This window comes from Sphingomonas sp. GW821-FHT03E12 (genome assembly GCF_059420685.1).
Window position 1 is genome coordinate 617,595 of sequence record NZ_JBWKUF010000004.1, and the last position, 54,790, is coordinate 672,384.

Consider the following 54,790-nt stretch of genomic DNA (forward strand, 5'->3'; position numbering starts at 1 on the left):
ACCGCCGGATGATAGCGGATGGTTTCCAGATGCAGGCAAGCCGCCAAGTCGAAGCTGTCGATTCCCGTGCTCTCCTCGACCCTGCACCGGACTCGGGATCCGTCGGCCGCGAAGGTGAGGCGCGCCTTCCCTGGCACCAGCCCGGGCGGGAACGTCAGATTCGGCCGCGGTACACTGCCATCGATGGACAGATCGGTCCCCGCCGCACGCGAAGGCCGGATCACCTCGGCCTTGCCTTGCGTCCAGCGGACCATCAGCGTCGCCGTTCCGGAGTAGCCGCTGCTCTCCCGCTCGTAGCTCGCTTGCTCCAAGCCCCGGCAGCTGGCGTCATCCAGGGCTTTGTCTCCGCTGGATATGATGACGCTACAGGGATATTTCTTGCCCGCGAACGGCTTCTCGAACGCATAGACGACGGCAACCATCTCGGTGTCCCGCTTCGACGCATCGCGCGGGAACTCCGGCCAGACCGGCTCGCTGACAAGCCGTAAGCGCTTCCCAGGATTCAGGAGTTTTTCGTCCAGCGCGTACCGCGGGGCGTTCGGAAAGGGGGGCGGGGCATAGAGTACCGGAAACGGGTCGGGCCTATAGGTAAGGTCTGTCCGGACCGTCGCGGCGACGGCCCGTCCATTGCGATCCAGCGCTGGCTGAAACTTTCCGCGGTCACGCAATTGTTTGCAGGCCGCCAGAACCAGTGGTGTTTCGGCTTCCGGCGTGCATGTCGCGATCCGGCCGTCTACCGCCACCGCAATGTTCAGGCGGTGGGTGATCTGCTCGGGAACGCCCGGGAGGTCGTCCGGGCGCACCCAGTCGCGCATCGGGGTCGCCGGGATCGGAGCGCGGACAAGCCCGTCATTCCCGTCAGGCGCGACCGTGTCGAACACGACGGCGGGACCCTTGGGCTCCGTCGTCTCGCCACCCGCCAGCATCGCGGCCCATAGTAAAGCATACCCCCCGGTCATCGCCTAAACCTCGTCGATGAAGCCCGCCAGCGTATCCAGGCACGCATGTGCCAGCGCCTTGCAGCGCTCGGGCGACCAGCCGAACTCGGCGTCGGGGCTGGGGTCATGGTCCTTGAACGGCATCTCCAGCGTCATCGACACCGCGCCGAAGCGCTCGGCGAGCTGGTTGGTCGACATCGACAGGTTCGCCTGCCCCGGTGCGGACTTCTCATAGCCCTTTTCGAGCTGGAACAGCGGGGTCGCCGCGGCCAGCCGCTTGCCAAACTCGTCATACTTCGCGCCGAGCGCGTCGGTCCAACTCGGGATGCCGTCGAACCCGGCGATGAAATTGGCCGGGATCGCCTCGTCGCCATGCACGTCCATCGCGAAGTCCACCCCCGTCGCGTCCATCGCGTTGCGGACGTGCAGGACCTCGGGGCTCTTCTCCGGCGTCGGCGAATGCCATTCGCGGTTGAGGTTCACCCCCGCCGCATTGGTGCGCAGATGCCCGCGGAAGCTGCCGTCCGGGTTCATGTTGGGGACGATGTGGAAGGTCGCCTTGGCCCGCAGCGCCTGGGCCGACGCGTCGTTCGCGTCGGTCAGCTTCTCCAGCGCGCCTTCCATCCACCATTCGGCCATCGATTCGCCGGGATGCTGGCGGGCATAGAGCCACACCTGCTTCGGGCCTTCGCCCAAGGTCAGCAGGTCGAGCGCACGGCCGTCGAGCGTCTGGCCGATCTCGCGATGGGTCACGCCCGGCTGCGCGGCCATGCGCGCGATCAGGTCGGCGTGGCGCTCCATCGAATAGGGCGCGAAATAGGCGAACCACGCCACGTCGCTTTCGAACTGGTAGGAGAAGCTGAACACCCCGTCGGCATAGGCGCCGTCGGTCATCCGCCATGCCTCGCGATCGGTGCTCACCCGCGCCTTGTAGCCCGGCCAGCCGAACGCATAGGCCGATCCGCCCGCATTGACGATGCGGAAGGTCAGCCGCCGCCCGCGCGCGCCCGCGACGCGGAAGTGGAACCACTGGTAGAATTCCGAAAGATGGTCCGGAACGATCTCGAGGTTGACGGTATCCCCGTCGATGTCGAGCAGGCGGATGTTGCCGCTGTCGAACGCGGCGTTGATCTGGATGGTCATGTCACCGTTACAGGCTGGAGGAGGGGGTCACTTCACCGTGATAGTGATGCCCGACTGGCCGGGGAACCCCTTGAACAAGGCTGCGGCCAGACGCGCGGCGCCGTCGCCCGGCTGCGCGTCGGGCGCGCCGCTCAGCGTCTCGGTGACCGCCTTGCCTTCCCACACCACGGTATTGTCGCCATGGCGGCGCAGCTGGACCGAGAGCTCGACGCCATAGACGGTACGCGTCTTGCCGCCGATGCCGGTGCTCACGCCGCCGCCCACGCCGACATTGCCGCCGAAGCTGCCGCCGCCAATCCCGATCGTCACCGGCGGGCGCGTACGCACCTGACCGCGATCGGTGCGGGTGAAGTCCACCGTGGCGACATAGTCCGCGCGTGCACCGCTCGCGGCAGGCTCGAAGCCCATCCGTCCCATCTCCGCGGCGACCGCGCCGGCATAGAGCTGGAATTCGGGGCCCGCGACGCTGTCCTTGGGCTGAACGGCGAACGTGCCTGCGGGAATCGGCTGCGACAGATGATAGCGCGTCACATCGACCGGTCCGGGGCGTCCGCCGCCGGTGGTGGAGCAACCCGCCGCCAGTGCGGCCATGGCGGTGACGGCGATCAGGACGCGGGTCTTCATCGGATATACTCCTCCTGCCGTCCGCAACGAACGGCCTAACGCGGTCAACATCGTTACGCCCGCGCGGGTTCCTCTGCCAAGCCCTTTGACCCGCTGATTATCGCGGGATTCTGCCCTGCTTGCCTTGACTTCCCGGGCATCGGCCTCTAGGCGAGCCCCTCTTTCCGGCACCAGCCACACAATTCGAGATAGTAGAGACCGGTCATGAAGATCGTGAACAGCCTGAAGTCGCTCAAGGGACGCCACCGTGACAACCGCGTGATCCGCCGTCGCGGCCGCGTCTATGTCATCAACAAGACGCAGCGTCGCTTCAAGGCCCGCCAGGGCTGAAGCCGGCCATGGGAGAGGCCCGCGCCGTTATCTTCGATATCGGCAACGTCCTTTTCACCTGGCATCCGCGTTTTCTCTACGAGCGCTTGATCGGCGACGATCAGGCGCTCGCGGCGTTTCTGGACGATGTTCTCACGCTGGAATGGCATTTCCAGCACGATGAGGGCCGCGACTTTGCCGACACCTCGGCGGAGCTGACCGCGCTGCATCCGCAGCACGCGGAGCTGATCGGCGCCTGGGGGCCGCGCTTCAACGAAAGCATCGGCGGGCCTGTGCCGGGCATGCACGACCTGGTCGCAGATCTCGATTCGGCGGGTGTGCCGCTGTTCGCGATCACCAATTTCAGCCACGAATTCTTCCCGCCCTTCCGCGCCGAATGGACCGGGCTGTTCGACCGTTTCCGCGACATCGTCGTCTCGGGCGACGAGAAGCTGGTGAAGCCCGATCCCGCGATCTACCACCTCTCGCTCGCCCGCTTCGGGCTCGAGCCGCACGAGGCGGTGTTCATCGACGACAATGAGGCGAACGTGCTGGCCGCGCGTGCGCTCGGCATCCGCTCGGTGCATTTCAAGGACGTGGAGTCCACCCGCCGCGAACTGGCGGACGCCGGCCTGCCGGCCGCCTGAATCCATCCATTACGCTTTAGTCCACCCGTCATCCCGGCCTTGTGCCGGGATCCACGGGGAGGCGAGTCATGGACAATAGGTCGTAAGATCGAACGATGAGGCACCGTGGCCCCCGGCGCAAGGCCGGGGTGACGGATTTCCGCAGAGCCTGAACCGGCCTCAGCGCCCCTTCAGCTCGTCGCCAAGGATGCGCACGACGTGCAGCACGTTCGTCGAACCCGGCGTGCCGAACGGAACGCCCGCGCATACGATCACGCGGTCGCCGGCCTTGGCGATGCCCTGGCGCAGCGCCATGCGCTTGGCCTTGGCGACCATGTCCTCAAACGAATCGACGTCCTTGGTGTGGACGGCATGCGTGCCCCAGAGCAGGCCCATGCGCCGCGCGGTCTCAAGCTTGGGGGTCAGCACCAGGATCGGCACCGACGGCCGCTCGCGCGCGATGCGGCGCGCGGTCGAACCGGACATGGTGAAGCAGATGATCGCGCTCGCCGACACCGTCGCCGCGATCGACTTGGCCGCTTCGGCCAGCGCATCGGCGGTGGTCGGGTCGGGGCGGGTAACGGTGAAGTGGACGCGGTCGCCATGCGCCGGGTCGCGCTCCACCGAATCGGCGATCGCGTCCATCATCGTCACCGATTCGACCGGCCACTGGCCCGCGGCGCTCTCGGCGGAGAGCATGATCGCGTCGGCGCCGTCATACACCGCGGTCGCGACGTCGGAGACTTCGGCGCGGGTCGGGGAGGGCGAGGTGATCATCGATTCGAGCATCTGGGTCGCGACGATCACCGGGCGGCCCAGGCGCCGCGCGGTCTCGACGATGCGCTTCTGCATCGGCGGCACATTCTGCGGCGGCAGTTCGACGCCCAGGTCGCCGCGGGCGACCATCACGCCGTCGCACGCCTCGACAATCTCTTCCAGCCGGGTCACCGCGCTCGGCTTCTCGATCTTGGCGAGCAGCGCCGCGCCGCCGCCGATCAGGCGCCGCGCCTCGGCCAGATCCTCGGGCCGCTGGACGAAGGAAAGGGCGATCCAGTCGACCTTCTGCTCGACCGCGAACGCCAGGTCGCTGCGATCCTTCTCGGTCAGCGCCGCCAGCGGCAGGATCATGTCGGGGACATTGAGGCCCTTGGAGTTGGACAGGACGCCGCCGACCTCGACCCGCGTGTCGATCCAGCCGGCGCCATAGCCGGTGACGCGCAGCACCATCTTGCCGTCGTCGAGCAACAAACGCGCGCCTTCGGTCACCGCTTCGAAGATCTCGCGGTGGGGCAGCTCGACCCGGGTCGCATCGCCCAGCGCGGCGTCGCGGTCGAGGCGGAAGGTGGCACCGGTTTCCAGCAGCACCTTGCCCTCGGCGAACTTGCCGACGCGCAGCTTCGGCCCTTGAAGGTCGGCCAGGATCGTCGACGGGCGCCCGGTGGTCTTCTCCAGTTCGCGGATCGCCGCGATCACCGGTACCTTCGATGCCTGGTCGCCATGGCTCATGTTGATGCGGAAGGCGTCGGCGCCCGCGGCGTGAAGCGCGGCGATCATCTCGGGCGAATTGCTCGCAGGGCCGAGCGTCGCCAGGATGCGCACCTTGCGCGAACGCGGATGGATCGCCTTCGACATCGTTCTTGTCTCCTCACTCGATTTCGGGGGCGGAGGGGGTTCCGCCGGCTGCTGGATCGAAATCGTTCGCCTTCCCGGGCTCGCGATCCCGTGATCGGATCGTCGCAACACGGGCTTGTGCGGGCCGTTCCCTAACGGCAAATGCGGACGATACAACCGTGGAGGCGAAACAATGACAACGTTGGACCGTATCGACGATCGAATCGCCGCTGAAGCCTTTCGCCGCCTCGTCCGCCACCTCCGTCACCGCACCGACGCCGAGAATATCGAACTGATGGGCCTTGCGGGCTTTTGCCGCAACTGCCTTGCCGACTGGCTGGAGGAAGAAAGCCGCGGCCAGCTCAACAAGGACAGTGCGCGTCAGGCGATCTACGGCATGCCCTATGCCGACTGGAAAGCGCTGCATCAGAAGGACGCCACGCCCGAGCAGATCGCGCGGATGGAGGCGAGCATCGCCCGAAACCGGCGCGAGGCGGAGCTGGACGATGCGCTGGACGACAGCTTCCCGGCCAGCGATCCGCCCTCGATGACCGATCCGGGGCGCTGACCCGGCGCTGACATGGGACGCTAAGTCCCTGCTTCCCCGGCCGCAAATGGCTTGATAGACATGCGCCGCCGCGGCCGTTGCCGCGCGACGGGGAGGGGGAACATGTTCCAGTATTTCATCGCTACGGTACCGCATTTCCTGGCCTATTTCGCCGCCGCGGTGGTGCTCGCCGTCGCGTTTCTGCTGATCTATGTGACGGTCACGCCGCACCGCGAATTCAAGCTGATCCGTGAAGGGAACAGCGCCGCGGCGACCCAGCTCACCGGCACCTTCCTCGGTTTCGCGATCCCCGTGGCGGTGGTGATCGGCAATTCGGTCAGCATCCCGGACATGCTGCTCTGGGGTGCGGTCGCCGCGATCGTCCAGCTCGCGGTCTTCTTCGTCATCTCGCGCCTCCTGTTCAAATCGATCTCCGACAAGATTGCCGAGGACTGCGTCTCCTCGGGCATCTTCGTCGGCGGCATGGGGCTCGGCATCGGTATCCTCCAGGCAGCGTGCATGGTCCCCTGAACGGCCGGCGAGGAGAGAGGATATGAAGAAGCAACTCACCGTGACGACCGCGATGGCCGCGACGCTGCTGGCGCTGCCGGGCTGTTCGGGCGGGGACGACTGGAACGAGGATGTCTATGCCTCGGGCGACACCGCGATCTGCGTCGATCAGGAGGGCAAGCGCGTCGATGACGATCGCTGCGGCCAGCGTAATTACTATTCGGGCGGTGGCGGCGGCGGTTCGAACGCCTTCCTCTGGTATTATCTCGGGCGCAGCTCGGCGGTTCCCTATTATGGCGATTCGATCCGCGATCCGCGTTACGCGGGTTACGGCTCCTATCAGCCGCGTCCCGGCGCCAACTATGCGCCGGCACCCGCCAGCACGCGCATGACCCGGTCGGCGGCGGTATCGCGCGGCGGGCTCGGGTCGAGCGGGCGGAGCTTCGGCGGCGGGCGGTCCTGACCGGATGCAGCGACATACGATTGCCCCGCGCGACAACTGGCAGGGCGCCGTCGAGGAACAGGGGCTGATCTGGCACAGCGATGCCGACGGCCCCTATTGGGACGAAAGTGCCTATTATTCCTTCACGCTGGACGAGATCGAGCGGTTCGAGGAAGCGAGCGAGGCGGTCTATCAGCTCTTTCTCGAGGCCGGCGACTGGATCGTCGGCCATTCGGACGTGCTCGAGCAGTTCGGTATCCCCGACTATTGCCACAAGGCGATCCGCGCCGCGTGGAAGGACGAGCCGCCCGCGCTCAACTATGGCCGGTTCGACTTCGGCTATCATGGCGACGGTGATCCCAAGCTGTTCGAGTTCAACTGCGACACGCCGACCTCGATGCTCGAAGCGGCGGTGGTGCAATGGGACTGGAAGGAAGCCTGCTTCCCCGATCTCGACCAGTATAACAGCCTGCACGAGAAGCTGATCGGCCGCTGGGCCGCGATCCGCTCGCGCCTGCCCGACCAGCGCATCTGGTTCACCCATGTCGCTGACGCGGCGCATGAGGATACGATCACCACCACCTATATGCGCGACCTTGCCTCGCAGGCGGGGCTCGAGACGCATGCGGTGCTGATCGACGATATCGGCGTCGATGCGAAGGGCCGGATCGTCGACCGCGACGATCAGCTGATCACCGCGATCTTCAAGCTCTATCCCTGGGAATGGATCGTCCGCGAGAGCTATGCGCAGGACGTCATTCGCCACCTGCCGACCACCGTCTGGATCGAGCCGGTGTGGAAGATGCTGTGGAGCAACAAGGCGATCCTGCAGGTGCTATGGGCGATGTTCCCCGGCCACCCGAACCTGCTCGCCGCCTCGGTGGTGCGCGAGCGGATCGGGGACAGCTATGTCGCCAAGCCGTTCCTGGCGCGCGAAGGCGCGAATATCGAGGTGGTCCGCCACGGCGAGACCCTCGCGCGCTCGCAGGGCGAGTATCGCGACGGGCTCACCATGTATCAGGAGCTCTATCCGATGCGCGATTTCGGTGCGGGCTATCCGGTGCTGGGCTGCTGGGTGGTGGACGGCGCCGCGGCCGGGATGGGGATCCGCGAGGACGGGCTGATCACCGGCAACCGCGCCCGCTTCGTTCCGCATGTCATCAGGGGGTAGGGGAATGCGCAACCTCAAGGCCGCGACCGACACGCTGCGCGAGCTGGCGGCCGCGTATCTGGTGCTGATCCTCGCCGCGGCGACGCTGTTCATGTACCTCGAAAGCGCGCCGTTCCTCGACAGCCTCTATTGGGCGGGCACCACCGCGACCTCGACCGGCTATGGCGACATCTCGCCCAAGACCGGGGGCGGCCGCATCCTCGCGCTCGCGCTGATGCACCTCTCGATCTTCGGCGTCGCGCCGATGATCGTCGTCCGGCTGATCGACCGCCTCAACGAGAATCGCGACGCCTTCACCCATGAGGAGCAGGAACTTATCCTCGCCCGGCTCGACCGGATCGAGGCGCTGCTGGCGGCGCAGGCCGCCGCGCAGCCTCGTCCCGACGCGCCGCGCGAATGATGCGTCACCTATAACTCTGGTCTATTGGCCTCCAACGCTTGAGCCATGGACACCCCTCCGGCGCAGCGCCAGTTTTCGCCCTCATGCCGACACTTGGGGGAACTTGCCGATGCTCAGCCGACGTTGCTTTCTGTTGGGCTCGACCGCCGTGCTGGCAGCGCTTCCCGCCGCCGGTGCACCGCTTCGGCTCGCCCCGGTGCTGACCGGCGGCACCCGGAGCCTCGCGGGGCCGTCCGCGCCCATCGACATCGTCGACGACAGGTTCGGCATCCCGCACGTCCGCGCCGCCACCATCCCCGACGCCTATTTCGGCCAGGGCTATGTCGTCGCGCGCGATCGGCTGTTCCAGATCGACCTGTCCTATCGCCGCGATCTCGGCCGGCTCGCCGAGGCGTTCGGCCCTAAATTCGCAAAGCATGACGGCGTCGCGCGCCTGTTTCGCTATCGCGGCGACCTCGATGCCGAACTGGCGCATGTCCCCGCCGACGTCCTCGCCTGCGCCCGCGCCTATGTTGCCGGGATCAACGCGCGCATCGACGAGGTGACCACGGACCCGAGCCAGCTCCCGCTCGAATATGGCATCCTTGGCATCGCCCCGCTCAAATGGGATTTCGAGGATCTGGTGCGCCAGCGCGAGGCGTCGGAAGGCAATACCGACGACAGCGTCCGCCGCGCCCAGCTCGCCGCGCTCGGCTTGCTCGATCTCGACGCCGTCGTCGCGCCGCTGCGCCCGGCCTGGACCATGTCTGTCCCCAAGGGGCTCGATGCCGCCGCCGTCACCGATGCCGATCTCGGCGTGCTGCGCATCGGCCGGCTGCCCTTTGGCGGACCGCCGCCTGCCGCCGATCCCGCGGCACCCGCCGCGCGCGTCTCCTCGCTCGACCATGCCGTCTCGGCCGAGCGCAACAATGCCGGCAGCAACGCCTGGACCGTCGCGCCCTCGCGCACCACCACCGGCCGCCCGATCCTCGCCAACGATCCGCATCTCGGCATCGGCGGGTTCAGCCCGCGCCATGTCGCGCATCTGACGGCGCCCGGCCTCGACGTGATCGGCGGCGGCTCGCCCGGCCAGCCCGGCATCATGCAGGGCCATACCGACCGTTTCGCCTTCGGCCGCACCAATTTCCATATCGACCAGAGCGACCTGTTCATTCTCGAACTCAACCCCGAGGATCCCGAGCAATATCGCCATAACGGCGGCTGGAAGCGCTTCGAGATCGTCACCGAGACCATCCCGGTCAAGGACGGCCCGGCCGAGACGGTCACCCACCGCTATGCCGTGCAGGGCCCGGTGATCGCCCACGATCCCGCCCGCCGCCGCGCCAGCGTCCTCACCACCGTCGCGATGCAGCCCGGCTCGGCCGATTGCTTCGCGATGATCGCGATCAACCTTGCGAAGGACTGGACCAGCCTGCGCAAGGCGTTCGCGCTGCACCCGTCGCCGACCAACTTCCACTATGCCGATGTGCAGGGAAATACCGGCTGGCAGGTGATCGGCTTCGTGCCGCAGCGCAAGGCAGGCGACGGCCTGCTGCCGGTACCGGGCGACGGCAGCCATGACTGGACGGGCTTGCGGAACTTCAGCGCGCTGCCCAGCGAGTATAACCCCAAAAAGGGCTGGTTCGCCTCGGCGAACCAGAACAACCTGCCCGCCGACTGGCCGCGCGACCGCATCCCGGCCTTCTCGTTCCGCGAGCCCTATCGCTACGATCGCTGCGCCGAGGTGCTTGCCTCGCAGCCCAAGCACAGCATCGCCGACAGCGTCGCGCTCCAGCACGACACGCTGTCCAAGCCAGCGCAGCAATTCCTCGCCCAGCTGCCCGCCAACCCTTCGGCCGCGGTGAAGCCCGCCGTCGACCTGCTCCGCGGCTGGAACGCCCGTCTCGACGCAAACAGTGCCCCCGCCGCGCTGTTCGAGATCGTCTGGCGCGACCTCTCCAAGCGCATGCTCGCCGCGATCGTGCCCGAGCGCGCGAAGAATCTCGTCACCGAGATCTCGCCCTCGATCCTGCTCGGCCTGCTGGCGAAGCCCGACGCGCGCCTCGGCGCCGACCCTCAGGGGACGCGTGACGCGATCCTCGATGCCGCGCTCGCCACCGGCTGGGCCTCGGCACAGCAACTGCTCGGCGCCGATCCTGCCGCGTGGCGCTGGGGCACGCTGCATCAGGTCAAGCTGCGCCACCCGCTCTCCGCCATCCCGGCCATCGCCAGGGCGTTCCCGGCGATCGAAGGGCAGGGGTCGGGCGGCGACGGCTTCACCGTCATGGCGCGCTGGCTCGGCTCGGGGCCCGGCTGGAACGTCGGCGGCGGATCGAGCTATCAGCAGGTGATCGACGTCGGCGCTTGGGACAATTCGCAGATCCTGATCATCCCCGGTCAGTCGATCGACCCGCGCTCGCCGCATTATCGCGACCAGTACGGCTCGTGGATCGCGGGCGACACGCTTCCCTTGCTCTACAGCCGCGCCGCGGTGGATAAGGCGGCGGCCTCGCGCACCACGCTCAAACCGTCCTGAGGGGGACCATGCTCCGCCACATCGCCGCCTGCCTCGTCCTCGCCGCGCCCGCCGCGGCGCAGGACGCTCCGCTGGACAAGGCCTTGTCGGACTTCCGCAAGCTCTACCGGGCGGAGGTCCAGCGCGCGAATATCGCGGGCAGCAGCTTCTATCTGATCCTCAATGGCCGCACGCTCGCCGCCGATCATCTCGGCGAGCAGGATGCCGACGCCCATGTCCCGGTCGATGCGAACACCATCTACCACTGGGCCTCGGTCACCAAGACGATGACCGGTATCGCGATTCTGCAGCTGCGCGACCGCGGCCTGCTCGGGCTCGACGACCCGATCGTGAAGTACGTCCCCGAGCTGGCCAAGGTCCACAACCCGTTCGGCGACACCGGTGCGATCACCATCCGCCAGCTGCTCAGCCACAGCGCCGGCTTCCGCAACGGCACCTGGCCGTGGCGCGACAAGGAGTGGCAGCCGTTCGAACCGCCCGGCTGGAAACAGCTCGAAGCGATGCTCCCCTATACCGAGGTCCAGTTCAAACCCGGCAGCCGCTACAGCTATTCCAACCCCGGCATCGTCTATCTGGGGCAGGTGATCGAGCGCCTCTCGGGCGAGGATTACGAAGTCTATATCGACAAGAACATCCTCAAGCCGCTCGGCATGCACGCCAGCTATTTCGACCGCACCCCGCCGTATCTGCTGCGCCACCGCTCGCACAGCTACTATATCCGCGACGGCAAGCGCAGCGCTGCGCCGTTCGATGCCGATACCGGCGTCACCGTCTCCAATGGCGGCCTCAACGCCCCGATGCCCGACATGGCGAAATACGCGGCCTTCCTGCTCGGCGATCCGGCACGAACGGCAGACTACGACCTGATCCTCAAGCGCGCCTCGCTTGAAGAGATGTGGCAGCCCCAGCTCTCCGCCGGTGAAGACTTCTCGCAGGGCCGCATGGCCGCGACCACCCAGGTCGGCCTCAGCTTCTTCATCGACCGGGTCGAGGGTGTCCGCGTCATCGGCCATAATGGCGACCAGAACGGCTTCCGCGCCTATCTCAGCCTATGCCCCGACAAGGGGATCGCGACCCTGATCGCCTTCAACACCGAAACGCGCGGGGTGCGGAACGACCCCGGCAATCGCGAAACCGCGGAATCGCGCGTGGCGCTGGGGACGGACGCATTGTGCCGGGCGGCGGGGTAGGGGCGTCTACAGCAACGTTCCTTGCTTGCTGCTGTCTTCGGCCCTTGCCCGCCTGTAACCTGCCTGCCGATCGAGCAGTGGTACGCTCGGCTGCCGTCCCTGGAACAGGTCCGTCAGCGTGAACAGTTGCACACGCGGATAGTCGGCTCCAGTCACCGGGTCGGTCCACACGCCCGCCGCTGCTGCCTCCCGCGCCATCTCCCGGCTGGGCTGGGCGACGCAGACGAAGATGCCGAGGTCCGATTTCTCGCGCGCCAGCACACCTTTCAGGTCGCGCACCATCGATACGCCGATATGGCGGCCGGCCTTGACCGAGACGATCGAGGCCGCGGTCGCTGACCGTCCGGACGCCGGTTCGTTGCGTGTGTAGTAGATATAGCCGTCCACGCCGCGGTCCGGCCCCTTGCGCCCGCCGCGATAGGGCTGTCCGCCGATCTTCTGGGTCACCCAATATTGGAACTGATAGGGCGACGTGGCGGCCAGATGCTCGGCATCGTTCAGGTCCTGCGGTTCCCCGAATACCTGCAGTTTGACGCCTGGAAAGGCCTCCTTCAGCCGCCGCTCGATCAGTCCGATGGCCAGATAGGTCACATCGATGCCGATCCAGCGACGCTCCAGCTTCTCCGCGGCATGGACCGCCGTGCCGCAACCGCAGAACGGATCGAGCACCACATCGCCCGGATTGGACGATGCCGCAATGATCCGCTCCAGCAACGCGATTGGCTTCTGCGTCGGATAGCCCAGCCGCTCGGCGGCGGTGTTGCCGATGCGCGGGATGTCGGTCCACACTGACTGAAGCTTCTGTCCCTCAAGCCCTTCCAGATAAACCTTCAGGCCGTCCATGCGCGGCGTTCCGTCGCGCCGGGTCAGGATACGCCCCTCGGCCCACCATTGTTCGAGCTGTTCGATCGAATAGGCCCAGCCGCGGGTGGCGGGCGGCATCGTGCCGCGCCACTCGAACTTGCCCGACGCCGAATTGCGACGGTCCGCCGTCAGATTCTCGGCACGGAACAGGCGTCCGTCGCGATCCTCCTGATAGCGGCCCAGCTGGGCCTCGCTGTATCCGATACGGATGTCGTTCCAGACATACTGGTCTGATTTCGTGTAGAACAGGATCGTGTCGGCGATCTTGCCATAGCGGCGCGCCGAATTGTGACTGGTGGTGCGCCGCCAGATGATTTCGTTGCGGTACTGGCCCGTCCCGAACACTCCGTCCAGCAGCAGCTTGAGGTAGTGGCTCGCCGTCGGGTCGCAATGCAGATAGAGGCTGCCCGTCGGCTTGAGGGCCCGATGCAGCTCGATCAGCCGAACCGCCATCATCGCGAGATACGCCATCATGTCGTTCTCGCCCAGGAGCGCCTGCATCGCGCGCAGCAGGTTGGCGACATCCGTCCGCCCGGATTCCATGACCTCATGAAGCGCCTGGGCAGCCTCCGGACCATAGCGCCACGTGTCTTCGAATGCCTCGATCTGGCTGGTCGCCGCGTGCCCATCCGGCGCCTGGAACAGCAGATTGTAGTTGGCGTTCGAATTGAACGGCGGATCAAGGTAGATCAGATCGACGCTTTCGTCCGCGACGTAGCGCCGCAGCACGTCCAGATTATCGCCGAAATAGAGATGACTCACGTCACGCTGCCTCCCGCCGTTGTTGGCGGTGTCGACATTTAGCCGATCAAATCGGGAACGGTACGGGAACATGGACCGGAATGGAGCCATTTGGCGCCTCCACTATGACGGTCTCATGCTCGGGCGCTCTCACGCCGCGGCGCAACTCGATATGCATCCGAAACGGGTAAGACGAAGAATCTTGCCGTGCTTATTCGCAGCCCTCGCATCGCGGGCGTACCCACCCTATCTCCCCTCTAGCTTCCCCTCCAGAACAAAGCTAGAACTCCCGGCATGTCACTGACTCACATTTCCGTCCGCGGCGCGCGCGAGCACAATCTCAAAGGCGTGGATATCGACATCCCGCGCGATACGCTCACGGTCATCACCGGCCTGTCGGGCAGCGGCAAATCCTCGCTCGCCTTCGACACCATCTATGCCGAGGGTCAGCGCCGCTACGTGGAATCGCTCAGCGCCTATGCGCGCCAGTTCCTTGAGATGATGCAGAAGCCCAATGTCGAGCACATTGAAGGCCTCAGCCCCGCCATCTCGATCGAGCAGAAGACCACCAGCCGCAACCCGCGCTCCACGGTCGCGACCGTCACCGAGATCTACGATTATATGCGCCTGCTGTGGGCGCGCGTCGGCATCCCGTATTCGCCCGCGACGGGCCTGCCGATCGCCGCGCAGACGGTCAGCCAGATGGTCGACCGCGTCCTCGCGCTGCCCGAGGGCACCCGCATGCTGCTGCTCGCCCCGGTCGTGCGCGGCCGCAAGGGCGAGTACCGCAAGGAACTGCTCGAGTGGCAGAAGGCGGGCTTCCAGCGCGTCCGCATCGACGGCGAGACCTATCTGATCGAGGACGCCCCGGCGCTCGACAAGAAGTACAAGCACGACATCGAGGTGGTGGTCGACCGCCTCGTCGTCCGCGACGACATCGCCACCCGCCTCGCCGAGAGCTTCGAGACTGCGCTCAAGCTCGCCGACGGCCTCGCCTATATCGACCTGGTCGACACCACCGTCGACGAACTCGCCGGCAACCGCGTCCAGGAAGCTCCGCAGAAGTTCGTCGCGGAAACGAACGTCACCGGCGGCGCGATGAAGGGCACCGGCATCCCCGACAACCGCATCGTCTTCTCCGAAAAGTTCGCCTGCCCGGTCAGCGGCTTCACCATCGCCGAGATCGAGCCGCGCCTCTTCTCGTTCAACGCGCCGCAGGGCGCCTGCCCGGCGTGCGACGGTCTCGGCGAGCGGCTGGTGTTCGACGAGGACCTCGTCGTCCCCAACCACGATCTCACGATCAAGAAGGGCGCGGTCGTCCCCTGGGCCAAGTCCAACCCGCCGTCGCCCTATTACATGCAGGTCCTCGGCAGCCTCGCGCGCGAGTTCGGCTTCAGCCTCGACACGCCGTGGAAGGACCTTCCGGGCGAGGTCCAGCTGATCATCCTCCACGGCACCGGCGGCAAGCCCGTCACGCTCACCTTCGTCGACGGCAAGAAGTCCTACGACGTGAAGAAGCCGTTCGAGGGCGTCATCGGCAACCTCAACCGCCGCATGCTCCAGACCGAGAGCGCGTGGATGCGCGAGGAGCTCGCCAAATACCAGGCCAGCCACGCCTGCGAGACCTGTGAAGGCGCCCGCCTCAAGCCCGAGGCGCTGGCGGTCAAGATCGCCGGCCGCGACATCTCCAGCGTCACCCGCCTGTCGGTCACCGACGCGCTGCCCTTCTTCGCTAATCTGCCACGGGACCTCACCCCCCAGCAGCAGGAAATCGCCAAGGCCATCCTCAAGGAGATCGACGAGCGGCTCGGCTTCCTCAACAATGTCGGCCTCGACTATCTCAACCTCAACCGCACCAGCGGCACGCTCTCGGGCGGCGAGAGCCAGCGCATCCGCCTCGCGTCGCAGATCGGCTCGGGCCTCTCGGGCGTGCTCTACGTCCTCGACGAGCCCTCGATCGGCCTCCACCAGCGCGACAACGACATGCTGCTCGCCACGCTCCGCCGCCTGCGCGATCTCGGCAACACCGTGCTCGTCGTCGAGCATGACGAGGACGCGATCCGCACTGCCGACTATGTCATCGACATGGGCCCCGGCGCGGGCGTCCATGGCGGCCAGATCGTCGCGCATGGCAGCTTCGAACAGGTGCTCGCGACCGAGGGCAGCATCACCGCCGATTATCTCAACGGCACCCGCGCGATCCCCGTGCCGACGAAGCGCCGCAAGGGCACCGGCAAGAAGCTCACCGTCCACAACGCCACGGCCAACAACCTGACCGGCGTCACCGCGAGCATCCCGCTCGGCACCTTCACCTGCATCACCGGCGTGTCCGGCTCGGGCAAGTCGAGCTTCACCATCGACACGCTCTACGCCGCCGCCGCGCGCCAGCTCAACGGCGCGCGCCTGCTCGCGGGCAAGCATGACAAGGTCACCGGGCTCGAGCATCTCGACAAGGTGATCGACATCGATCAGTCGCCGATCGGCCGCACCCCGCGCTCCAACCCGGCGACCTATACCGGCGCCTTCACCAACATCCGCGACTGGTTCGCGGGGCTGCCGGAGGCGCAGGCGCGCGGCTACAAGCCCGGCCGCTTCAGCTTCAACGTCAAGGGCGGCCGGTGCGAGGCGTGCACCGGCGACGGCCTGCTCAAGATCGAGATGCACTTCCTCCCCGACGTCTACGTCACCTGCGACGTCTGCCACGGCCAGCGCTACAACCGCGAAACGCTGGAGGTGAAGTTCAAGGGGATGAGCATCGCCGACGTGCTCGACATGACGGTCGAGGACGCGGTCGAATTCTTCAAGGCCGTCCCCCCGATCCGCGACAAGATGGCGATGCTGGCGGAGGTCGGCCTGGGCTATGTCAAGGTCGGCCAGCAGGCGACGACCCTGTCGGGCGGTGAGGCCCAGCGCGTCAAGCTCGCCAAGGAACTCGCCCGCCGCGCCACCGGCCAGACCCTCTACATCCTCGACGAGCCCACCACCGGCCTCCATTTCGAGGACGTGCGCAAGCTCCTCGAAGTCCTCCACGCGCTGGTCGAGCAGGGCAATACGGTCGTGGTGATCGAGCACAATCTGGATGTCATCAAGACCGCCGACTGGATCCTCGACCTCGGTCCCGAAGGCGGCGTCAAGGGCGGCGAGATTGTGGCGGAGGGTACGCCGGAGACGGTCGTGAAGGCGCCGCGCAGCTATACCGGCAAGTATCTTGCGCCATTGCTGGAGCGGGGCAGGGTTGGGGAGAGCGTGGCGGCGGAGTGAGGGTTAGAAATCGAACGACCTTTGCCGGCGGCTATCTACGCCCGCCACATAATCGTTACTACGGGCTAATACTTTTCGCCTAAACTCAAGTCCTGTATGGAATTGATGAAGATAGCATATATGAAAGGAATTTTTCTCCGCCAAGACAACGGCATTCCAATCTGCTTTGTCTAAATAGTGAGAGAGAAATATATTTAGCTTACGCCCGGGCTTGGCGTCCCACATTACTAGGCGCCGTAGAGCTCTTACAAGATTTCCATGAATGCTTGGGGTGTCTTCTAGGTTTATATCTAGAACCCTTCTATTCAATCTATCGATGTATCCCGGGATGGCGTATATTTCCCGGGTGCTTACACCGTACACAATTGCGTCCCAATCAAAAAAGGTCGTTTTCACTAGATCTTTGGGGCTGTTGACTCGTGCATGGTGGTGCACTTTCGCCCACGTGTTGTGAAGCGACCAGAAATCGACATTATAGCCTCCCCGTTTAAGGCCGTAGCCACCAAACCGGTTTTTATTGGCTCCCAATCGCGATGCGAGCAGGTCAAGTTGCCTAACTCTTCCTGTCACAACGAAGTCAATATCGGATATTGGCCGTTCATTGGCTCCGTAAAATGCCAGATCCCGTACAACGCCTCCTACGACGTAAACGTCTCCAACTTCGAATAGGGCTTTTAAAATGTCCTCTCGGAGCTCGTGCATGCGGAGGGCGTCTGGTGAAAAGAAGCGATTCGTCCGATCCAAAACAGCGGATAGGGAGGGAGCAATATTAACCATGGCTTATGAAGTCGTTTTCCAAAAGGTATTCGTATTCTGACTTGGCAAAGCCGTCGGTCATCCCGGCGACCATATCCGTAAGCAGTCTTAGTTCTCGATAGCGCATAGGCAGAGTTGAACCATCGTGAGATTCCCACTTACCCTTGGCAGCGCATTGTAGGTAATTGTCGCTCATTTTGGATATGCCGTATGCAGCCTTTGCATCGGTGCGGCGTGAAAGTAAGTCTTCTGCACTTTTTCGCTGAATTATGGCGTGCCAGTAAAAATCCATCAATTTGCCGATAATTTTAAAGCCATCGGCTTCGATCTTCCTGACGTCCTGGACTACAAAGACGTATTCTTGCGCAATCCGCTTTAGGCTAAATAGCAAGGCGGAGTTATGCATTAGTGGATGGGATCTATTTTTCTGTTCGATGGATTTGTTGTCTGATTTGAAATCTTCAATAGTCTCATCGATTAGTTTTTGAATGAATGCAGTGCGAAGATACGAGCTCATTATCTCTCGTGTGGCAGAGATAGAAAATCCTCCTTCTCGAGTTTCTCTAAATTTATCTCGGAGGAAGTCTTTAGTTGCGGAATAGTCTCCGTTTAGGTCGTGATTTATAAGGGCGCATACGTCGTCTGGTGAGATGATGCCCTTTCGGATCGCGTCTTCGATGTCCAAAACAGAATATGCGATGTCATCTGCGGCTTCCATGATCCATGTGAGAGGGTGCCGCTCCCCTTCTTCGAGACCGGTTTCTGCCCGTACCCAGCGTACGGTATCAATCTCAGATTCGAAGAATCCGTACTTCTTTGTACTCGCTCTAGATTTGTCCCTCTTGTCACAGGGAGTTGGATACTTGAGTAGCGCGGCTAAGGTTCCAGCTGTCAGATCTAGCCCGAAGCCGCCGATAGCAACTTGCAATCGCGTCAGGATGCGGAAAGTTTGCGCGTTGCCCTCGAACTCAAGAAATTCTGGACGAAGTCGATCAGGAACGCTCAGACCATCTGGAGCTGAGGACGGGTCAAATATTCCCTCCTGATTCTTGAACCAGTGGCCGATAGCCGCCTCGCCTTGGTGACCGAATGGTGGGTTTCCGAGGTCGTGAGCTAGGCCGATAGTGGCTAGGATTGACTGCACAGAGCGCGCCTCTGGCATGCCAGCAAATTCGATGCCTTCTGAGAGAAGGCGGGTTCCCATCGATTTTGCGAGGTTTGCCACCTCGTGAGAATGAGTGAGCCTCGTCCTCACGGCGTCGTTTCGATCTAGAGGGAAGACTTGCGTTTTGTCTGCTAGCCGACGAACCGGAGGCGAGAATAGGAGTCGATCATAATCGTGCTCGAAAGGAACCCGATGATCGTTCGACGCTCGCGAACTCTTGGCTGAGCGCCGTGTTGTCGACCAAATGCTCACCATTTTGCGCTGCCCCCCTTGCGCTTTCGGTCTCACTGTCACGTAAGTCGGCTCCAAACGTCAATGGGCGGCAGGTAGCATAGCATATCGGGTATGGAACAAAAATAGAACTTTCCTACAGCCCCCATTCCGGCATACCTAGACGGTCCTCTGCACGACACGATGAGGACCTTGGCCATGAACGCGATCACCCAGACCGATCCCGAAGCCGATTTCACCTTCGATCACGCCGCTTTCCACGAGCTTGAACCCGGCGTCCCCGATTCCGAGCGCTACAATGGCTGGACCGCGGAGAAGCAGAAGCGCTTCCTCACCGCGCTGTCGCTCGGCCACCCGATCAACCGCGCCTGCGCCATCGTCGATATGTCGCGCCAGTCGGCCTATGTGCTGCGCAACGCCGCGCGCGGCGCCGCCTTTCGGCACGCCACCCGCGCCGCGCCTAGGGTATCCCCCGCAGCACATGCCCGCCGCCCGGCGGGTTCCCTCCCATCGGCGGCGCCGCGGCGCACACCAGCTTCTGCAGCCGCCCGCTGACGTCCCACGGCGACGGGATCTTGGGCTGATATTCCCATGTCGCGGTCGTCTCGACCGTGCCGGTCATCGCCGGGCCGCTATAGAAGCGCGCGCCGGTCAGGCGCCGGGTGTTCTGCACGCAGTCGAACTCGGCCAGCGTCACCACCGACCGGAACGGGATCACCGGCAGCCGGTCCTTGAGCTCGAAGCGGACCCACGCCTCGACCAGCCCGGTCGGCCTGCGCGTGACCTCGCGATAGAACAGGGTCGCCTGCTCGGTGCTGGCCTCGGTCGGCGCCGGGGAGGGGGCGGGCGTCGCCCCCCGCCGGGCCCGCGGCATCGGCAGCCGCTCGGTGCGCGTCTCAGTGCCGGCATAGATCCAGCCCTGCCGCGGCAGGCTGCTCACCCAGCCCGGCATCGCGCCGCCATCGTCCGATGCCGGCGGAAAGGATTGCCCGCCGATCGCCAGCGCGCCCGCCGCCAGCCCGATTGCCGCGATCTTCATCCGCCATACTTCGTGTGGCACAGCCCTACGCACTGCACGTACCAGGCGTCGCACGTGCCCTCGGCCCATTTCCGGGGGTCGCAGCGGTCATATTGCTTCTCGCACACCCGCACGCACGCGCCGAGCGGGGTCTGCTGCACCACCGCCGCGCTCACCAGCGACTTGTTGAATCCGCCGCGCGTCTCCAGCGCCGCCTTCGCCGCGGCGATCTCGGCCGGGCTGTAGGTCGGAAACGGCTTGGCTGCGCAGCCGCCCATCGCGATCGCTACCGCGATCATGCCCCATCGCAAATGCTTCATGCCATCCCCCATCTTGCCCCGTGTGAGGCTGCCGCACCCGGGGGGATGGCGTCAATGACCCACGCCGCGGATTGGGTGACGTGTCGGATCGGAACATAGATGGAACAAATGACTTTCCTACAGCCCCCATTCCGGCATACCTAGAGGGTCCTCCAGAACGCACGAGAGGACCAGGGCTATGAACGCGATCACCCACACCAATCCCGATCCCGATTTCACCTTCAACCACGCCGCCTTCCACGACCTCGAACCCGGCGTCCCCGACGCACAGCGCTATGACGGCTGGACCGCGGAGAAGCAGAAACGCTTCCTCACCGCGCTGTCGCTCGGCCACCCCATCACCCGCGCCTGCGCCATCGTCGATATGTCGCGCCAGTCGGCCTATGCGCTGCGCAACGCCGCGCGCGGCGCCGCCTTCCGCCTCGCCTGGGACGCCGCCTTGCTCCGCTCGCGCGACGTCCTTGCCGACGAGTTGATGGAGCGCGCGCTCAACGGCGTGCGCACCACGGTCACCGCCGATGACGGCCGCACCGTCACCCGTCACCGCCACGATAATATGCTGGCCTGGCGCATGCTGACCCGGCTCGACCGGCGCGCAGATGCCGCCTGCACCGATGCCAATACCGCCGCGGTTCGCCTCGCCGCCGCCGATTTCGAGCAACTGCTCGATCTCGTCGCGCGCGATGCCGCCCCGGCGCGCGCCGGCCTGTTCCTCGCCGCGCGGATCGGCGCGTGCGGCACCCGGGCGAGCGAGGACGATCTCGCCCCGATCCGCACGCTCGCCCGCGCCGATCGCTGGCTGCGCACGCACACCGATCTCGCCGAGCCGCTCGACACTGCGGACCTCGACCCCGCCGACCGCGCGCACTGGACCGCCGAACAATGGGTCCGCGCCGAGGCCGCCGGGCTGGTCCAGCTCGCCCCACCCGAACCCGAAACCGATCCCGAAGCCGGGGCGGAAGATGACGGGGACGAAATTTCCCGCGAGCTCCGTCAGCTTCGTCAACTGGACGCGGAGAAGCGCGCCCAGCGCGTCTGGTGGTGCGACTATGTGGAGGCATGGCGCACCAACTTCCCGCCGCCCGAGGATTATGACGGCGAGGCGGAGGGCGACCCCGATGACGAGGACTATGCGCGCGAGCTGACCGGCGAGGAGGAAGAGGCGCGCGAGGCGCTGCGCGACCGTGAGATCGCGCCCTTCATCGCCGCCGGCCTCGCCGAACGCGACGCCTGGCTCGCTCTGTGCCGCGGGGAGGAAGGGCTTGCCGGACAGGATGGGGAGGAGAGGGCGTCGGTCATGGCCTAGGGCCGCTCCCTTCACGCCGCCGCACGCCGCGCGAACCCGCCGTCTTCCGGGCATCGTCATACGCTTTGCGGTTGCGCCGCCCGCGCACATTCGCTTGGATGGCGCGTCAGGGGGTACGCATATGGCCGATTTCCTGCACGCGATCGTCATCCTCGCCTGCGTGTTGCTGCCGTTCGTCGCGATGCCCTTGCTGTGGCGGCGGATGAAGCGCGTCCGCGACCGGGCGTATCAGGACAGTCGCGCGCGCGCCGGAACCCGCGCCGCCGCGTGGGAGGAGACGGCGGAGGCCGGGGAGGGCTTCGGCGTTACCCGCAGGAACGATCCCAATGACGATCTGATCGACCTGGGCGACCGCGGCCGCCACAGCCGCTGGCCGCTCGACAACAACTGATTTCGGGGACTGACCGATGCCCTCAAGCTACGCCCCGCTCGCCGCCACGCTCGACCGTGAGGCCGATTGGTTCACCCGCGTCCTCGAGGAGCGCCTGCGCCGCATCGCGGAGCGTGACGCTGCCGGGCCGATGGTCAGCTTGCCGCCGCCCGCGTTCCGCGACCCATGCGCCTATGGTGCCGTGGTGACGGCGCACGAACTCGGCTGGCGCGAGCGATTGAGCCTGGTCCTCGCGCTGCTGCCCTGGGTGCGGCCCGAGGCGCTCGATCCGCTGCTGTTGCAGAATCAGGCGACCGGCCGGCCCTTTACCGAATTCGGCGGCGGCTTCGTTCCGGGCCGCGGCTTCGCACCGGCGCGGCAGACGGCTTTGTTCCTGTTCGCGGGCGACAATCTGGTCCGCCGTGCACGCTCGATGGCGATGTTCGCGGTCGATGGCAGGCTGGTCGCGGCGCGGCTGATCGCCCAGCAGGCCGACGATTACGCGCCGTGGATGCCGCTCGAGCCGCATCCGCAGCTGATCGAGCGGCTGTTCCGCGCACCCGAATGAATCGTGGCAGAAGGAGTCCGGAGCCGGTCCGAAATCTGTGAATCCCGCGCATCGGGGCATGGCGGTTTGCCGATCGGATCGCTAGGTTGCGTTCCGCATGTCTGACTCCCTTGGCCTCGACGAACCGCCCCAGCCGCGTGATGCCGCCTATCGCGTCCTCGCGCGCAAATACCGGCCGCAGACCTTCGCCCAGCTCATCGGGCAGGATGCGATGGTCCAGACGCTGGGCAACGCGATCAAGCGCGACCGGCTGGCGCACGCCTTTCTGCTGACCGGCGTGCGCGGGGTGGGTAAGACCTCGACCGCGCGGCTGATCGCCAAGGCGCTCAACTGCATTGGCCCGGACGGGCAGGGCGGGCCGACGATCGATCCGTGCGGGGTGTGCGAGCCGTGCCGCGCGATCGCCGAGGGGCGGCACATCGACGTGATCGAGATGGACGCGGCGAGCCATACCGGCGTCGACGACGTCCGCGAGATCATCGATGCCTCGCGCTACGCGGCGGTGTCGGCGCGGTACAAGATCTATATCATCGACGAAGTCCACATGCTGTCGAAGAACGCGTTCAACGCGTTGCTCAAGACGCTCGAAGAGCCGCCGGGCCACGTGAAGTTCCTGTTCGCGACGACCGAGGTGCAGAAGGTGCCGGTGACGGTCCTGTCGCGCTGCCAGCGCTTCGATCTGCGTCGCATTCCCGCCGAGAAGCTTGCGGCGCATTTCGCCGAGGTGGTCGCGGCCGAAGGCGCCGAGGCGGAGCCCGAGGCGCTGGCGATGATCGCCCGTGCGGCCGAGGGTTCGGCCCGCGACGGCCTGTCGATCCTCGATCAGGCGATCGCCCATGCGGGGATCGAGGGCGGGGCGGTGAGTGCGGATGCGGTCCGCACCATGCTCGGCCTGTCGGACCGCAATGCCATCCGCGCGCTGTTCGGCCGGGTGATCGAGGGTGATGCGCCGGGCGCATTGGGCGCGCTCCGCGACCAGTATGACCTCGGCGTCGATCCGCAGGCGGTGCTCAAGTCGCTGCTCGAAACGGTCCACCGCGTCACCCTGTCGAAGCTCGGCAACGAGGCGGTACCGGGGCAGGCGGCGGAGGAAACCGCGGCGCTGGCGGAGTGGGCAGGCAAGCTCGGCTTCCCGGCGCTCCACCGGCTGTGGCAGTTGCTGCTGCGCGGCCATGACGAGGTGATCCGCGCCGCGCTGCCGATCGAGGCTTGCGAAATGGCGTTGCTCCGCGTGATCCATGCCTCGACCCTGCCCGATCCGGGCGATCTGGCGCGGAAGATCGCGGAGGGCCTGCCCGTCGGTGCCGCGCCGGTGGCGGCACCGTCCGGGCCGACCGAACCGGCTGCGCCGCGCGATTTCGTCGAGGCGCTGGAGCGGCTGGAAGCGGCGCATGAGCATCACGTGTCCGCGCGCGCGCGCAACCTCATGCGCGTGATCGCGTTCAATGAACCGGTGATCGAAGTGAGCAGCCAGGGCCTGCCTGCCGATCTGGTGAGTGATTTCGAGCAGACGATCCGCCGCGTGCTTGGCAAGCGCTGGTCGCTCCGCGTGATCGACGCGCCGGGCGGGCAGACGCTGACGGAGATCAAGGCCGCTGACGCCATTGCGGAACGTGAGGCTGTACTGGCGACACCGATTGTGGCTGCCGCGATGCAAGCCTTTCCGGACGCTGAACTGAAAAGCTGGACACGAGATAGGAAGTACGGATGAAGAGTATCGAAGACATCATGGCCATGGCGCAGAACGTCCAGGACGAGCTGACCAAGGCTCAGGCCAATCTCGACGGGATCGAGGTTGAGGGCGCTTCCGGCGGCGGCCTGGTCAAGGTCAAGGCGAGCGCCAAGGGCCGCATCATCGGCGTCGATATCGATGAATCGCTGCTCGCGCCCAGCGAGAAGCAGATGCTGGAAGACCTGATCGCCGCCGCGCTCAACGATGCACGCGCAAAGGCGGACGCTGCGGCGCAGACCGAGATGTCGAAGCTTTCCAGCGGCATTCCGCTGCCGCCGGGCTTCAAACTGCCCTTCTGAGGATTTCGTAGCGGGAACAATCGCTTCACTGCGGCCGTTGGGGTCGCCTGTCTGTCAATCCATCGGGAGATACGACATGAGCGACGATGACCGCAGCGAAGCGACCCGCGTCGAAACGCCGACGCATACCACGACGATCATCGAACGCCGCAGCGGCGGCGGCGGGCTGATCCTGGGCCTGATCGCCCTGGTGATCGTGGTGGTCGGCGCGTTTTTCTTCCTCAGCGACAAGGGCAGCGAGACCAAGAAGGACGCTGCCATCACCGAAGCCGCCAGGAAAGTGGGCGCGGGCGCGGAAAAGGTCGGTGACGCCGCCGAGAAGGCGGGGCAACGGATCGAGAATTCGGTCCAGTAGCCGGTCAATTTGCCTGACGATGTCAAAGAGCGTCAGGCAAATGTTTCAAATCGGCGGCGTGTAGGAAAATGATTTCTGTAGCCGCTCAGCGCAGGCAGGCATCGAGCCCGTCGTTCTGGACGACACCGATTCGTGCCGCGATCGAATTGCCGTAGCGGCGGGTGAAACCCTTGGGTGCGACGCCCGCCCGCTTCTTGGGCAGCGGGAGCACGGCGGCAATCCGTGCCGCCTCGGCTCGGGTCATCTTCGCTGCGCTGTGCCCGAAATAGCGCAGCGAGCCGGCCTCGACGCCATAGGTGCCGATCCCGGTCTCGGCGACGTTCAGATAGACTTCCATGATCCGCTTCTTGGGCCAGATCAGCTCGATCAGGATGGTGAACCACGCCTCCAGTCCCTTGCGGAAGAAGCCGCCGCTCTGCCACAGGAAGACGTTCTTGGCGGTCTGCTGGCTGATCGTCGATCCGCCGCGCAGCACCTTGCCGCCCTTGGCGTTGCGGTACATCGCCGCGGCGATCGCATCATAGTCGAAGCCGCTGTGCGTGCAGAAGGATGAATCCTCGGCCGCGATCGCCGCGCGCGCCATGTCGGGGTCAATCCGGCTCAGCGGCACCCATTGCTTGCTGATGCCATGGCCCGAGATAAGGTCGCCCGCCATCGTCAGGGTGAAGGGCGGGGGAACGAAGCGGAAGAGCAGCACCAGCAGCAGCGAGCCCGCGATGAACACAAGCAGACCCTTGCCGGCCCAGACGATGAGCCGGCGGCCCCATCGCCGCATGCCAGTTGCTGCCGCCAATTCCGCCCCCGGACGCGCCGTCAGCCGACGGCGAGCAAGCGCCGGTCGCCGGCCAGCCGCATCATCGCCTTTTGCAGCTTCTCGAACGCGCGCACCTCAATCTGGCGCACGCGCTCGCGGCTGACGCCATAGACCTGCGACAGCTCCTCAAGCGTCTTGGGATCGTCGGTCAGGCGGCGTTCGGTCAGGATGTGCTGCTCACGCTCGTTGAGCTCGTCCATCGCTTCGGTCAGCATGGTGTGGCGGACATCCGCCTCCTGTGCCTCGGCCACGACCTCGTCCTGCAGCGCACTGTCGTCGGCGAGCCAGTCCTGCCACTGGCCCTCGCCATCTTCGCGCATCGGCACGTTGAGCGACGTGTCGCCACCCATCGCCATGCGGCGGTTCATCGAGGTGACTTCTTCCTCGGTGACGCCCAGATCCTTGGCGATCTTGGCAAGGTGTTCGGGGGACAGGTCGCCATCCTCGAACGCGTCGAGCTTGGCCTTCATCCGGCGCAGGTTGAAGAACAGCTTCTTCTGCGCAGCGGTGGTGCCCATCTTCACGAGGCTCCACGACCGCAGGATGAATTCCTGGATCGAGGCGCGGATCCACCACATCGCATAGGTAGCGAGGCGGAAGCCCCGATCGGGCTCGAACTTCTTCACGCCCTGCATCAGGCCGATATTGCCCTCGGAGATCAGCTCGGACACCGGCAGGCCATAGCCGCGGTAGCCCATCGCGATCTTCGCAACGAGGCGCAAATGGCTGGTCACGAGCTGCGCCGCAGCTTCGGGATCGCCATGTTCCTGGAAGCGCTTGGCGAGCATATATTCCTGCTCGGGCGCCAGGATCGGAAACTTCTTGATCTCGGCCAGATAGCGGTTGAGGCTCTGCTCACCGCCGAGTGCGGGGATCGTCGCCGGGACGTTGCTTCCGCTTGCCATGATCTGCTTACTCCCTTTTTGAGCGTCCCCCCTGAAGCGGCGAGGACAATGTGCGACCCTCCGAAGACGGGTCTGTGAAAGTCTATACGACGAGCCGGTCGAACAGTTCCTGCATGTCGGGCGGCATTCGACTTTCAAAAGCCAAAGCCTGGCTATTGATGGGGTGGATAAACCCCAAATGCGCCGCATGTAAGGCCTGACGATGGAAACCCAGGGTTTCCAACAGCTCACGATGTTCTTTTTTCGTTCTGCCATAGACCGGATCCCCGATCAAGGGGTGGCCGATCGACGCCATGTGCACGCGTACCTGATGCGTGCGCCCGGTTTCCAGCCGGCATTCGACCAACGCCGCTTGGTCGAGTTGTCGAAGCTGACACAATTGCCAATGTGTCACCGCGCGCTTGCCGCCGGCGACGATCGCCATCTTCTTGCGGTTCAGCGGCGAGCGGGCGAGCGGCGCGTCGACCGTGCCGCTGCCGGTCTTGGGCCGGCCCGAGACGATCGCCTTGTAGCGTCGGTCGATCGAGTGCGCCTTGAACTGGCGGGCGAGCCCGACATGCGCGCGATCGGTCTTGGCCGCGACCATGAGCCCCGACGTATCCTTGTCGATCCGGTGGACGATCCCCGGCCGCGCCACGCCGCCGATGCCCGACAGGCTGCCCTGGCAATGGTGGAGCAGGGCGTTGACCAGGGTCCCGTCGAAATTGCCCGCCGCCGGATGGACGACGAGGCCCGCCTGCTTGTCGATGACGATCAGATGCTCGTCCTCGAACACGATGTTGAGCGCGATATCCTGCGGCTCGTTGTGCGCGGCCGCGGGCTCGGGAACGTCGATACGGAACAGCGCGCCACCCGGCGCCTTCTTCTTGGGATCGCGTACCTGCCCGTCGGGGCCGGTGACGTTGCCGGTCGAGATCAGCGCCTTGATCCGCTCGCGCGAAAGCGTGGGCAGGGCGTCCGCCAAAGCCCGGTCGAGACGCCAGCCATTGGCCGCGTCTGCAATCCGCGCTTCTAGTGTGGAAACCCCCGGACTCATTGTCGTAGGGAGATGGGAATGAGGGTCCGGATTTCAAGGTGTGTTGTCGAACTAGTTCAGCGTGCTGCCGCGGAAGCTGCGCCGAGCGAGGCATGCGGGCTGTTGTTCGGTGAAGACGGTGCCGTGGACGCCGCCAGCATCGACGCGAATGTCGCCGGAAACCCGCTCATCCATTTCGAGATCGACCCCGCCGCGCTGTTCTCGGCGATCCGCGCCGAGCGGGCGGGCGGGCCGGTGCTTGCGGGCTATTGGCATTCGCATCCGTCGGGGGACGCTCGCCCTTCTGCGACCGATGCGGCCATGGCGGCTCCGGACGGGCGGCTGTGGCTGATTGTCGCGGGTGGAGACGTCACAGGCTGGCAGGCCGTGGCAAACGGCAGCCACCATGGGCGCTTTGCACCGGCCGTCCTGGAGATCGGCTGAGCGGCGTCAGCTGTGACTCGGGTCGGTGTCATGGAAATCGACCCGCATCTTCATCGCGCCGATCGGCTCGACGCTATGCATCTGCCGGGGCAGGCACAGCCCGGCATCACCCGGCCCGAGAACGCGTTCGGCGGGCGGCTCGGCATAGAGCAGCCGCACGCGCCCTTCCAGAACGCGGATCATGGCCCAGACGCCCGCCTTGGTCGAATGGTCCGAGCGAAGCGCCGCGGGGAGCGTCGCTTCGTCGAACACCGGTGTCGAGCGATAGGGCCCGGTCATTTCAGGCGGCCTGCCGGATGTCGTCGGCGTGCACGGGATAGGGTGCGATCCTGGCGTGATCGACAGGCAGGCCGGCCAGTTCGCTGGCAAAGCCATGGTTGACGTCACGGTGATGCGCCTCGTCGGCGCGGACCACCAGCACCACGTCCCGCAGCGTCGCATCGTCGGGAAGCTGCCAATAATGTTTCGCGATGTCCGGGGCCGGGACGTTGGGGGAGCGGCCCTCGTCGATCTCGGCGAGATAGTGGGTGTAGCTGATCACCGCCTCTTCCTCGAAATAGCCGACGACGCGATGCGCGGTCTTCGGGCTGATCAGGTAGAGCGCGAAGAAGGCCAGATAGAACACCCATTGCACGCCGACGATCACTGCGCGCTCGAACCAGGTCGGTCGGGCGACATGGATGAAGGTCATCAGGTGCATCCGTTCATTCTCCGCCTCCTCCATCAGGGTGCGGATCCATCCCTGATCGTCGCACATGCGGCGCAGGCATTTGAGATGGGTGATCGTCGCGCCGACCATGCCGGGCACCGCCGCCACGGTTTCGAGCACGATCGCGCGATGGCCGTAGCGCTTGGCGAAAAACGTGTCGGCGCAGAAGCGCAGCAGCTTGGTGAAGCCAAGCGCAACGCGGTCCGAGAAATCGACCGGCTCGTGATGGATGCTGAGGTCGATCAGCGGCGTGTGGGTATTCGGCATGGTTATGCTCCTTCCTGAATTGATGCTCAGGCCGCGGTTCCGCGGTCGGGCAGTTTGAAGAACAGTGCGAGTTGGAGGCTCTCCGCGATCCGCGCGGCCTTGAGCTGGAGCGCCATGGCGGCGTCCGGGGTCATCAGCTCGTTGGTGGTTTCCGCCCATAAAGCGAGCCAGCGGTCGAACAGGGCAGGGGTGATGCGATCGCCATGCTTCTTGTGCATGGGGACCGGCTGGCCCTTGTAGCGGCCGCTGGTGAGCATCACCGACGACCAGAAATCGGTCAGCTGGTTGAGATGTTCGGGCCAGTCGTGGATCGCATCGTCGAACACCGGGCCGAGCGCCGCATCGGCGCGAACCCGCGCGTAGAATGCGTCGACCAGCGCGCGAAGGCTGTCTTCGTCGATCCCGTGCCGTTCGCTTGCTCTGTCTCCGCTCATGCGGCGCATCTAGGAACCCGCCTGGCCGGCTCCCATTGGACAAATCGCCTCAGGTCTGTGCCGGCGGACCAGCGTGCGCTCCGGCTCCGAGGCGCCCGCCGCTTCGTCGGGCGGGCGCCTCGGATCGACAGGCGACGATCCCGGGCGGGGAACATTCGGCGGCCGGTCAGGTTATCTCTTTGGAATAAGGGAGTTTACCATGCTCTGGACCATTGCCGTCGTCATTCTGTTGCTATGGCTGCTGGGCTTCTCGCTCGACGTTGCGGGTGGACTGATCCACCTGCTGCTGGTCGTCGCGTTGATCGTGATCGTGGTGCAGTTTCTGCGCGGACGCAGCGGCGTCTGAACAGAGGCGGCGGGTCAGTGCCCGCCGCCCTTCACCAGCGCGGTGATCGCCGCCAGCGCCGCGTCGAAGCGCCCCTCGGCCTCGGCGTAGCGAAGCAGCTTGACGCGCTCGACGATGATTTCCTTCGGCGTCGGGGACTGGTTGAACAACACCATGACCTCGTCCGCGAATTCGCCGAGCGGCTGATAGCCCTCGCGGGTGCGCTGACCCGGCGTCAGGTCGGTTTGCGTTGCGGGTGGCGCGAGCTCGATCACCTCGACCTGCCCGGCCAAGGTCTCGCGCAGCGCCACGGTGTAGCTGTGGATCGCCGCCTTGGTCGCGCTGTAGGTCGCCGCCACGACCAGCGGCACGAAAGCGAGGCCGGACGTCACGTTGACGATCGCCGCGTCCGCCTGTGCCTTCAGGTGATCGACCAGCGCGTTGGTCAGCCGGATCGGGCCGAGCAGGTTGGTGGTGATCGTCGCTTCGGCACCGGTCAGGTCGTGGCGGGTGCCGACATCCTCATGCTGCATGACGCCGGCATTGTTGATCAGGACGTTGAGCGAGGGATGCGCCGCGAGGAGGTCGCGGGCGAACGCCTCGATCGCCTCGGGGCTTTCGATGTCGAGCGTCATCGCGTGCATGTTGGGCCGGCCGGCGATCGCCGCCTCGAGCGCCGCGCGGCGGCGGCCGGCGATGATGACGGTGTTGCCCGCGTCGTGGAACCGCTGCGCCAGCGCTTCGCCGATGCCCGAGCCGCCGCCGGTGATGAGGATGGTGTTGCCATTGGTCTTCATGGGGTGCCTCCTGAATGGGTGGGGGCGATGTAGCGCGACACTTTCAGCTGGAAAGAAGGCACCCGAAAGATTTATACCCACCTAATGGAGAGTAATGTGAAATCCTGCGAGTGGCACGCGGCGGATCCGCGTGTCGATGCCCTGGTCAACGAGCTGATCGGCAATGTTGCCGACAAATGGACGATGATCCTGCTCGAGACGCTGGAGCAGCATGGCGAGCTGCGCTTCACCCAGCTCTCGAAGCTGGTGCCGGAGATCAGCCAGAAGATGCTCACCCAGACGCTGCGGCGGATGGAGCGCGACGGCATGGTCACCCGCACCGTGCATGCGGTCGTGCCGCCGCGCGTCGATTATCGGCTGACCCCGGTGGGCGAGAGCCTGGGCGAGGCGTTCTGCGGCGTCTGGCTCTGGGCAGAAGCCAATCTGGAGACGGTCCTTGCCGCGCGTGCCGGCTTCGACACGCGCGGCAGCTGACGGCTCAATTTCCCGGCGGCCCCAGATAGTCCGCGCCGTACACGGCCTTGCGGATATCGGTGTGGAGCGTGCCGTCGAACGGGATGGTCTGGACGAAGAACACCGTCGCCATGCGGTTCGCCGGATCGACCCAGAACAGGGTCGAGGCCATGCCATCCCAGAAGAATTCGCCGACCGCACCGCGATTACGCTCCGGCTTGTCGGGGCGCGCGGTGCGCACCGCGAAGTCGAAGCCGAACCCGCCGTCGATCTTGCCCATCAGCCATTCGCGCTCCTTGACCGCGGGATCGAGCTGGTCGGTTGCCATCAGCCGGATCGTCGCGGGCTTGAGGATGCGCGCGCCGTCAAGCTCGCCGCCGTTGAGCAGCATCCGGGCGAAACGCATATAATCATCGATCGGCGCGACGATGCCCGCACCGCCCATCGTCAGCTTTGCGCCGGGGAAGTTCATCCGCTGCGTCTGCACATCGGGCTGGCGGACGAGCTTGCCGTCCTGCTTCACATAGGTCGCGGCAAGGCGGGGGAGGCGGTCCATCGGCTGGTGCCATGCGGCCTCGCGCATCTTGAGCGGCTCGAAGATATGCGTGCGGACATAGTCGGCGAACTTCATGCCTGAGAGGCGCTCGACCAGCAGCGCCTGGACATCCACCGCAGCGCTGTAATGCCATTCGGTGCCCGGCTCCGACAGTAAGGGCACCTTGGCCAGCCTGCGGCCGAATTCGGCAAGGTCATTGTCGAGGTTGAGCGGGTCGGCGGCGGCGAAGGCCTTGTGCGCCGCGGTCGGTCCGTCGCCATAGGCAAAGCCCGCAGTGTGGCGCAGCACATCGCGGATCGTGATCGCGCGGCTGGCGGCGCGCCACAGCGGCTTGCCGTCCTTGTCGGTGCCGTCCTGCACCAGCGGACTGGCGAATTCGGGCAGGTAGCGCGCGAGCGGATCGTCGAGCCGGAACTTCCCCTGCTCCCAAAGCTGCATCAGCGCGACCCCGGTAACGGGCTTGGTCATCGACCAGATCTGGACCAGGGTGTCGCGGTGGAAGGGCTTGTTGCCCTCTCGATCGGCAGAGCCGCGCTCACCATAATAGGCCTCGCGGCCGTCCTTCCACACCAGTGCCGAAACCCCGGCGGCGCGGCCGTCCGCGACCATTGTCGCAAGCATGGCATCGATCCGCTTCTTGTCGATGCGCAGCGTCTCGCTGACCGCCGGGCGCTCCTGCGCCAGCGCCGGCAACGGCACCGCGGCGGCCAGCATTACCCCGGTCAACGCTGTCATCATCGTTCGCCGCATCTATCCTCTCCGCTCGTTTCGGACGAGGCTATCGGGCTTCACGCCGGGATGAAAGATCGTTTGCTTGCGGCATTGCCCTCGCTGCGCCAAAGAGTTGCGCGAATTGCCGGAGCATCATGTGACCATCTCGCCCACCGACTTCGCCAGCCTGCTTTGCTCGCGCCTCTGCCACGACCTGCTGAGTCCCGTGGGCGCGCTCAACAACGGGCTGGAGCTGCTGGCGGACGAGAACGACCCGGAGATGCGCGCACGCTGCCTCGAGCTGCTCGCCGAAAGCGCGCGGGCAAGCGCGAACAAGCTCAAATTCTTCCGCTTGGCCTTCGGCGCCGCGGGCGGGTTCGGCGACACGGTGGATACGCGCGAGGCACAGGCGGCGATCGAGGGACTGTTCGGCGACAATCATCGCGTCTCGATCGGCTGGATGGTCGAGGATCCGCAGCTTCCCAAGCAGGTGATCAAGGTGCTGCTCAACCTCGCGCTGATCGGCGGCGACGCGCTGGTCCGCGGCGGCCAGCTCGATATCGGCGCGGAGGCGCGCGACGGCATGGTCGAGATCGTGGTCCGCGCGGACGGGCCGCGCATCGTGCTCGACCAGGAGCTGCGCGGCGCGCTGACCGGCGACACGGGCGACGCGCCCGTCACCCCGCGCGCGGCGGCGGCCTATCTGGTGCATCAGCTCGTTGCGCAGGGCGGCGGCGACCTTCAGGTCTCGCCCTCCGATGCGCCGGTGCTGTTGTTCGGGGCGGCGTTCAAGCTCGCCTGATTGGCGGAGGCAGGGCGATGGATGAGATCGGTGTCGGTCTGATCGGCTATGGCCTGGGCGGCCGGGCCTTTCATGCGCCCTATGTGCAGATCACCCCGGGGATGCGCCTGCGCGCCGTGGTCTCTCGCGATCCGGCCAAGGTCCATGCCGATCTGCCCGGCATGCGCGTGGTGCCCGATGTCGCGGCGCTGCTCGCCGAGCCGGGGATCGATCTCGTTGTCGTTTCGAGCCCCGACGAACTCCACGCCGAACATGCGCTGGCTGCGATCCGGGCGGGCAAGCATGTGCTGATCGACAAGCCCTTCGCCACCACGCTCGCCGATGCGCGCGCGATCGCGGCGGAGGGGGAGGCGAAGGGCGTGATCGTCACCGCCTTCCAGAACCGCCGCTGGGATGCCGATTTCCGGACGCTGCAGGATCTGATCACCGACCGGGCACTTGGCGAGATCGTCGAGCTCGAAAGCCGGTTCGATCGCTGGCGCCCGGTTCCGGCGGCGGTATGGAAGGAAGCGCGGCCCGGCGGCGTATGGCTCGATCTGGGGCCGCATCTCGTCGATCAGGCGCTTCAGCTGTTCGGGCGGCCGATCGGTATCACCGCCGATATTGCCACGCTCCGCGCAGACGCGCCTGCGCCGGACTATTTCCAGGCCGTGCTGCGCTATCCCGCGCTTCGCGTGACCCTCCACGCCAGCAAGCTGGCCGCCGCCAACACGCTCCGCTTCAAGGTGCACGGCACGGGCGGCAGCTGGGTCAAGCACGGCATCGATCCGCAGGAAGCGGCGACCGTCGCCGGGAAGGTGCCGGGTGAGGGGAGTTGGGGCGTCGATCCGGTCGACGGCATCCTTACCCGCGCCGACGGATCGAGCATGCCCGTCCCCAATGTCGCCGGGAACTACCGCCTGTTCTGGCAGGCGCTCGCCGCGGCGGTGCGGGGCGAGGGTGCGAACCCGGTTCCGGCCGCGGACGCGATCGCGGTGATGGAAGTCCTCGACGCAGGGCTGCGCAGCGCGGAATCGCACACCGAAGTCAAAATCCCGCAAGCTGGCTAACCCAGTCTTAACGCCTGCACGGCCATGACCGGCCGGACCGTGTGGGGGCATTGTGGACGACCTGCTGCAAGAATTCATCGCGGAGACGCGAGAGACGCTGGAAGCGCTGTCGGGCGAGATCGTCGCCTGGGAGGCGAATCCGGACGATCGCGCGCGTCTGGATGCCATCTTCCGCTTCGTCCACACGGTGAAGGGAAGCTGCGGTTTCCTCGACCTCCCGCGCCTTGCGCGCCTTAGCCATGCTGCAGAGGATGTTCTGGCCGCGGTGCGCGCCGGAGAACGGACGCCCGACCGCGCGCTGGTCAACGCCGTGCTGGCGGTGGTCGACCGGATCGGCGAGCTGGTCGAGGCGATCGACGCCGGTGCCGGGCTTGATGACAGCGGCGAGGATCTGCTGATCGCGGCGCTGGCCGAGGGGTCGGCGGAAGTGATTCAGGCCGCCGTTCCGGCGGCGCAGCGCGCGGCGGCGCGCAGCGTGCGCCTCAATGTCGACCTGCTCGACCGGATGATGAGCGGCATGTCGGACATGGTACTCGCCCGTAACGAGCTGTCGCGGCGGTTGCGCAATGCCGAGGTCGACCCGCAGGTCGAGGCTGCGCTGGAGCGCATGTCGGCGACTGTTGCGGACCTGCGCGATACCGTCACCCGCACCCGCATGCAGAAGATCGACGCGCTCTTCTCGGCGCTGCCGCGGATGGTCCGCGACACCGCGGCGAGCCTGGGCAAGTCGGTCAACCTCCAGATCGACGGCGCCGAGGTCGAACTCGACCGCGAGATGATCGAGGTGCTGCGCGATCCGCTGGTCCACATCATCCGCAATTCGATCGATCATGGCATCGAATCGCCCGAGGGCCGCCGCGCCGCGGGCAAGCGCGAGCATGGCCGCCTCAGCGTCGCCGCGCGCCAGTCGGGCAACCAGATCGTCGTCGAGATCGCCGATGACGGCCGCGGTATCGACACCGAGCGGCTAATCCGCAAGCTCGCCGATACCGGCCGCGACGAGCGTGCGCTGCGTGCGCTCAGCGATCGGGCCAAGCAGGAACTGGTGTTCGAGCCGGGACTGTCCAGCAAGGACGAGGTTTCGGAGATTTCCGGCCGCGGCGTCGGCATGGATGTGGTCCGCGCCGCGATCGAGCAGATCGGCGGCCGCGTCGATCTCGACAGCCAGCCCGGCAAGGGCCTGCGCATCCTGATCCGCGTCCCGCTCACGCTTTCGATCATCCCGACGATCGTCGTCGCTGCGGCAGGCCAGCGTTTTGCCGTGCCGCGCCAGGCGATCGAGGAGATCGTCAGCGAATCGAGCGACTCGATCCGTGTCGATCGCATCGGCAGCGCCGAGGTGGTGACGGTGCGCGACCGGCGGCTTCCGCTGGTCGAGCTGGCCAGCGTCCTCGAAATCGGCGGCAATGTCTGCCCGATGCACACGATGCTGGCGATCGTGAGCGTGGGCGAGGGCAGCTATGCGCTGCGCGTCGACGACGTGCTCGACAATGAGGAACTGGTCATCAAGCCCGCCGCGCCCGCGATCATGGCGACGGGCGTCTATGCCGGCCAGACGCTACCCGACAGCGGCCGCCCGATGCTGCTGCTCGATTGCGGCGGGATCGCGCGCGATGCCGGGCTCCAGTTCATCCACGACGTGCTGGCCGAGGACGCCGAGGAAGCCGTCGAGGCGGAGGCCGAAGGCGTCCAGGCGCTGGTCTTCGTCGATCTCGACGGTGCGCGGCGCGCAGTGCCGCTCGGCGTGGTCGATCGCATCGAGCAGGTCGAGGCCGATGCGATCCGTCATGCGGCCGGGCGGATGCGCCTGACCATCGATGGGCGGATCATCCCGCTTGCCGCACAATGCGAGCTGGGCAACGCGCCGATATGGTCGGTCCTTCGCTTGCAAGACGGTGTAAGCGAGATTGGCTATGTCATTGCAGAAGCCGCAGATATCGTGACGCTTCCGGTGGACGTCGTTGCGGCGGGCGTCCCCGGCCCGATTGCCGGTGCGGTGCTGCTCGACGGCGAACCGGTCGAATTGCTCGACCCGCACTGGCTGTTTGCCGAACATGGCGAGGCGGGTGCGGATCAGGATGCGGCACCGCTCTGCCTGCTCACGGGCGGTGAGGACGGGTGGATGCGCACCTTCGTCCAGCCGATGCTCGAAACCGCGGGCTATCGCGTGACGCTCGATCCCGGCGCGCACGCGGATGTCGTGCTGGCGCTCGACAGCCCGGCCGAAGCGCATGCCGTCAAGGCACCGGTCGTCCGGCTGCGCAGCAAGCGTGGCTGCGAGGGCGACGGAAGCATCTGGCGCTATGATCGCGACGCGCTGCTCGGCGCGCTCGCCAGTGTTGCACGGGGGAAGTGATGGAACGGCTGTTTCTCATCGCGCACGTCGCGGGGCAGGCGGTGGCGATCGGCGCCGACCAGGTCGAATCGGTGGTGGATATCGGCACGATCGTCGCGGTTCCCCGCGCAGGCGGCCATGTCCGCGGGCTCGCCGCGCTGCGCAGCCGGGTCGTGACGGTGATCGATACCGTCGCGGCGCTGGGCATGACGGGCGGACAGGATGCCAGCCGCGCGGTCATCACCCGTGTCGACGGCCATCACTACGCGCTGCTGGTCGATGCGCTTGACGATGTCGCGCCGTTCGTCCTGCATCCGCTCGCCTCGGGCGTGCCGCTGTCCGAAGCCTGGCAGCGCGCAGGAATCGGATTGGTCGAGCGCGACGGAGAGCCGATCCTGGCGATCGACCTGACCGCGCTGGTGCCCGCGACGCCTGCTCAGGCCGCGTGAATTGGCATTAACGTGGTGATTACATCTTTCAGGCACAACTGCCGGTGAACGCGCCAAAATCCGGGAATGGCCCAACATGAAGACCTGCCTCGTCGTCGATGATTCCAAGGTGATCCGCAAAGTGGCGCGTCACATCCTCGAAACCCTCAATTTCGAGGTGCGCGAGGCCGGCGACGGACGCGAGGCACTCGACGCGTGCCTGGACTCGGTGCCCGATGTCGTCCTGCTCGACTGGAACATGCCGGTGATGAGTGGGATGGACTTCCTGCGCGCGCTCAAGGACAGCGGCATCAGCCAGAAGCCCAAGGTGGTGTTCTGCACCACCGAGAACGGCATGGCCTATATCCGCGCCGCGATCGAGGCGGGCGCCGACGAATATGTCATGAAGCCGTTCGACCGCGAGACGCTTGAAAGCAAGCTCCAGATCGTCGGCGTCGCCTGAGGGCCGCGGCGATGGCTAGAAACATAGCCGCGGCCGGCCCTCCGCCGGACCGCGATGGCGGAAGCGTCCGCGTCCTGATCGTCGATGATTCGGTCGTTGCCCGTGCCGTGCTCGGCCGGATGATCGAGGGGATGGGCCGGTTCCGGATCGCCGGATCGGTCAGCGACGTGACCGGCGCGCTCGCCTTTCTTGCCGCCAATCGTGCCGATGTGATCCTGCTCGATCTTGAGATGCCGGGCATCCACGGCCTGACTGCGCTGCCCGATCTGATCGCGGCAGGGCAGGGGGCCAAGGTGCTGGTGGTCTCCTCCGCTGCCGATGATGGCGCCGCGGCGGCGGTGCAGGCGCTCGCGCTCGGTGCCGCCGACACGCTGGTAAAGCCCGGCGTCGGCAATTTTGCCGGCCGGTTCGCCACGGTGCTCGAGGACCGGCTGACGCGCTTGTTCGACATCGACGACGCCCGAACCTCGGTCTCTGCCCATGCCGATCGTGCGCCGGGCGAGTTCGACATCGTCGCGGTCGGTGCCTCCACCGGGGGCATCCACGCGCTCAGCCAGATGCTGCGTGCGATCCCGCCCTCCTTCCAGGCGCCGATCCTGGTCACCCAGCACCTTCCGGCCTCGTTCATGAGCTATTTCGCGGCGCAGCTCGCAGTGCTTGCGGGCCGGCCGTGCGAGGTTGCGGCCGATCATGTCAGGGTCCGGCCAGGCCGGATGCTTGTGGCGCCGGGGGACGCGCATCTGCGCATCGTGCGTGCGGGTGAGGGCTATTATGCCGTCCGGCTGTCGCACGAGTCGGTGGCGAGCGGTTGCATGCCGTCGGTCGATCCGATGCTCGACTCGATCGCCGATCTGTTCGGTGCACGCGGACTCGGCGTCGTCCTGTCGGGGATGGGCCGCGACGGGGCGGTGGGCGCGAAACGGCTGATCGATGCCGGGGGAAGCGTGATCGTGCAGGACAAGGCCAGCTCGGTGGTGTGGGGCATGCCCGGCGCGATCGCCGAGAGCGCCGCCGCGGTACTCCCGCCCGACGAGATCGGCCGGATCATCGCCAGCCAGCGGAGGCCCGGCTGATGACGGCGGTCCCGCAGAACTTCGCATCCACCGGTGCGATGCATGTGATCGGAAACCTGCTCGAACAGCGGACCGGCCAGCAGATCGCCGCCAACCGTGCCTGGCGGGTCGAGACGGTGTTGAAGCCTGTGCTGCGCGCCAACGATCTCGACACGCTCGATCAGCTGATCGGCCGGCTTGCCGCGGAGCGCAACGGGCCGCTCGCCGAGTCGGTGGTCGATGCGCTGCTCAATCACGAAACCTCCTTCTTTCGCGACGCGGCGGTGCTCGACCTGGTGGTCGAGGCGGCGCAGGCGCTTCAGGCCGAGACGCCCGGCCGCCGCTTGCGCATCTGGTCGGCGGGCTGCTCGATGGGGCAGGAGCCCTATTCGCTGGCAATGCTGTTCGAGGAAGCCGCGATCACCCGCGGCATGGTGATGCCAGAGATCATCGCGACCGATGTCTCCGCTGCCGCGCTCACGCGGGCGCGCTCGGGGCGGTTCTCGCAGTTCGAGATCCAGCGCGGCCTTCCGGTGCGCCGGATGGTCAGCTGGTTCGACAGCGTCGATGGCGATTGGGTGATCCGTCCCGAGCTTTCCCGGCGAGTCCAGTTCCGCCAGCACAATCTGGCCAAGGAGCCGGCCCCCGCGGGCAAGTTCGACATCGTGCTTTGCCGCAACGTGCTGCTCTATTTCGCCGCCGATGTGCGCACCCGCGTGTTCCGCACCCTGCGCACGGCGACGCGCGACGGCGGGCTGCTGGTGCTGGGCGCCGGAGAGACGGTGATCGGCCAGACCGACGCGTTCCGCCCCAGCGATCAGTTCCGCGGTCTCTATCTGGCGGATGACGCCCGCGTCGCGCCGTTCCGCGCCGCCTGAGGCACCGGCGGGAGGTGTTTCAGCGCATCGTTGCGCCGTGCGGCTTGCCTTTCGGCGCGCGCCGCCGCATCCCTCACAGCGATGATGGACGGGACTGAACTCGAGTGGATCGACGCGCCGTCGCCCAATTTCGATGCGCGGGCGCTGCCGGTCAGCATCATCGTGCTCCACTATACCGGGATGCAGAGCGCCGAGGAGGCGATCATGCGGCTGCGCGATCCCGAGGCGAAGGTATCGAGCCACTGGCTCGTCGCCGAAGACGGGCAGATTGTTCGCCTGGTCGATGAGGCCAACCGCGCCTGGCACGCGGGCAAGTCGCGCTGGCGCGGGGTCACCGACATCAACTCCGCATCGGTCGGGATCGAGATCGTCAATCCCGGGCACGAATTCGGCTATCGCCCCTTCCCGGACGAGCAGATCGATTCGGTGATCCGGCTGACTGCAGAGATCAAGAACCGCTACGGCATCACCCGCGGCAACGTGGTCGGCCATTCGGACATTGCCCCCGCGCGCAAGCAGGATCCGGGCGAGCTCTTCCCCTGGGGCAAGCTCGCGCGCCTGCGCCTCGCGCTTCCGCGCCCGACCAAGAATTTGATGGACCCGGGCTGGACCGATGCCGGCTTCCTGCTCGCGCTCGAACGCTTCGGCTATGAGGTGACCGACGGGCTCGCCGCGACCGTCGCCTTCCAGCGCCGCTTCCGCCCGGAACTGGTCGACGGCACGATCGATGCCGAGTGCCGGATGATCCTCCTCGCGCTGCTCCTGCCCAAGCCGCAAGGCGACGAGTGATGTTGCATCGCGCCGTCACGGGCGCGCCGGTCCTGACCGCGGCGCAGATGCGCGCGGCCGAGGACCGGGCGATTGCGAATGGCTCCAGCGTCTCTGCGCTGATGGAGCGTGCCGGTACCGGCGTGGCCGAATGGGTGCACCGCCTTGCTGCCGGGGCGCCCGTGCTGATCCTGTGCGGCCCCGGCAATAATGGCGGCGACGGTTATGTCGCGGCTCGTGTTCTGGCGAGCCGCGGGATGGACGTTCGGGTAGCGGCTCTCGGCGATCCGCGCACCGAGGCTGCGGCGGAAGCGCGCAAGGGCTGGACTGGCGCTGTCGAAGCTCTGTCCGGCGAAGCGGCGGGCGATGCGCCGGTGATGGTCGATGCATTGTTCGGCACGGGCCTGTCGCGTCCGCTCGAAGCTTCGGCAGTGCATGCGATCACGGCGCTGACTGCTCGCGCGCGCCTGTCGATCGCAGTTGACCTGCCAAGCGGTCTGGAAACCGACACCGGTGAAGCCTTTGGCCAGGAACTGGCGGCAGTCGATGTGACGCTGGCGCTGGGTTCGCTCAAACCCGCACATCTCCTGCAGCCGGCATCTGCGCTTTGCGGGGCCGTACGCACGGTCGATATCGGGCTGGCACGGGGCGACCTTCTGTCGGACGCAACCGTGCGAATACTCGCCTTGCCGCAGATCGCCAAGCCCGGAGCGGCTTCGCACAAGTACAACCGCGGCATGGTCGCGGTGATCTCCGGCCCGATGCACGGCGCGTCCGAGCTGGCCGCGCTTGCCGCCTATCGCGCGGGGGCTGGCTATGTCTTGCTCCTGACCGGCGGGCTGCCGCATCCGCCGCACGCCATTGTCCGGCAGCGCTGGAGCGCGGACGCGCTTGACGACAAGCGCATCGGCGCGGTTGTCATCGGCCCCGGTCTTGGCCGCGACGACCGGGCGCGCGAAAAGCTCGACGCCGCGCTTGCCAGCCCGCATCCGCTGGTGATCGACGGCGACGCGCTTCACTTGCTCGACCTCGATCGGTTGCAGGGGCGCGAGGCAACTATCGTGCTCACCCCGCACGCCGGCGAGTTCACGGCGCTGTTCGGGGAGGGCGAGGGCGGCAAGATCGCCCGCACGCAGGACGCTGCACGCCGGAGCAATGCGGTGGTCGTGTTCAAGGGCGCCGATACGGTGATCGCGCAGCCCAATGGATGGGCCAATGTGGCGCTGCCCGCCAGTCCGTGGCTGTCGGTTGCAGGAACGGGCGATGTTCTGGCAGGGGCCATCGCCACGATGATCGCACAACATAACTGGATGCCCTTGGAGGCCGCTTCCGCCGGTGTATGGCTCCACGCCGAGGCTGCGCGCCTGCTCAACCGCTGCTTCCTCGCCGACGAACTGGCCGACGCACTTCCCCTCGCGCTGGAGCGCACACTGTGAGCGACGATACCACCATCGTCCGCATCGCCGCGCGTGGGGATGGGGTGACCGCGGACGGCCGCCACGCCCCGCTCGCTGCGCCGGGCGACACCCTGCGCGCCGACGGCACCCTCCAACCCGGCCCACGCCATCAGACGCCACCATGCCGCCATTTCCCCGAGTGCGGCGGCTGCCAGCTCCAGCATCTCGACGACCGCGCCTATGCCGAATTCCTCACCGCACGCATCGCCGGCGCGCTGATGCAGCAGGGGGTGGAGGCTGAGATCCGCGCGCCCATGCTGTCCCCGCCGCGCACCCGCCGCCGCGCTGCGCTCCATGCCGAACGGCGGGGGCGGCAAGTCCATCTGGGCTTCACCGAACAGTCGAGCCACCGGCTGATCGATCTCCAGCAGTGCGAGATCCTCGATCCGCGCCTGTTCGCGCTGCTTCAGCCGTTGCGCGGGCTGCTGGCATCGCATCTGCCCGCCAATCGCCGAGTCAACGTCCATTTCGCGCTCACCGATCAAGGGCCGGACGTGCTGGTCGATGGCCTCGTCACCGACAGTTTGAGCGCGGTCGAGGCGATCACCGCCTTTGCCCAGCGCCATGGCCTTGCGCGCCTCTCGGTCGATGACGGCCTGGGGCCCGAGCCACGCTGGGAGCCTGAGCCGGTCACGGTCAGCTTCAGCGGTGTCCCTGTCGCGTTCCCGGCCGCCAGCTTTCTGCAGGCGACGCCCGAGGGGGAGGCGGCTCTGGTCGCTGCCGCGCGCGAGGCGATTGGTGGTGCGAAGGCGATCGCCGACCTGTTTGCCGGACTCGGCACCTTCGCGCTGGCAATGGACCCGAATGTGAAGGTCTATGCGGGCGAGGGCGCGCGTGAAGCGATCCTGTCGCTCAAGGCCGCCGCGGGCCGCGCCCAGCGCCCGGTCTTCGCCGAGCATCGCGACCTGTTCCGCCGCCCGCTGGTGCCCAAGGAACTCGACCTGTTCGACGCCGTGATCCTCGATCCCCCGCGCGCCGGGGCGAAGGAACAGGCCGAGCAGATCGCCGCGTCCAAGGCGCCGGTGATCGCCTATATATCGTGCAATCCCAATACGTTCGCACGCGATACGAAGACTTTGATTGAAGGTGGCTACCGCCTCGACTGGGTGCTTCCGGTCGGCCAGTTCCGCTGGTCCACCCATGCCGAGCTGGCGGCGCGGTTCAGCCGTTAGGGCCAGAGCTTACGGGTAATCCGCCCGCACGAAGTACAGGCCGTCCGGCGGCGCATTCAGCCCCAGCGCCGCGCGGTCCTTCGCTTCCAGTGCGTCGCGCAGGTCGTCGGCGGTCCATTGCCCGCGTCCGACCATCGACAGGCACCCGACCATCGACCGCACCTGATGATGGAGGAACGAGCGCGCGGACGCGTACACGCTGATTTCGTCGCCCTCGCGTACGACGTCGAGCCGGTCGAGCGTCTTGAGCGCGCTCGCCGACTGGCAATGGGCGGAGCGGAAGGTGGTGAAGTCATGCAGCCCCACCAGAATCTGTGCCGCCTCGTGCATCGCCGCCGCGTCGAGCTCGGCCGGTACCCGCCACTTCAGTCCCTTGTCGAAGGTCAGCGGCGCGCGGCGGTTGACGATGCGGTACACATAATGCCGCGCGGTGCACGAGAAACGTGCATGCCAGTCGTCCGCCACCGTCTCGCACGCCAGGATCGCCACCGGCACGGTGCGCAGATGTGCGTTGAGCGCTTCCATCAGCCGGAACGGCGCGATGTCCTTCTCGATCTCGGTATGCGCGCGCATCCCCAGCGCATGCACCCCCGCATCGGTGCGCCCGGCGGCGTGGACCAGCGTATCCTCGCCGGTGATGCCATGCAGCGCATCCTCGATCGCCTGCTGAACGCTCGGGCCATGGTCCTGATATTGCCAGCCCATGAACGGCCGGCCGTCATATTCCACCGTGAGCGCGAAGCGGGTCAAAGCTGCGTTCCCGCTGGGATGGGGAAGCCGTTGAGCAACTCCATGGTGGTCATGACGCCACGCCCAGCGCGCTGGACGAGCGTGGGCCGGATCGCGCCAGCTCCGCAGGTGATCGTTAGCTTGTCATCTTCGACGATGCCGCGCTTCGCCCCACGGTTTGGACCGTAGCCCCCCACCACGGGACCGCGCCCTTCGCCCGCAATCAGCTCAGCGGCATGGATGCGGACACGCTCTCCGCCAATCTCGAAAAACGCACCAGGGGCAGGGTTGAAAGCACGAATTTTTCGTTCAACTTCCACCGCGCTTTGCGTGAAGTTGAGCCGTGCCTCCGCCTTGTCGATCTTGGCGGCATAGGTCACGCCATCCTCGGCCTGCGCCACCGCCGGGTACGCATCCGCATCGGCCAGCACCTGAACCATCAGCCGAGCGCCCATGGCCGCCAGCTCGTCGGTCAGTTCGCCCGCGGTCTTGCCCGCGACCGGCGTCCGCCCCTCAAGCCGCACCGGCCCGGTATCCAGCCCGGCTTCCATCTGCATGATCCCGACCCCGGTCTCCGCGTCGCCTGCCAGGATCGCGCGCTGGATCGGCGCCGCGCCGCGCCAGCGCGGGAGCAGCGAGGCATGGACGTTCATGCACCCCAGTCGCGGCGCTTCCAGCACGCTTACCGGCAGGATCAGGCCATAGGCGGCGACCACTGCGACATCCGCCTCCAGCGCCGCGAACGCCGCGACTGCTTCCGGGTCCTTCTTGAACGACAGCGGCGTGCGCACCTCGATCCCCAGCGCCTCGGCGCGCGCATGGACGGGGGAGGGGGTCAGCGCCTTGCCGCGCCGCCCGCCCGCGCGCGGCGGCTGGCTGTATGCCGCCACGACCTCGTGCCCCGCCTCGACCAGTGCGTCGAGCGTCGGCACCGCAAATTCCGGGGTTCCCATGAAGATGATCCGCATCGGGCGCCTCTAGCCGCAATCGATGCCGCTGCGCCATCCTTCCATTCCGCAACGCGAACGGTTAGGGAACATCGCATGGCCTCGCCCGAGATCGAAACCCTGACTCAAGCCCTGTCGCGCCTGCCCGGCCTTGGCCCGCGTTCGGCGCGGCGCGCGGTGCTGCATCTGCTCAAGAAGCGCGAGACCGCGCTCGATCCGCTGCTCGCCGCGCTCACCGCGGTCAGCCAGCGCCTCGCGACCTGCTCGACCTGCGGCAATGTCGATACCTCGGACCCCTGCGCGATCTGCGCCGATCCGCGCCGAGACACGCGCCAGCTCTGCGTGGTCGAGGAAGTGGCCGACCTCTGGGCGCTCGAACGTTCGCGCCTCTTTCCCGGCCGTTTCCATGTGCTTGGCGGCAAGCTCTCCGCGCTCGACGGTGTCCGGCCCGAGGATCTGGCGATCGACAGCCTCATCACCCGCGTCGCCGCGGGCGGCATCGACGAGGTGGTGCTGGCGATGAATGCCACGCTCGAAGGCCAGACCACCGCCCATTACATCGCCGAGCGGCTGGAAGGGCGCCCGGTGCGCCTGACCCAGCTCGCCCATGGCCTCCCCGTCGGCGGCGAACTCGACTATCTCGACGAGGGCACGTTGGCCCAGGCGCTGCGCGCACGGCGGCCCGTCGCCTGATCCTTTCCTTGAAGCCTGACCCAGGCGGAGCTAAATTACCCCGATGGCTATTCTTCCGATCCTCGAAGTCCCCGATCCGCGCCTCAAGCTGGTGTCCACCCCTGTCGACACGGTCGACGACGAACTGCGCGTGCTGATCGCCAACATGTTCGAGACGATGTACGACGCTCCGGGCATCGGCCTTGCCGCGATCCAGGTCGGCGTACCCAAGCGGCTGATCGTCATGGACCTTCAGGAGGAAGAGGACGAGGAGGGCAAGCCGATCCGCGAGCCGCGCGTCTTCGTGAACCCCGAGATTCTCGAGCCGTCCGACGCGCAGAACACCTATACCGAGGGCTGTCTGTCGGTTCCCGACCAGTATGCCGATGTCGATCGCCCCGCGACGTGCCGCGTCAAGTGGCTGGACGAGCATGGCAAGGCGCATGACGAGGTGTTCACCGGCTTGCTCGCAACCTGCATCCAGCATGAGATGGACCATCTCGAGGGCATCGTCTTCCTCGATCACCTCTCGCGCCTCAAGCGCCAGATGATCATGAAGAAGCTCGACAAGGCGCGCAAAGCGGCGGCCTGACCTCCCGGCGCGGCGCGTGGTTGCACGCGCCGCAATTAACCCTGTCCTACCGTAACCGTTCGGTCTATGTTCCTGCTCCCGGTGTGGGGAGCGGGCGGTTGTCACGTGCGCAAAAACATGCCGATTCCGTCAACTTGCCGAGAGAAACGTGTCAACCGAGTTCGCCCTTGCCCTGATCTTCGCCCTGCTGCTCGGCGGCGCCGTCGGCTGGTTCGTCGCCAATCGCCGTCTCGCGGAGATCCGCGCCGAGCGTGACAAGCGCGAAGCCGACTTCAAGGCCGCGATCATCGACCTTGCCGGCGCCGAGGAACGGCTGCGCGAACTGCCCGAGCTTCGCGACCAGCTCGACGGCATCCGGGACGAGCGCGACATTGCGCGGCTCGAACTGACCGAGCTGCGCACCAAGGCGAGTGCGTTCGAGGAACGGCTCGAGGAGTTCAAGGGCGCGCGCGAGTTGATGGCGGGGCAATTCCGCGAGCTTGCCGGGCAGATGCTCAATCAGACGCAGGAAGCCTTTCTCAAGCGCGCCGAGGACCGGTTCAGGCAATCCGAGGTGACCGCCGGCCAGAATCTCAAGGCGCTGCTCCAGCCGGTCAATGAACGCCTCCAGCGTTATGAGGAGGGCGTGGCGAAGGTAGAGGCCGAGCGCCGCGACGCGTTCGGCGAGCTCAAGGGCCAGATCGAACAGATGCGGATCGGTCAGGAGCGGGTGAGCAGCGAGGCGGCCAAGCTCGTCAATTCGCTCCGCAACGCGCCCAAGTCGCGCGGCCGCTGGGGCGAGCAACAGCTCAAGAACGTGCTCGAGGCCTGCGGCCTCTCCGAACACACCGATTTCGAGACCGAAGTCAGCGTCGCGCAGGAGGAGGGCGGGCGGCTCCGTCCCGACGCGATCGTTCGCGTGCCCGGCGGCAAGGCGCTGGTGATCGACGCCAAGGTGTCATTGAACGCCTATCAGGACGCATTCGGTGCGGTCGAGGAAGGGGAGCGCCAGGCTGGTCTTGCCCAGCATGCGGCGTCGATGAAGAATCACATCAATGCCCTCGGCAACAAGGCCTATTGGACCCAGTTCGACGAGGCGCCCGATTACGTCATCATGTTCGTCCCGGGTGAGCATTTCCTCTCCGCTGCGCTCGAGCACGACCATGGCCTGTGGGACTTCGCGTTCGAGAAGCGCGTGCTGCTCGCGACGCCCACCAACCTGATCGCGATCGCGCGCACCGTCGCGGCGGTATGGCGGCAGGAGAAGATGGCCAAAGAGGCGCGCCAGATCGGCGAGCTCGGCAAGGAACTGTACGACCGGCTGGCCAAGGCGATGCAGGATCTGCGCGTCGTCGGCACCGGTCTCAACAGCGCGGTCAAGAATTTCAATACTTTCGCCAGCAGCCTTGAGACGCGTGCTCTGGTTTCGGCGCGAAAGCTCAAGGATCTCAACGTCGAGACCGGCGCGCGCGAGATCGAGAGCATTGCCCCGGTCGAGCTGCTCGCCAGCCACGCCGACAGCCCGGATGCCGAACCGCCGGCGCAGGCCGCGGAATAGCGCGCAAGCTTCTCTTTACGTTGATTTTTGGTGCGGGACCGGGACGTTCGATCTATACTGGCGACGTAACGACTTGAATGACCGCGTTCCAGAAAACAGGGGAGTCCGCGCATGAAAGGCACGTTGAAGCTGGTGGTCTTGTCCACGGCGATCGTCACCCAGAGCATCACGCCGCTTATGGCGCAGACTAGGCCGGCGCCGCAGCAGCGACCGGTTCCGCTGCCCCAGCCGGTTCCGGATCGTCCGGTGCCGCTCCCGCAGCCCGTGCCGGATCGCCCCGTGCCGCTGCCTGGGCCGATCGTCGATCGCCCGGTACCGCTGCCGCAACCCGTTCCCGGCCGTCCGCGCCCGCCGCGGCCCGAGCCTGGCTATCCCGGCAATCCGGGGTGGGGAAATGACCGCGGCTATGCCGGCCGCATCAGTTGCGAATCGCGCAACAGCCGGACGCGCTACTGCAACGTCAACACCCAGAACCGCGTCGTGCTGCTCCGCGCCGATGGCGGCGTCTGCAACCAGGGGCGCGGCTGGGGCTATGACCGGCGCTCGATCTGGGTGCGCAACTGCCGCGCGACCTTCGCCTATGGCTATGGCAACAACTGGGGCGGCGGCTGGCAGCCTGAGCGTCCGGACCGCGACAAGGGGCCAAGCACCGGCCTGATCATCGGCGGCGTCGCGGTTGCGGCGGGTCTGATCGCGCTGCTGGCGAGCAAGAACAAGAAGCCGGCCGATTCGACGGCGCCGGAAGCGCCGCCGACCAGCTATCCGCCCGGCCCGCCGGCGGCGCTCTCGGCCGATCTCACGCTGGTGCGGTCGGAGGCCCGGCCGTCGCTGCAGACCTGTCTGTTCGAAGCGTCGCGCCAGATCGGCGTGACCGGCGGCACGCGGCTTCGGCTCGACCGGATCACCAGCATCGAGCCGGGCAATGGCGGCTGGCGGTTCGCGGCGGATCTCACCGCAAGCTATCCGGACGGCGACCGCACGACGCCTTTCTATTGCCGTGCCACGCCGACCAAGGTGGTTCAGCTCGACTTCACGAACTGAACCGCTAGGGGCGGCGCATGGATTTCGATGATCAGTTGCGCCGCTATTTCGGGTCCGCCGACCTCGCCTCGATCCCGCCTGCCGCGGTCGAGGCGGGGGTCGAGCGGATGCGGGTCGATCTCGGGCTTGAGCAGGATCGTTCGCGCCGCTTTGCGCTGTGGGCGGTGCTCCACATGCTGGGCGCCGCGCCCGATCTCGACGTCGCGTTCAAGGATGAGGCGGATCGTGAGGCTGCCCGCAACTTCATGGACCTGACCGCGCCGCCGCGCGAGGACTGAAGAAGGGAAGTGGAGGCCCGAGCCGGAATCGAACCGGCGTGCAAGGATTTGCAGTCCTCTGCGTAACCACTCCGCCATCGGGCCCCGAAAGCGAGGGGGCGCTGTGCGCGGGGCGGTGCGACATGTCAACCATGGGTTGCGAAAATTCGCTTTCCTTGCTTGGCACAGTTGCTTGGCTATGCCACCGCCACAGGATACAAGCGCGCCAATCGAACAAGTGTATTGCACGACTATAACAGTTGTGCGATCAGGGCTGGAGTGATGATGACCGTGACCGCCGAACTTCCCGGTTCCGAAACCGCACGTGCCGCGATGGTGGTGAGCCAGCTGCGCACCAGCGGCGTCAGTGACGCGCGCGTGGTCGCGGCGATGGCGCAGGTCGAGCGTGAGAAGTTCCTGCCCGAATCGCAGCGCGCGCTCGCCTATCGCGATCGCTCGCTGCCGCTGGGCAATGGCCGTGCACAGAGCCCGCCGCTCGCGACGGGTCTGCTGCTTACCGAAGCGCGGTTGCGGCCGGAGGACAAGGTGCTGATCGTCGGTGCCGCGGGCGGCTATGCAGCCGCGGTCGCGGCAAAGCTCGCGGCGAGCGTTGTCGCGGTCGAATCCGACCCGGCGCTTGCCGATGCCGCGCGTACCGCGCTGGCGGGGCAGGCGGAACTGGTCGAGGGGCCGCTGGCGGATGGCTATGCGGCGCGCGCGCCCTATGACGTGCTGATCGTGGACGGCGCGGTGGAGGAGCTTCCGGCGACGCTGGCCGCGCAGGTGGCGCCCGGCGGTCGAATCGTCACGGGGCTTGTCGATCGCGGCGTGACCCGTCTGGCATCGGGTGTGCGCAGCGAAGGCGGCTTCGGCCTCAAGCCGTTCGCGGATATCGAATGTGCGGTGCTGCCGGGGTTCGAAAAGCCGCGCGGCTTCAAATTCTGAGAAAGAAACACGGATGCGATTGAGCCATTTCCTCGCCGGGGTCAGTGTTGCCGGAATTGGGGCCGCCGGTTTGGCGTTGCCTGCCATGGCGCAGACCGCTGCGCCCGCCGCGCAGGCACCGGCGGCAGCGCCGACCGAGACGCTGCGTGAGGCGATGGTCAAGGCGTACAACACCAATCCCGGCCTGTTCGCGGAGCGCGCCAGCCTGCGCGCAACCGATGAGGATGTGCCGATCGCGCGGTCGCGCGGTCTGCCGGGTGTGAACTCCACCGGGCGCTACAGCGAGAATCTTCACGACAGCGACAGCAGCGGGCTGTCTTCGCCGCGTCAGGGCAGTGCGGGCCTCAGCCTCTCGGTGCCGGTGTTTTCGGGCGGATCGGTGCGCAATTCGGTGCGCGCGGCGGAAACGCGGGTCGAGGCGGGCCGCGCGGGATTGCGCAGCGTCGAGAGCCAGCTCTTCACCGACGTGGTGACCGCCTATCTCGACGTGATCCGCGACGAGGCGACGGTGCGGCTCAACCAGCAGAATGTCCGCGCGCTCGAGGTCAATCTTCAGGCGACGCGCGACCGGTTCGAGGTGGGCGACCTCACCCGCACCGACGTCGCCCAGTCCGAAGCGCGGCTGGCGTCTGCGCAGAGCCAGCTTCGTGGTGCCGAGGCCGGCCTGATCGGCAGCCGGGAGAATTACATCCGCGTCGTCGGCACGCCGCCGGGCGTTCTCGCTCCGCCGCCGGCGCTGCCGAACCTGCCAACCGGGCCGGATCAGGCAGTCAGCGTGGCGCTGGAGGATAATCCCGCGCTCGATGCGGCAAAGAAGACTCGCGACGCATCCGCCTATGACGTCAATGTCGCGCGGGCCGGGCGCCTGCCGCAGGTCAGCGTCGGCGTGAACGGCGACTATTACAACCGCTTCGGCGCGATCCCGGGGCCGGGTCGTACGGCGGGTCTGGCCAATGACGGCTTTGCGACCAGCGCGGGCGTCAATCTGACGCTTCCGCTGTTCCAGGGCGGCCGCCCGGCGGCGCAGGTCCGTCAGGCGCAGGCACGCCAGTCGGCGGCGATGGAGCAGGTCACCTCCGCCGAGCGTGGCGTGATCGCGCAGACCCGCTCGGCCTATGCGGTGTGGCAGTCGGCGATGCGCGTGATCGAGAGCAGCCGGCTTGCGGTCCAGGCCAACCAGCTGAGCCTCGAGGGCGTCCGCGCCGAGAACAGCGTCGGCACCCGCACGATCCTCGACATCCTCAACGCCGAGCAGGAACTGCTCAATTCGCAGGTCCAGCTCGTCACTGCCGAGCGCGACGCCTATGTCGCCGGCTTTGCGGTGCTGGCGGCGATGGGCCGCGCCGAAGCGCAGGATCTGGGGCTCGACGGCGGACCGCTCTACGATCCGGTCGCCAGCTATAACCGCTCGCGCCGCAGCATCTCCGACTGGCGCGATGGCCCGGCGCCGCAGCCGCAGGCGACCCGCACCACCGACACCCCCGCGCAGACCCCGGTGGTCTCCGGTCCCGTCGATCCAGCACGGCCATACTAAATCTTAAGGCCTGATGGTTGACAGCTGTGTAGGAATTCCGACACTTGGCGTGTCTGTTTATCCCTAACGCGGGAACAACGAATGGGGGACGTCAGTAACGAACCGTCGATGGAGGACATCCTGTCCTCGATCAAACGGATCATCGCCGAAGAGGGCGAGAGCGCGGTCACGGCTCGCACCCGCCGTCCTGCGCGCGCTGCCCCGCCTGCACCCGTCGTGGACGAGGACGAGATTCTCGAACTGAGCGAACCGGTCCCCGCCGAATCGCGCCAGGCCGAGGAAGCGGCGCCGGAGCCCGCTCAGGCTGCTGCGCCGGCCGAACCGATTCTCTCCGCCACCACGGCACAGGCGAGCCGCGGACCGCTCGAGGCGCTGTCGCGGCTGATCGTGAAGCCCGATGTCGTGGGCACCGACACGCTTGAGGGGCTGGTGCGCGAGATGCTCCGCCCGATGCTGCGCGAATGGCTCGACGCCAACCTCCCGCGCATGGTCGAGGAAATGGTGCAGCGTGAGATCGCCCGGATTACCGCCGGCCGCGATTGAGCCCGGCAACTGGCTTTCCCCGGTACTTGCCTTGCCCGACACGCCCGTTAAGGGCGGGGCATGAGCGAGCTTCCCAAGACCTTCGACCCGGCTGAAATCGAATCGCGCTGGTATGCGCATTGGGAGGAGGGCGGCCTGTTCCGTCCCGACCGCCCCGGCGCCGAGCCGTGGACGATCGTCAACCCGCCGCCCAACGTCACCGGCTCGCTCCATATCGGGCACGCGCTCGACAACACGCTTCAGGACATCCTCGTCCGCCACGCCCGCCTCAAGGGCAAGGACGCGCGCTGGGTGGTCGGCACCGACCATGCCGGCATCGCCACCCAGATGGTGGTCGAGCGCCAGCTGAACGAGCGCCAGGACAAGCGCACCAACTATTCGCGCGAGGACTTCATCGACCTCGTCTGGAAGTGGAAGGAAGAAAGCGGCGGCACGATCACCCGCCAGCTCCGCCGCCTCGGCTGCTCGATGGACTGGGCGAACGAGCGCTTCACCATGGACGAGGGCTTTTCGAAGGCCGTGCTCAAGGTGTTCGTCGACCTGCACAAGCAGGGGCTGATCTACCGCGACAAGCGGCTGGTGAACTGGGACCCCAAGCTCAAGACCGCGATCTCCGACCTCGAGGTCGAATCGCGCGCGGTGCAGGGCCATATGTGGCACTTCAAATACCCGCTCGCGGGCGGTGAGACCTATACCTATGTCGAGCGCGACGAGGATGGGAACGTCGTGCTGGAGGAAGAGCGCGACTACATCTCGATCGCCACCACCCGGCCCGAGACGATGCTGGGCGACGGCGCGGTTGCGGTGCACCCCGATGACGAGCGCTACCGCCCGATCGTCGGCAAGCTCTGCGAGATCCCGGTCGGCCCCAAGGCGCTGCGCCGCCTGATCCCGATCATCACCGACGACTATCCCGATCCCCATTTCGGATCGGGCGCGGTCAAGATCACCGGCGCACACGACGAGAACGACTATGGCGTCGCGCAGCGCAACAACATCCCGATGTACCGGCTGATGGACGAGGTCGCGGCGATGCGCGCCGACGGCGAGCCCTATGCCGTGGCAGCGGCGCGCGCGCAGGAGATTGCCGGCGGCGCCGCATGGACGGCGGCCGAGGTTGATACGCTCAACCTGGTGCCGGACGCCTATCGCGGGCTCGACCGTTACGAGGCGCGCAAGCGCGTCGTCGCCGACATCGATGCCGATGGCCTGATGATCCAGGTCGAGGACAAGCAGATCATGCAGCCGTTCGGCGACCGCGGCGGCGTGGTGATCGAGCCGATGCTGACCGACCAATGGTATGTCGACGCCGCGACGCTCGCCAAGCCCGCGATCGAGGCGGTCCGCTCGGGCGCGACCAAGGTCGTGCCGAAGAGCTGGGAAAAGACCTATTTCAACTGGATGGAGAACATCCAGCCCTGGTGCGTCAGCCGCCAGCTCTGGTGGGGCCACCGCATCCCGGCATGGTATGCCGAGGATGGCCGCATCTTCGTCGCCGAGAGCGAGGAAGACGCGCAGGCGCAGGCCGGGCAGGGCGTTGCGCTCACGCGTGACGAGGACGTGCTCGACACCTGGTTCTCCTCCGCGCTGTGGCCGTTCGCGACGATGGGCTGGCCCGACGCCGATGTGAAGGCGATGGGCCGCTACCCGAACGACGTGCTGATCTCCGGCTTCGACATCCTGTTCTTCTGGGATGCGCGGATGATGATGCAGGGCTTGCATTTCATGAAGGAAGTGCCGTTCAAGACCTTGTATCTCCACGGACTTGTCCGCGCCGCGGACGGACAGAAAATGTCCAAGTCCAAGGGCAATGTCGTCGATCCGCTGATCCTGATCGACAAATATGGCGCCGACGCGCTGCGCTTCTTCATGGCCGCCATGGAGAGCCAGGGCCGCGACGTGAAGATGGATGAGAAGCGGGTCGAGGGGTATCGCAACTTCGCGACCAAGCTGTGGAACGCTGCGCGCTTCGCCCAGTCAAACGGGATCAAGGCCAGCGAGCACATCGAGCCGCCCGCCGCGACCCTCGCGGTCAACAAGTGGATCGTTGCCGAAACGGTGGCGACGGTGCAGGCGATGGACCTGGCCTTTGCCGACCATCGCTTCGACGAAGCCGCCAACGCGATCTACCAGTTCACCTGGAGCCGCTTCTGCGACTGGTATCTCGAGCTGATCAAGCCGGTCCTCCAGACCGAAGGCGCCGAGGGTGCCGAAGAGACGCGTCTGGTGGCGGGCTGGGTGCTCGATCAGATCCTGGTGCTGCTTCACCCCTTCATGCCCTTCATCACCGAAGAGCTGTGGTCGAAGCTGGGCGACCGTCCGGACTATCCGCTGATCACCGCGAAATGGCCGATGGCCGACGCCCGCGCGCTGGATTCGCATGCGGCGAAGGAGATCGACTGGCTGATCCGGCTGGTGAGCGAGCTGCGCGCTGCGCGTAACGAGCTCAACGTGCCTCCCGGCGCGCGTCTGCCGCTGTTCGTGCGCGATGCCCATGCCGACACGGCAGAGCAGCTTGTCCGGCAGGAGCCCGCGCTCGCCCGTCTCGCCCGCGTCGATCGCGCAGAAGGTGACGTCCCCGCAGGCGGCGCGCTGCAGATCGTGGTGGACGAGGCGACCTTCGTCCTCCCGCTCGAAGGCGTGATCGACCTCGATGCCGAACGCGCGCGCCTGACCAAGGCGATCGCCGCGGCGGAGAAGGAGCGCGACAGCCTCAACGCCCGCCTGTCTAATCCGGCCTTCGCCGAGAAGGCCAAGCCAGAGGCGGTCGAGAAAGCCCGTGCCGATCATGCCGAGAAATCGGCCGAAGCGGCGCGGCTGAGCGCGGCGCTGGGCCGGCTGGGATAGGGTGCCGCCGCCGGGCAACCGCCGCGATCTGACGCAGGGGCCGATCGGCCGCACCCTGCTGCTGTTCGCGTTGCCGACGCTCGGCTCGAACATCCTTCAGTCGCTCAACGGCTCGATCAACTCGATCTGGGTCGGGCGCTTCCTCGGCGAACAGGCGCTGGCTGCGACCAGCAACGCCAACATCATCATGTTCCTGATGTTCTCGGCGGTGTTCGGGTTCGGCATGGCGGCGACCATCCTGATCGGCCAGTCGATCGGGCGGCACGATATCGAGGCGGCACGCCGTGCGTTCGGATCGGC

General features: G+C 66.5%; 59 protein-coding genes and 1 tRNA gene (2 of these 60 only partly in view). 40 read left to right on the plus strand and 20 right to left on the minus strand.

From position 1 onward, the window contains the following. The 3 genes in view from AC07TU_RS16195 to AC07TU_RS16205 are tightly spaced (at most 27 nt apart) and all read right to left on the minus strand, a layout consistent with a single transcriptional unit that may run on beyond the window. Positions 1-959 carry the 5' portion of a hypothetical protein gene (locus AC07TU_RS16195; RefSeq protein ID WP_495188941.1) on the minus strand. 64 nt of this gene lie to the left of the window's left edge, so 959 of the gene's 1,023 nt are visible here — the first part of the coding sequence; the start codon lies at positions 957-959; its stop codon lies beyond the left edge, outside the window. 3 nt (positions 960-962) lie between these two features. Then, positions 963-2,081, minus strand: a complete 1,119-nt coding sequence (locus AC07TU_RS16200; protein WP_495188942.1) for a M14 family metallopeptidase — start codon at positions 2,079-2,081, stop codon at positions 963-965. Between the two features lie 27 nt (positions 2,082-2,108). Continuing rightward, entirely contained in the window at positions 2,109-2,705 is a 597-nt protein-coding gene (locus AC07TU_RS16205; protein ID WP_495188943.1) for a DUF4136 domain-containing protein, read from the minus strand. A gap of 204 nt (positions 2,706-2,909) precedes the next feature. Between AC07TU_RS16205 and ykgO the strand changes: the two genes are divergently transcribed. Beyond that, the gene (gene ykgO, locus AC07TU_RS16210; protein ID WP_066575973.1) at positions 2,910-3,035 is read left to right on the plus strand and encodes a type B 50S ribosomal protein L36; all 126 of its coding nucleotides are present in this window, start codon (positions 2,910-2,912) and stop codon (positions 3,033-3,035) included. 8 nt (positions 3,036-3,043) lie between these two features. Beyond that, positions 3,044-3,661, plus strand: coding sequence for an HAD family hydrolase (locus AC07TU_RS16215; RefSeq protein WP_495188944.1), 618 nt, complete (start codon positions 3,044-3,046; stop codon positions 3,659-3,661). Between the two features lie 159 nt (positions 3,662-3,820). Here the strand turns inward: AC07TU_RS16215 and pyk are convergent, their stop codons facing one another. Further along, positions 3,821-5,272, minus strand: coding sequence for a pyruvate kinase (gene pyk / locus AC07TU_RS16220; RefSeq protein WP_495188945.1), 1,452 nt, complete (start codon positions 5,270-5,272; stop codon positions 3,821-3,823). Between the two features lie 172 nt (positions 5,273-5,444). Here pyk and AC07TU_RS16225 point away from each other — a divergent pair, with 172 nt between their 5' ends. From AC07TU_RS16225 to AC07TU_RS16255, 7 genes are all read left to right on the plus strand, one after another. After that, entirely contained in the window at positions 5,445-5,819 is a 375-nt protein-coding gene (locus tag AC07TU_RS16225) for a DUF1244 domain-containing protein (protein WP_495188946.1), read from the plus strand. A 102-nt stretch (positions 5,820-5,921) separates the two neighbouring features. Beyond that, the gene (locus tag AC07TU_RS16230; protein ID WP_495188947.1) at positions 5,922-6,329 is read left to right on the plus strand and encodes a DUF350 domain-containing protein; all 408 of its coding nucleotides are present in this window, start codon (positions 5,922-5,924) and stop codon (positions 6,327-6,329) included. A 22-nt stretch (positions 6,330-6,351) separates the two neighbouring features. After that, positions 6,352-6,771, plus strand: a complete 420-nt coding sequence (locus tag AC07TU_RS16235; RefSeq protein WP_495188948.1) for a hypothetical protein — start codon at positions 6,352-6,354, stop codon at positions 6,769-6,771. 4 nt (positions 6,772-6,775) lie between these two features. Next, positions 6,776-7,921, plus strand: coding sequence for a glutathionylspermidine synthase family protein (locus tag AC07TU_RS16240; RefSeq protein ID WP_495188949.1), 1,146 nt, complete (start codon positions 6,776-6,778; stop codon positions 7,919-7,921). A 4-nt stretch (positions 7,922-7,925) separates the two neighbouring features. Continuing rightward, the gene (locus tag AC07TU_RS16245; protein WP_495188950.1) at positions 7,926-8,321 is read left to right on the plus strand and encodes a potassium channel family protein; all 396 of its coding nucleotides are present in this window, start codon (positions 7,926-7,928) and stop codon (positions 8,319-8,321) included. A 109-nt stretch (positions 8,322-8,430) separates the two neighbouring features. Next, on the plus strand, positions 8,431-10,836 hold the full coding sequence (locus AC07TU_RS16250; protein WP_495188951.1) for a penicillin acylase family protein: 2,406 nt from the start codon (positions 8,431-8,433) through the stop codon (positions 10,834-10,836). Positions 10,837-10,844: 8 nt separating this feature from the next. After that, positions 10,845-12,026 (plus strand): serine hydrolase domain-containing protein, encoded by a 1,182-nt coding sequence (locus AC07TU_RS16255; RefSeq protein WP_495188952.1) that lies wholly within the window; start codon positions 10,845-10,847, stop codon positions 12,024-12,026. Between the two features lie 6 nt (positions 12,027-12,032). On the opposite strand, the gene AC07TU_RS16260 is transcribed toward AC07TU_RS16255, so the two are convergent. Then, positions 12,033-13,652 carry a DNA methyltransferase gene (locus AC07TU_RS16260; RefSeq protein WP_495188953.1) on the minus strand — a complete coding sequence of 540 codons (1,620 nt, stop codon included), beginning with the start codon at positions 13,650-13,652 and terminating at the stop codon, positions 12,033-12,035. A 273-nt stretch (positions 13,653-13,925) separates the two neighbouring features. Here AC07TU_RS16260 and uvrA point away from each other — a divergent pair, with 273 nt between their 5' ends. Then, complete coding sequence (uvrA, locus tag AC07TU_RS16265) at positions 13,926-16,892, plus strand: excinuclease ABC subunit UvrA (RefSeq protein ID WP_495188954.1); 2,967 nt, start codon at positions 13,926-13,928, stop codon at positions 16,890-16,892. 3 nt (positions 16,893-16,895) lie between these two features. Here uvrA and AC07TU_RS16270 read toward each other — a convergent pair whose 3' ends face one another. Then, a complete protein-coding gene (locus AC07TU_RS16270; RefSeq protein ID WP_495188955.1) occupies positions 16,896-17,594 on the minus strand; it encodes a hypothetical protein in 699 nt (232 codons plus the stop codon). A 67-nt stretch (positions 17,595-17,661) separates the two neighbouring features. Then, on the minus strand, positions 17,662-19,068 hold the full coding sequence (locus AC07TU_RS16275) for a deoxyguanosinetriphosphate triphosphohydrolase family protein (protein WP_495188956.1): 1,407 nt from the start codon (positions 19,066-19,068) through the stop codon (positions 17,662-17,664). 174 nt (positions 19,069-19,242) lie between these two features. On the opposite strand from AC07TU_RS16275, the gene AC07TU_RS16280 reads away from it, so the two are divergent. Then, positions 19,243-19,599 carry a hypothetical protein gene (locus tag AC07TU_RS16280; RefSeq protein WP_495188957.1) on the plus strand — a complete coding sequence of 119 codons (357 nt, stop codon included), beginning with the start codon at positions 19,243-19,245 and terminating at the stop codon, positions 19,597-19,599. Here the strand turns inward: AC07TU_RS16280 and AC07TU_RS16285 are convergent. Together AC07TU_RS16285 and AC07TU_RS16290 are read right to left on the minus strand one after the other, a co-directional pair. Then, positions 19,505-20,083 (minus strand): surface-adhesin E family protein, encoded by a 579-nt coding sequence (locus AC07TU_RS16285; RefSeq protein WP_495188958.1) that lies wholly within the window; start codon positions 20,081-20,083, stop codon positions 19,505-19,507. The genes AC07TU_RS16280 and AC07TU_RS16285 overlap by 95 nt on opposite strands. Continuing rightward, entirely contained in the window at positions 20,080-20,382 is a 303-nt protein-coding gene (locus tag AC07TU_RS16290; RefSeq protein ID WP_495188959.1) for a hypothetical protein, read from the minus strand. Before AC07TU_RS16290 ends, AC07TU_RS16285 begins: the two co-directional genes overlap by 4 nt. 178 nt (positions 20,383-20,560) lie before the next feature. Here AC07TU_RS16290 and AC07TU_RS16295 point away from each other — a divergent pair, with 178 nt between their 5' ends. The 6 genes from AC07TU_RS16295 to AC07TU_RS16320 all read left to right on the plus strand — a co-directional run bounded on the left by AC07TU_RS16295 (position 20,561) and on the right by AC07TU_RS16320 (position 25,012). Then, positions 20,561-21,688 (plus strand): hypothetical protein, encoded by a 1,128-nt coding sequence (locus AC07TU_RS16295; protein WP_495188960.1) that lies wholly within the window; start codon positions 20,561-20,563, stop codon positions 21,686-21,688. Between the two features lie 121 nt (positions 21,689-21,809). Next, on the plus strand, positions 21,810-22,079 hold the full coding sequence (locus tag AC07TU_RS16300) for a hypothetical protein (RefSeq protein WP_495188961.1): 270 nt from the start codon (positions 21,810-21,812) through the stop codon (positions 22,077-22,079). A 16-nt stretch (positions 22,080-22,095) separates the two neighbouring features. After that, positions 22,096-22,626, plus strand: coding sequence for a hypothetical protein (locus AC07TU_RS16305; protein ID WP_495188962.1), 531 nt, complete (start codon positions 22,096-22,098; stop codon positions 22,624-22,626). 97 nt (positions 22,627-22,723) lie between these two features. After that, a complete protein-coding gene (locus AC07TU_RS16310) occupies positions 22,724-24,337 on the plus strand; it encodes a DNA polymerase III subunit gamma/tau (protein WP_495188963.1) in 1,614 nt (537 codons plus the stop codon). After that, on the plus strand, positions 24,334-24,657 hold the full coding sequence (locus tag AC07TU_RS16315; protein WP_343519359.1) for a YbaB/EbfC family nucleoid-associated protein: 324 nt from the start codon (positions 24,334-24,336) through the stop codon (positions 24,655-24,657). The genes AC07TU_RS16310 and AC07TU_RS16315 overlap by 4 nt, the downstream gene beginning before the upstream one ends. 76 nt (positions 24,658-24,733) lie before the next feature. Next, complete coding sequence (locus AC07TU_RS16320; protein WP_495188964.1) at positions 24,734-25,012, plus strand: hypothetical protein; 279 nt, start codon at positions 24,734-24,736, stop codon at positions 25,010-25,012. Between the two features lie 85 nt (positions 25,013-25,097). On the opposite strand, the gene mtgA is transcribed toward AC07TU_RS16320, so the two are convergent. From mtgA to AC07TU_RS16335, 3 genes are all read right to left on the minus strand, one after another. Further along, on the minus strand, positions 25,098-25,787 hold the full coding sequence (mtgA, locus tag AC07TU_RS16325) for a monofunctional biosynthetic peptidoglycan transglycosylase (protein ID WP_495188965.1): 690 nt from the start codon (positions 25,785-25,787) through the stop codon (positions 25,098-25,100). Between the two features lie 38 nt (positions 25,788-25,825). Beyond that, complete coding sequence (rpoH, locus tag AC07TU_RS16330) at positions 25,826-26,731, minus strand: RNA polymerase sigma factor RpoH (RefSeq protein WP_066575916.1); 906 nt, start codon at positions 26,729-26,731, stop codon at positions 25,826-25,828. 82 nt (positions 26,732-26,813) lie between these two features. Beyond that, entirely contained in the window at positions 26,814-27,767 is a 954-nt protein-coding gene (locus AC07TU_RS16335) for an RluA family pseudouridine synthase (RefSeq protein ID WP_495188966.1), read from the minus strand. Between the two features lie 18 nt (positions 27,768-27,785). Between AC07TU_RS16335 and AC07TU_RS16340 the strand changes: the two genes are divergently transcribed. Beyond that, positions 27,786-28,190, plus strand: coding sequence for a M67 family metallopeptidase (locus tag AC07TU_RS16340; protein ID WP_495188967.1), 405 nt, complete (start codon positions 27,786-27,788; stop codon positions 28,188-28,190). A gap of 6 nt (positions 28,191-28,196) precedes the next feature. Here the strand turns inward: AC07TU_RS16340 and AC07TU_RS16345 are convergent, their stop codons facing one another. From AC07TU_RS16345 to AC07TU_RS16355, 3 genes are read right to left on the minus strand one after another with little or no spacing between them, the layout of a single operon-like run. Beyond that, complete coding sequence (locus tag AC07TU_RS16345) at positions 28,197-28,469, minus strand: TehB family protein (RefSeq protein WP_495188968.1); 273 nt, start codon at positions 28,467-28,469, stop codon at positions 28,197-28,199. A gap of 1 nt (position 28,470) precedes the next feature. Next, a complete protein-coding gene (locus AC07TU_RS16350; protein WP_495188969.1) occupies positions 28,471-29,166 on the minus strand; it encodes an alternative oxidase in 696 nt (231 codons plus the stop codon). Between the two features lie 26 nt (positions 29,167-29,192). Then, the gene (locus AC07TU_RS16355; protein WP_495188970.1) at positions 29,193-29,600 is read right to left on the minus strand and encodes a group III truncated hemoglobin; all 408 of its coding nucleotides are present in this window, start codon (positions 29,598-29,600) and stop codon (positions 29,193-29,195) included. A gap of 199 nt (positions 29,601-29,799) precedes the next feature. Between AC07TU_RS16355 and AC07TU_RS16360 the strand changes: the two genes are divergently transcribed. After that, positions 29,800-29,946, plus strand: a complete 147-nt coding sequence (locus tag AC07TU_RS16360; protein WP_495188971.1) for a lmo0937 family membrane protein — start codon at positions 29,800-29,802, stop codon at positions 29,944-29,946. A gap of 14 nt (positions 29,947-29,960) precedes the next feature. On the opposite strand, the gene AC07TU_RS16365 is transcribed toward AC07TU_RS16360, so the two are convergent. After that, complete coding sequence (locus tag AC07TU_RS16365; protein WP_495188972.1) at positions 29,961-30,722, minus strand: SDR family oxidoreductase; 762 nt, start codon at positions 30,720-30,722, stop codon at positions 29,961-29,963. An 84-nt stretch (positions 30,723-30,806) separates the two neighbouring features. On the opposite strand from AC07TU_RS16365, the gene AC07TU_RS16370 reads away from it, so the two are divergent. Beyond that, positions 30,807-31,196 carry a winged helix-turn-helix transcriptional regulator gene (locus AC07TU_RS16370; protein WP_495188973.1) on the plus strand — a complete coding sequence of 130 codons (390 nt, stop codon included), beginning with the start codon at positions 30,807-30,809 and terminating at the stop codon, positions 31,194-31,196. 4 nt (positions 31,197-31,200) lie between these two features. On the opposite strand, the gene AC07TU_RS16375 is transcribed toward AC07TU_RS16370, so the two are convergent. Beyond that, positions 31,201-32,469 carry a serine hydrolase domain-containing protein gene (locus tag AC07TU_RS16375; RefSeq protein ID WP_495188974.1) on the minus strand — a complete coding sequence of 423 codons (1,269 nt, stop codon included), beginning with the start codon at positions 32,467-32,469 and terminating at the stop codon, positions 31,201-31,203. A 130-nt stretch (positions 32,470-32,599) separates the two neighbouring features. On the opposite strand from AC07TU_RS16375, the gene AC07TU_RS16380 reads away from it, so the two are divergent. The 10 genes from AC07TU_RS16380 to AC07TU_RS16425 all read left to right on the plus strand — a co-directional run bounded on the left by AC07TU_RS16380 (position 32,600) and on the right by AC07TU_RS16425 (position 42,846). Further along, on the plus strand, positions 32,600-33,244 hold the full coding sequence (locus AC07TU_RS16380; RefSeq protein ID WP_495188975.1) for a histidine phosphotransferase family protein: 645 nt from the start codon (positions 32,600-32,602) through the stop codon (positions 33,242-33,244). A 17-nt stretch (positions 33,245-33,261) separates the two neighbouring features. Continuing rightward, complete coding sequence (locus AC07TU_RS16385; protein WP_495188976.1) at positions 33,262-34,293, plus strand: oxidoreductase; 1,032 nt, start codon at positions 33,262-33,264, stop codon at positions 34,291-34,293. A 52-nt stretch (positions 34,294-34,345) separates the two neighbouring features. Continuing rightward, positions 34,346-36,649 carry a chemotaxis protein CheA gene (locus AC07TU_RS16390; RefSeq protein WP_495188977.1) on the plus strand — a complete coding sequence of 768 codons (2,304 nt, stop codon included), beginning with the start codon at positions 34,346-34,348 and terminating at the stop codon, positions 36,647-36,649. Next, the gene (locus AC07TU_RS16395) at positions 36,649-37,077 is read left to right on the plus strand and encodes a chemotaxis protein CheW (protein ID WP_066575896.1); all 429 of its coding nucleotides are present in this window, start codon (positions 36,649-36,651) and stop codon (positions 37,075-37,077) included. Before AC07TU_RS16390 ends, AC07TU_RS16395 begins: the two co-directional genes overlap by 1 nt. A 76-nt stretch (positions 37,078-37,153) precedes the next feature. Next, positions 37,154-37,519: a response regulator gene (locus AC07TU_RS16400; RefSeq protein ID WP_495188978.1), complete on the plus strand. Its 366-nt coding sequence runs from the start codon at positions 37,154-37,156 to the stop codon at positions 37,517-37,519. Positions 37,520-37,530: 11 nt separating this feature from the next. Continuing rightward, a complete protein-coding gene (locus AC07TU_RS16405) occupies positions 37,531-38,592 on the plus strand; it encodes a chemotaxis protein CheB (protein WP_495188979.1) in 1,062 nt (353 codons plus the stop codon). Beyond that, positions 38,592-39,449 (plus strand): CheR family methyltransferase, encoded by an 858-nt coding sequence (locus AC07TU_RS16410; RefSeq protein WP_495188980.1) that lies wholly within the window; start codon positions 38,592-38,594, stop codon positions 39,447-39,449. Before AC07TU_RS16405 ends, AC07TU_RS16410 begins: the two co-directional genes overlap by 1 nt. An 81-nt stretch (positions 39,450-39,530) precedes the next feature. Next, positions 39,531-40,238, plus strand: coding sequence for an N-acetylmuramoyl-L-alanine amidase (locus AC07TU_RS16415; protein ID WP_495188981.1), 708 nt, complete (start codon positions 39,531-39,533; stop codon positions 40,236-40,238). Further along, the gene (locus AC07TU_RS16420; protein ID WP_495188982.1) at positions 40,238-41,653 is read left to right on the plus strand and encodes an NAD(P)H-hydrate dehydratase; all 1,416 of its coding nucleotides are present in this window, start codon (positions 40,238-40,240) and stop codon (positions 41,651-41,653) included. The genes AC07TU_RS16415 and AC07TU_RS16420 overlap by 1 nt, the downstream gene beginning before the upstream one ends. Continuing rightward, positions 41,650-42,846: a class I SAM-dependent RNA methyltransferase gene (locus AC07TU_RS16425; RefSeq protein WP_495188983.1), complete on the plus strand. Its 1,197-nt coding sequence runs from the start codon at positions 41,650-41,652 to the stop codon at positions 42,844-42,846. Before AC07TU_RS16420 ends, AC07TU_RS16425 begins: the two co-directional genes overlap by 4 nt. Positions 42,847-42,855: 9 nt before the next feature. Here the strand turns inward: AC07TU_RS16425 and truA are convergent, their stop codons facing one another. Both truA and fmt read right to left on the minus strand, forming a co-directional pair. After that, on the minus strand, positions 42,856-43,596 hold the full coding sequence (gene truA, locus AC07TU_RS16430) for a tRNA pseudouridine(38-40) synthase TruA (RefSeq protein WP_495188984.1): 741 nt from the start codon (positions 43,594-43,596) through the stop codon (positions 42,856-42,858). Beyond that, complete coding sequence (fmt, locus tag AC07TU_RS16435) at positions 43,593-44,543, minus strand: methionyl-tRNA formyltransferase (RefSeq protein WP_495188985.1); 951 nt, start codon at positions 44,541-44,543, stop codon at positions 43,593-43,595. Before fmt ends, truA begins: the two co-directional genes overlap by 4 nt. Before the next feature lie 75 nt (positions 44,544-44,618). Between fmt and recR the strand changes: the two genes are divergently transcribed. The 5 genes from recR to AC07TU_RS16460 all read left to right on the plus strand — a co-directional run bounded on the left by recR (position 44,619) and on the right by AC07TU_RS16460 (position 48,642). After that, a complete protein-coding gene (gene recR / locus AC07TU_RS16440) occupies positions 44,619-45,215 on the plus strand; it encodes a recombination mediator RecR (RefSeq protein ID WP_495188986.1) in 597 nt (198 codons plus the stop codon). Positions 45,216-45,258: 43 nt separating this feature from the next. Next, positions 45,259-45,786 (plus strand): peptide deformylase, encoded by a 528-nt coding sequence (gene def, locus AC07TU_RS16445; protein WP_495188987.1) that lies wholly within the window; start codon positions 45,259-45,261, stop codon positions 45,784-45,786. Positions 45,787-45,934: 148 nt separating this feature from the next. Continuing rightward, entirely contained in the window at positions 45,935-47,323 is a 1,389-nt protein-coding gene (locus AC07TU_RS16450; protein WP_495188988.1) for a DNA recombination protein RmuC, read from the plus strand. Between the two features lie 111 nt (positions 47,324-47,434). Then, positions 47,435-48,364, plus strand: coding sequence for a DUF3011 domain-containing protein (locus tag AC07TU_RS16455; RefSeq protein ID WP_495188989.1), 930 nt, complete (start codon positions 47,435-47,437; stop codon positions 48,362-48,364). Between the two features lie 17 nt (positions 48,365-48,381). Then, positions 48,382-48,642 carry a hypothetical protein gene (locus AC07TU_RS16460; RefSeq protein ID WP_495188990.1) on the plus strand — a complete coding sequence of 87 codons (261 nt, stop codon included), beginning with the start codon at positions 48,382-48,384 and terminating at the stop codon, positions 48,640-48,642. Between the two features lie 10 nt (positions 48,643-48,652). Here the strand turns inward: AC07TU_RS16460 and AC07TU_RS16465 are convergent. Next, positions 48,653-48,726, minus strand: a tRNA-Cys gene (locus AC07TU_RS16465). Between the two features lie 177 nt (positions 48,727-48,903). Between AC07TU_RS16465 and AC07TU_RS16470 the strand changes: the two genes are divergently transcribed. The 5 genes from AC07TU_RS16470 to AC07TU_RS16490 form a co-directional block, all read left to right on the plus strand. Then, positions 48,904-49,566, plus strand: a complete 663-nt coding sequence (locus tag AC07TU_RS16470; RefSeq protein WP_495188991.1) for a protein-L-isoaspartate O-methyltransferase family protein — start codon at positions 48,904-48,906, stop codon at positions 49,564-49,566. Between the two features lie 85 nt (positions 49,567-49,651). After that, positions 49,652-51,100, plus strand: a complete 1,449-nt coding sequence (locus tag AC07TU_RS16475) for a TolC family outer membrane protein (RefSeq protein WP_495188992.1) — start codon at positions 49,652-49,654, stop codon at positions 51,098-51,100. An 81-nt stretch (positions 51,101-51,181) separates the two neighbouring features. Beyond that, positions 51,182-51,643 (plus strand): DUF2497 domain-containing protein, encoded by a 462-nt coding sequence (locus tag AC07TU_RS16480; RefSeq protein WP_495188993.1) that lies wholly within the window; start codon positions 51,182-51,184, stop codon positions 51,641-51,643. Between the two features lie 60 nt (positions 51,644-51,703). Continuing rightward, positions 51,704-54,490 (plus strand): valine--tRNA ligase, encoded by a 2,787-nt coding sequence (locus AC07TU_RS16485; protein ID WP_495188994.1) that lies wholly within the window; start codon positions 51,704-51,706, stop codon positions 54,488-54,490. A 1-nt stretch (position 54,491) separates the two neighbouring features. Then, positions 54,492-54,790, plus strand: the 5' end (the start) of a protein-coding gene (locus tag AC07TU_RS16490; protein WP_495188995.1) for an MATE family efflux transporter. The gene runs 1,150 nt beyond the window's last position; the window shows 299 of its 1,449 coding nt (coding positions 1-299); its start codon is at positions 54,492-54,494; the stop codon falls past the right edge of the window.

Excerpts from the sequence above, each read along its gene's own strand:
- AC07TU_RS16455 (WP_495188989.1), top strand. The coding sequence starts at position 47,435 with ATGAAAGGCACGTTGAAGCTGGTGGTCTTGTCCACGGCGATCGTCACC.
- AC07TU_RS16205 (WP_495188943.1), bottom strand. The coding sequence starts at position 2,705 with ATGAAGACCCGCGTCCTGATCGCCGTCACCGCCATGGCCGCACTGGCG.
- AC07TU_RS16480 (WP_495188993.1), top strand. The coding sequence starts at position 51,182 with ATGGGGGACGTCAGTAACGAACCGTCGATGGAGGACATCCTGTCCTCG.
- AC07TU_RS16295 (WP_495188960.1), top strand. The coding sequence starts at position 20,561 with ATGAACGCGATCACCCACACCAATCCCGATCCCGATTTCACCTTCAAC.
- AC07TU_RS16285 (WP_495188958.1), bottom strand. The coding sequence starts at position 20,083 with ATGAAGATCGCGGCAATCGGGCTGGCGGCGGGCGCGCTGGCGATCGGC.
- AC07TU_RS16400 (WP_495188978.1), top strand. The coding sequence starts at position 37,154 with ATGAAGACCTGCCTCGTCGTCGATGATTCCAAGGTGATCCGCAAAGTG.
- AC07TU_RS16475 (WP_495188992.1), top strand. The coding sequence starts at position 49,652 with ATGGCGCAGACCGCTGCGCCCGCCGCGCAGGCACCGGCGGCAGCGCCG.
- fmt (WP_495188985.1), bottom strand. The coding sequence starts at position 44,543 with ATGCGGATCATCTTCATGGGAACCCCGGAATTTGCGGTGCCGACGCTC.
- pyk (WP_495188945.1), bottom strand. The coding sequence starts at position 5,272 with ATGTCGAAGGCGATCCATCCGCGTTCGCGCAAGGTGCGCATCCTGGCG.
- AC07TU_RS16415 (WP_495188981.1), top strand. The coding sequence starts at position 39,531 with ATGATGGACGGGACTGAACTCGAGTGGATCGACGCGCCGTCGCCCAAT.
- AC07TU_RS16385 (WP_495188976.1), top strand. The coding sequence starts at position 33,262 with ATGGATGAGATCGGTGTCGGTCTGATCGGCTATGGCCTGGGCGGCCGG.
- AC07TU_RS16335 (WP_495188966.1), bottom strand. The coding sequence starts at position 27,767 with ATGAGTCCGGGGGTTTCCACACTAGAAGCGCGGATTGCAGACGCGGCC.
- AC07TU_RS16200 (WP_495188942.1), bottom strand. The coding sequence starts at position 2,081 with ATGACCATCCAGATCAACGCCGCGTTCGACAGCGGCAACATCCGCCTG.
- AC07TU_RS16305 (WP_495188962.1), top strand. The coding sequence starts at position 22,096 with ATGCCCTCAAGCTACGCCCCGCTCGCCGCCACGCTCGACCGTGAGGCC.
- def (WP_495188987.1), top strand. The coding sequence starts at position 45,259 with ATGGCTATTCTTCCGATCCTCGAAGTCCCCGATCCGCGCCTCAAGCTG.
- AC07TU_RS16315 (WP_343519359.1), top strand. The coding sequence starts at position 24,334 with ATGAAGAGTATCGAAGACATCATGGCCATGGCGCAGAACGTCCAGGAC.
- AC07TU_RS16355 (WP_495188970.1), bottom strand. The coding sequence starts at position 29,600 with ATGAGCGGAGACAGAGCAAGCGAACGGCACGGGATCGACGAAGACAGC.
- AC07TU_RS16235 (WP_495188948.1), top strand. The coding sequence starts at position 6,352 with ATGAAGAAGCAACTCACCGTGACGACCGCGATGGCCGCGACGCTGCTG.
- AC07TU_RS16250 (WP_495188951.1), top strand. The coding sequence starts at position 8,431 with ATGCTCAGCCGACGTTGCTTTCTGTTGGGCTCGACCGCCGTGCTGGCA.
- ykgO (WP_066575973.1), top strand. The coding sequence starts at position 2,910 with ATGAAGATCGTGAACAGCCTGAAGTCGCTCAAGGGACGCCACCGTGAC.
- AC07TU_RS16420 (WP_495188982.1), top strand. The coding sequence starts at position 40,238 with ATGTTGCATCGCGCCGTCACGGGCGCGCCGGTCCTGACCGCGGCGCAG.
- AC07TU_RS16375 (WP_495188974.1), bottom strand. The coding sequence starts at position 32,469 with ATGATGACAGCGTTGACCGGGGTAATGCTGGCCGCCGCGGTGCCGTTG.
- AC07TU_RS16215 (WP_495188944.1), top strand. The coding sequence starts at position 3,044 with ATGGGAGAGGCCCGCGCCGTTATCTTCGATATCGGCAACGTCCTTTTC.
- AC07TU_RS16405 (WP_495188979.1), top strand. The coding sequence starts at position 37,531 with ATGGCTAGAAACATAGCCGCGGCCGGCCCTCCGCCGGACCGCGATGGC.
- AC07TU_RS16255 (WP_495188952.1), top strand. The coding sequence starts at position 10,845 with ATGCTCCGCCACATCGCCGCCTGCCTCGTCCTCGCCGCGCCCGCCGCG.
- AC07TU_RS16320 (WP_495188964.1), top strand. The coding sequence starts at position 24,734 with ATGAGCGACGATGACCGCAGCGAAGCGACCCGCGTCGAAACGCCGACG.
- AC07TU_RS16230 (WP_495188947.1), top strand. The coding sequence starts at position 5,922 with ATGTTCCAGTATTTCATCGCTACGGTACCGCATTTCCTGGCCTATTTC.
- AC07TU_RS16485 (WP_495188994.1), top strand. The coding sequence starts at position 51,704 with ATGAGCGAGCTTCCCAAGACCTTCGACCCGGCTGAAATCGAATCGCGC.
- AC07TU_RS16350 (WP_495188969.1), bottom strand. The coding sequence starts at position 29,166 with ATGCCGAATACCCACACGCCGCTGATCGACCTCAGCATCCATCACGAG.
- rpoH (WP_066575916.1), bottom strand. The coding sequence starts at position 26,731 with ATGGCAAGCGGAAGCAACGTCCCGGCGACGATCCCCGCACTCGGCGGT.
- AC07TU_RS16290 (WP_495188959.1), bottom strand. The coding sequence starts at position 20,382 with ATGAAGCATTTGCGATGGGGCATGATCGCGGTAGCGATCGCGATGGGC.
- AC07TU_RS16360 (WP_495188971.1), top strand. The coding sequence starts at position 29,800 with ATGCTCTGGACCATTGCCGTCGTCATTCTGTTGCTATGGCTGCTGGGC.
- AC07TU_RS16340 (WP_495188967.1), top strand. The coding sequence starts at position 27,786 with ATGAGGGTCCGGATTTCAAGGTGTGTTGTCGAACTAGTTCAGCGTGCT.
- AC07TU_RS16410 (WP_495188980.1), top strand. The coding sequence starts at position 38,592 with ATGACGGCGGTCCCGCAGAACTTCGCATCCACCGGTGCGATGCATGTG.
- AC07TU_RS16460 (WP_495188990.1), top strand. The coding sequence starts at position 48,382 with ATGGATTTCGATGATCAGTTGCGCCGCTATTTCGGGTCCGCCGACCTC.
- mtgA (WP_495188965.1), bottom strand. The coding sequence starts at position 25,787 with ATGCGGCGATGGGGCCGCCGGCTCATCGTCTGGGCCGGCAAGGGTCTG.
- AC07TU_RS16370 (WP_495188973.1), top strand. The coding sequence starts at position 30,807 with ATGGAGAGTAATGTGAAATCCTGCGAGTGGCACGCGGCGGATCCGCGT.
- AC07TU_RS16270 (WP_495188955.1), bottom strand. The coding sequence starts at position 17,594 with ATGCACGAGCTCCGAGAGGACATTTTAAAAGCCCTATTCGAAGTTGGA.
- AC07TU_RS16240 (WP_495188949.1), top strand. The coding sequence starts at position 6,776 with ATGCAGCGACATACGATTGCCCCGCGCGACAACTGGCAGGGCGCCGTC.
- AC07TU_RS16345 (WP_495188968.1), bottom strand. The coding sequence starts at position 28,469 with ATGACCGGGCCCTATCGCTCGACACCGGTGTTCGACGAAGCGACGCTC.
- uvrA (WP_495188954.1), top strand. The coding sequence starts at position 13,926 with ATGTCACTGACTCACATTTCCGTCCGCGGCGCGCGCGAGCACAATCTC.
- AC07TU_RS16300 (WP_495188961.1), top strand. The coding sequence starts at position 21,810 with ATGGCCGATTTCCTGCACGCGATCGTCATCCTCGCCTGCGTGTTGCTG.
- AC07TU_RS16470 (WP_495188991.1), top strand. The coding sequence starts at position 48,904 with ATGATGACCGTGACCGCCGAACTTCCCGGTTCCGAAACCGCACGTGCC.
- AC07TU_RS16365 (WP_495188972.1), bottom strand. The coding sequence starts at position 30,722 with ATGAAGACCAATGGCAACACCATCCTCATCACCGGCGGCGGCTCGGGC.
- recR (WP_495188986.1), top strand. The coding sequence starts at position 44,619 with ATGGCCTCGCCCGAGATCGAAACCCTGACTCAAGCCCTGTCGCGCCTG.
- AC07TU_RS16280 (WP_495188957.1), top strand. The coding sequence starts at position 19,243 with ATGAACGCGATCACCCAGACCGATCCCGAAGCCGATTTCACCTTCGAT.
- AC07TU_RS16275 (WP_495188956.1), bottom strand. The coding sequence starts at position 19,068 with ATGGTGAGCATTTGGTCGACAACACGGCGCTCAGCCAAGAGTTCGCGA.
- AC07TU_RS16225 (WP_495188946.1), top strand. The coding sequence starts at position 5,445 with ATGACAACGTTGGACCGTATCGACGATCGAATCGCCGCTGAAGCCTTT.
- AC07TU_RS16395 (WP_066575896.1), top strand. The coding sequence starts at position 36,649 with ATGGAACGGCTGTTTCTCATCGCGCACGTCGCGGGGCAGGCGGTGGCG.
- AC07TU_RS16310 (WP_495188963.1), top strand. The coding sequence starts at position 22,724 with ATGTCTGACTCCCTTGGCCTCGACGAACCGCCCCAGCCGCGTGATGCC.
- AC07TU_RS16245 (WP_495188950.1), top strand. The coding sequence starts at position 7,926 with ATGCGCAACCTCAAGGCCGCGACCGACACGCTGCGCGAGCTGGCGGCC.